Source organism: Grimontia sp. AD028, from assembly GCF_000973155.1.
GTDB classification, from domain to species: Bacteria; Pseudomonadota; Gammaproteobacteria; order Enterobacterales; family Vibrionaceae; genus Enterovibrio; species Enterovibrio indicus.
The window spans coordinates 115,344-160,387 of record NZ_LASY01000054.1 but is presented as its reverse complement, the minus strand read 5'-3'; the positions used below and the strand labels follow the sequence as shown (position 1 = coordinate 160,387).

Genomic DNA, 45,044 nt, shown 5'->3' with positions numbered 1-45,044 from the left:
GCCGCGCCTAAAACGCTTATGGCTAGAACAAAATTTAACCACCAAAAGTCAACAGCCCCTATCCACTCAACAAGGCTCAATAAAAGAAAAATCATTGATGAATGTTTTGGTAAGGAATGCATCGCTCGAGGATGTCAGTAACATTGCCCAAATCCATGTTGACGCATGGATACAGACCTATGAAGGACTCATTCCTGGAGACTACATAAAAGCCCAAACACTCGAAAAGCGTGTAGCTTTGTGGCGTAAAATCATCAGCAAAAATCTCGCACATGTTCTCGTCGCCGAGCAAAACCACAACTTGATTGGTTTCGCGAGTTTTGGACAGGATATTCGTTCCCCGATGCCAAATAGTTATGAATTAACAAGCATCTATTTGTCGCCGAAGGCCACAGGCCGAGGCGTAGGGAAAACTCTCTATAGTGAATGCGAGGAAAGGCTTCAGCATCTTCAAGCTGTATCTGTTTCACTATGGGTACTGGATACAAACCACAGAGCAATTAACTTTTACAACAAGCTTGGTTTTGAAGCGACGGGGAAATCCAACAAAGAACGCAGTGGGAATATCACACTGAATGATTTAGAAATGGTTAAACGGTTAGATATCTCTTGAGAAGCTCGCTGTAAAACAGCGAACCAAAAGGAACTGCAATGCAAATTACCCTCCGCAAAGCCAATCAATCTGACATGGGCTTTCTTTTCGAACTCAGAGACCTGACGATGCGAAAGTACCTTGAACAGGTTGGAATGCCAACGTCCAGAGAGAATTACGAAGCACGAATTCGCTACCAGTTCGACTGCGCAAAGATCATCGAGTATTCAGGCAAGCCGATTGGTTTGATAAAAGCCGCGTATTGTTTAGAGACCAATATGTGGAAGCTGATTCAGATCCAGGTTCACCCTGACTATCAAGGCAGGGGTATTGGAGAGAGTGTAATTAAAAACCTATTGGGTGTTGCTAAAGAAACCAACTCGACTGTGCAATTAAGTGTTATCAAAACCAATCCAGCACAGCAACTCTACTCAAAGCTCGGCTTTATTCGTATTGATGAACTTGAACAAGAATTCATAATGATATGTAAGCCATAATTCGTGTTCATCTCTCTTATTAGTGCTTTTTATTGACCTAGCCACACAACCCTAACCAACTCGAATTTGAAGCAATTTCTAAATTCAAGCTTACAATTCTTTTATACACTTGACTTCCACCTCAAAAAAACCACCAAATTATTCACCCAATCAAAGCGACACCCCCACTTTTACTGCATGGAATAATAGGCATAAAAATCAACTGAACTAGCGGAAGAAAAAGCCTACCCCTACAATATGTTATCTCTATATAGACTCTATGGCGACCAGAAATCCAACCTCAATGAGTCATGAAACATTTTAATTTACCCACTTATATAGACAAGCAACTATAATCTCCGCCATTGATTAAAATAAATTATCATCGCCGATTAGAATAAGTTATCACCTTTGAAATTTTCAAATTCATAATTTATAACTCAATGCTTTATTAATGAAACACAAATGAATTTAAAACCTAGATCTTAAAATAAAAGATAGACTTTCCCACCTCGATTGTTAATTTAAACCTTCTACATCAGGACAATAATAATCAGGAAGAAAATATGTCTTCAACTATGTTGGATTCTACAGATAAATCATCGAAAACCAGTGATGAGACTTCAGCGCAAACACAATTTCTCTATTCAGCGGATACCATACTCTCTCAGTCCGGTACTGAAGGTGCCGATGCCATCGAAGGCACCGATGGTAACGATTTCTTATATGGGCTCGGTGGCTCTGATTTACTATCTGGTAATGCTGGAGATGACTTTATTGATGGTGGATCAGGCCACGATAGCATTCGCGGTGGGTCAGGAAATGACCAAGCTTATGGCGGCGAAGGAAATGACCAAATCACAAACAGCGAAAAGGCTGTCGGCGGTGCGGGCAACGACATGTTAATCGGCAATGTCGACGCTAGCTACACTTTGATAGGCGGTGCTGGCAGAGATTGGATTGAAGGTTATGGAAACGACACGCTCCGCGGTGGTTCAGATAACGACGTTCTGATCAGCCTAGGGAACCAGGACAAGGCATTAGGTGGCACGGGAGACGACGCGTTACTTGTTGTCGGCAGCCTCGGTCAGGGCACCCGCCTTTGGGGCGGTGATGGTAATGACTTACTGGCTGGTAACCACAACGACCAACTGCTGTTTGGAGGTTCTGGAAGTGATACTTTCTTCTTTGGAGCTAACGTATTAAATAGAGATTTGTACTTTACCTTAGAAAAAGGTAGCGATATTTCGATAAGCTCAGGCCACGATCGAATTGTTGATTTCGAACTCGATAAAGACGTGATCAGTATCGATAATCAAATTGCCTCGGATTTTAGCGAACTGACGATCGACCAGGTGGGTATGACTACTGTCATCACGCTTTCTGAAGATTCGACAATCACGTTAAATAACACTGATGCGACCTCTCTGACTTCCGCTCACTTTTCATTTAATGACGCCATCGATCACAGTGGTATGGTGAGCTATTCACAAAATGCCATTGATAGGTTCTTAGCATTTCGCTCAACCGACAATCAATTCGTCGAAACTCAGTCAGGGATTAGTGGCCCCAGAGAATTCCGTTACACAGATGCAGGTGACGGTAATGATGCGCGTTTTGCAAGCGACGTCTCTACTGGCGGTTTAGGGGAAGACACTTTCGTGTTTAATGTTGAGGGTGGTGACAATTCGCCGCAGTATATCACCGACTTTCAACCCGGTATCGATCATCTTCGATTTGATGCCGACCCCGATCTAGAAGGTTTGAATGTTGACGCCTCATCATATGCCATTGATGTTACTCAGGATGGTGATAATACGATTGTGTCGTTAAATGGAAAAGAGACTGTTCTGATGGGTGTAGATGCGTCAGATTTCTCCATCGAACGTGACATTTCCTTCAACATATCAGCTCCACAGTACAGCGGCCTTCCTCAGCAAAATAATGTTTTTGTCGGAGGGAATGGTGATGACGCACTCAATGGCTATGACGGTAATGACAGGCTGAGTGGTGGTAGTGGTGATGACATACTCATCGGCGGTGAACATGGCGACGTCCTAAAAGGAGAGGATGGAAACGATATTCTTGTCGCGGGACCAGATAACTCCAGTGGTTACAACAACGATATATTGAATGGCGGGAACGGTGATGACCAGCTTTACGCTGGCTTGGGTAGTGATACCTTAACAGGTGGTCAAGGTGCAGATACTTTCTACATCGGAGCTTGGAATGCCTCCACCACGGGGGTTGGTAATACAGAGTTTGTTGTCACCACATGGCGTTACGGCGACTATGACCATACAATCCGAGATTTCAACGCCACTGAAGACGCTTTGGTGATTTCTTATCGCGTTTTCGGAACCCAAGACATTGATCTGTCCTCATTGCAATTCGCTCAATCTGGTTCTGACACTGTCATCGATATCGCCGAAGGTCATTCTGTGACACTACTGAATACAGATATCTCGGAATTAACCTCTGCGAATACTGAATTCTTCCTGAACGGCAATAACGTTGTTGGTACTGACCTCAATGACCATATTGAAGGGAGTGGTGTGTTAGATGGAGGAAAAGGCAATGATACGCTGCAAGGAACCTGGAGCAATGACTTACTGACAGGTGGTGAAGGTAGCGACACCTTCATGTTCCATCATACGACACAGTTCGAGAACGACTTCGGGCACGACTCCATTACAGATTTTGACGTGAATGAAGACTTCATTGCATTCAAGCTTCATGAAGCAACACTGGATTACAGCCAGCTTCAAATCTCTCAGCAAGGCACCGACACTGTCATCGAAGCAACGGTAGATAACGCTTCGAATGACGGATCATTTACCATCACACTCAGTAATACAGACGCTGCGTACCTAACAGAAGATCACTTTATATTCGGTTAATCCGTGAACCTAACTTTGAGGTCATTTAGGAAAATCCCACGCGATCGCGTGGGATTTTTTATGTGCGTCGAAGTCATTAGCCAAAACAACAAAGAATTCATCATGGCGTTCAGGCCATAAAACGAATTTGACTCCCTATTTCCTGCCCCTTCATACACTCACTTAACAACGCAACACCATCTAGCTCGCAATTGGCGTGCTTTAAAATCTAAGCCTCATATTCTTCTATACACTGCCCTCCCATCTTACTGGGACGAATGGTCACTCTCGAACCGATTTGCTCTCTTTGCCATGGAATCAAAAGGCGTGAATAAATTGAATGGATTAACAGTAGATAAAATAGTTGTTATCACGAGCTGTGCAGTTTTGCTTTTGACTGTTTTCTTGCTGGGTTCACCGAGTAGCGACCATTTGAATGCTGCCCAATCTGGTTCTCCCAAGACAGAAGCTTGGGGGGTAGAGCTGTTGGATGTAAAGACAACGCCAATTGAATCTCAGCTGGACTCAACTCCCGCGATCAAAGCTTCTAACAATGTGCATCAACAATTCGTATTTGAATCAGAAAAGACATTGTCTCATCCAGACAACCTTGATACCGAGATGAGGCTAGCCAACCAATAGGATGCTCTGCACAAAACCATCCTTTGAACATTTGCTGTTTGTATTTCCTCTAGCCTTAAGACACGGGATAAAGAACCATTTAGGCTGACTGGTTGGTAGCACTAAACACCAACGAATCCAGCGCGCCCATGCCACTGTGAACGCCGCCTTCTGTCACTTTGGAGGATTTGCTGCGGATGAGGTATCCGGCATAGCCGCCATTATCAACAACAGGCTCTCCATTCAGGTGCACGGTAAACAAGCCGATTTCACTGATCAAATCATCCACCACATAGATTTCGCCTTTGCGCACCAAATGCGCAGGCTGAACTCTTGGCTTTGGGTGGAGACGACGCATCAATGCCCAGGCTTGGTATTCCTGTGGGTCGAGCGTTTTTAGCTTGGCGACAATGTCATCACCGAATACACAATGCCCGCCCCCTTCTCCCTGATTTTTCAGTACCCAGTCATCCACATCGCTTTCCGCCACAAGCTGCGCGCTGCTCTCGTCAACCGCGACCATCTCACCGAGGAAATGCTTTACAGTCTGTGCTTCTTCTTCCGTCAGCCCGAACTGCATCAAGGATTCTGCAGATGCTGAGGAAAGTAGCATTTGAACACGTTTGCTGGTCGCCAATTGCTGGCTAACCGTCGCGTTTACCGCCACATGGTGCTTTTCAATCATCACGCGGGTTTGGGACAGCGCTTCACAGCAGGCGACATCAATGATGTCATGTGCCACATAATCACTGAACTGATAGCCCGCCCGCAGGTAAACACAATCAATCGGACCAATCCCGTCTAACAATAAGCGATGCCCTTTACCGGTAAACAGACCATCATAGAGTTCACGGAAGGTACGACGCACAGTTCTTATTCCGCGGGCTTGCAGTGCATGTTCCAGTAAGTGTTGGTCATACACATTGTCTTCATGATCTTGCACCACCATCAAAAAGGTTGGCCTTCCCTCGTCGCCAAAGTGCGATTTGATTGATTTGGTTGCCGTCGCGACGCCGTCTGCCAGCCCTTCCAAAGCGCGGTTTTCCACCAACTCCCCGTGTTTCTCAGCCGCCCATTCTTCGTAAGGCGCGGGCCATTGAACCGTTAGATAATCATGCAATTCATGGATTCGCTGACCAAACGGCCCCATACCCGCTGCAATACCATTGAACTCCACCAGCTTCGGACCCAGTTCTGCGTCATCCATAAAATCACTACGCATCATGAGCAGCGGTACCCTTCGGGCAGGCTCATCACCTTGGTGAATTTGCTGATGCATTTTCAGCAGTGCACGGAAAAAGATATTGCCCGTCGTAATAGGCGAAATCGCGTGATGAAGAAAATGCGAATCTTCCGACACCGCATGCACCAGTTTGCCCAGCAAGTGAACGGAAGAGGTCAGATGCTCATAGCGGGATTGATCAATAGCCGTCGGCGTAAGGGTAAATGCAGGATGCCTTGCAGAATCCGCAGTTTGTTTGAGTGCCATACCATGGGTTAAGGCCCATTCAACCGCTTCATCTTTCGCTTTTTCAGTATTTCTGTATGCCATGAATTTGCCCCGGCTTATCAACGCGCCGCGCAGAACTGGCGGCTATTACCCCGTTATTTGTTCCACCAACGCATAATTCAAGGCCTCAGATTTCGCTCCCTGTTCAAGTGCATGAAATCTAGGCAAGTGTTTCATACTCGCAAGTCGCTTTATCTTTTCCTTTGCGTTTTTCCATAGTCGATCTGTCACCACTTTATCCCTTATGTGGCACGTTATAGTCGTGTATATGCCTTCTTGGGCGCTCAACACAAACTTCGTATACACCCCCAATTAGCCAGGGGCATCACCACTTAATAAGAACAATATCAACCACTGGAGATAAGCAATGACGTCAATCAATAAACTCACGGTCGGCCCCATTGTCGGTCACGTAGACGAAAACACGGCCCGTATATTTGGCCGTGCAGACCACCAGAAACTTGATAACGGACAGCCAAGGCGAGCCTTTGGTGTAGCGCGAATACGTAAAGCAGGCAGCAGCTTCCGCTCTCCTTCCATCTTCAAAATGAACCCAAACTTCGATATGACTGGGATAGCCGTCTTTCAGGACTTAGAGCCTGACACCAAATACATCTACCAGGTTGGCTGGGTCTTCTCTGATAAAGAACTCGATGAATTCAAAGCATCCACAAAGTGGGATTGGAAAGATGCAGACCAAGGCGAATTCCAAACCGCCAGCAACGATATCCATGCGCCAAAACAATTTGTCTTCGGCTCATGCCGTTACCTATTGCGCCTCTTTGGTGGAAGTTGGTTTGATAATCGTGGCGACAAAACATTCCGATCGATTTTAAAGCAGATGGAAGATGGGGAATCGGTCGACAGATTTTTGATGGTCGGCGACCAAATCTACGCCGATGACCTGAACTTTATCAGCCCCGATGAATGTGTCGACCAGTACCTTGCGCGTTATCGAGATGCCTTCAGCCAAGAGCACATTCGAAAACTGATGAGCTCCGTCCCGACATACATGACGCTGGATGATCATGAAATTGAAGACAACTGGCCGAGCAAAGCCACTTCAAAAGATATGACGACCAAATACCCTGCTGCCATCCACTCCTATCAGATTTATCAGATGAGCCACAGTCCGCTGCTCTCCATTAACAACGATGGAAAACTGTCTGGCTCAACAGAGCGATATTACTATGCCTTCCAGGACGGCTGCTGTGATTTCTTCGTGACAGACACCCGCACTGAGCGGGACCCAGAAGATGAAGAGATGATAAGTGAAGCACAAATGGACGCACTGTTGGCTTGGTTGGCGGATGGCTCTGGTCGCGTAAAATTCGTCGCGACCTCTGTCCCCTTCTTCCCGGACTTAAAGAAAGAAAACGACGACAAATGGAGCGCCTACAGACAGCAACGCGACCAAATCATCAACTGCATCCGCGACAACAATGTGCAGAAAGTCGTATTTCTCGCGGGTGATGTCCACTGCTCCATGTCTGCTGAGCTCAATATCGCCCAGCCCGGTGAACCACCATTAAACATCTATTCCATTATTTCTTCGGCCTTCTATTGGCCATATCCGCACATGAAACGGAGCAAGTTCAAACTCAAAGGCTCCGTTGCTTCTTCCACTGATGACAACGCCTATCCGTTAGGTGCCGTTTCTGATGTTTACTCGGGCGATAACTTCACCAAAGTGAGCGTGACTCAGGATCGCATCCAAATTCGGGTTTACGAGCGCAAAGGCGATTTGAAAAGCGCGATGGAATTTGTTTTCTAATTACCACTAAAACGCCTGGCTCGAATCACTCTGATTAACCACAAGGGATAATATTGTCCCTTGTGGTTATTAAGCCAACGTCCGAAGCCAATCAGCAGGTCTGCGCTTTCCGCCACCACTGGAACGGTCGAATATTTCGGTTCATTGCAAAACCCGCGAAGAGAATGGCTGCCATGCCGAGCGACATCAGTGGCGTGATGGCGTTGCCATAAACCAGATAATCGACAATCACGGTCGCGACGGGATACACATAGGCCAGCACTGCAATCATTGGGGTTTCCAGCTTCTGGAATGCGCCATAAAGCAAAATGTACATTACTGCCGTCTGCAAGAATCCCAGTGCCGCCAACCAATACCAATGATCGCCTGCTGCTGGCACTTCCTGAACGGGCGCGAAAGTCGCCATCATCAATGTGCCGAGCGCCAAGTGCACGGTCGCAATCAAGTGCGGTTTGATGTGGCTCAACTGGCGGGTGATCAGGGTGGTTATCGCATACAACACAGCTGCTACCATGGCGCTGCCAATCCCCCAGAGCAGGTTTTCACTCCAACCGCTGGAGAACGGATCCACAATCATCAACACGCCAGAAAACGCGACCAGCACCCAAAACCAGTTGTGCGCCTCAAACCGCTCACGCAAAAACAGCGCCGCAATCAACAACACAAAAATGGGTTGGGTGTGATACGCCACCGTCGTCACCCCAATCGGTGCGAAGCTGAAAGAGGTGAACAGAAAACACCAATTCAGTACCAGAGTGACGCCACCTGCCAGCATCAACAGCCACTCTTTCGCTGTGACCTTCGAAGCATTCAGATAACCGCGTACCCAAGCGTAAAAGCCGAGAAACATGAATCCAAACAGGCAGCGATAAAACACCGCATTGAGCGCTGATTGCCCCGATTCATACACAAACACGCCGATGGTGCTCGAAAGCATCATCGCCAGAATCATTTCTACTTTACCGATAGTATTTGGCTGCATCATTTCGTCTCCTTGTGCTCGCTTCGCCTGTGTGCGAGCATCATGAAGACGTTAACGGCAAAGCGCCTTTCGCGATATTTATCATAGTTAACGGGCATTAAGCGCAGCTAAACACCTGCTATCGCAAAGGATGACGAGGAAGAAAAATGGACGAGAGCAAGTTTCAGGATATTCCACCGATGAACGCCATGGTGTCGTTTGATGCCGTGATAAAAAGCGGCACCATCGCTGGCGCAGGACAGATGCTTAACCTCACTTCTTCGGCTGTCAGCCAGCGCATCAAACAGCTGGAATCCTGGTTTCGTGCGCCATTGTTTCATCGCAACGGAGGCAAACTGGAACTGACAGATATCGGCCGCCAACTTGCAGCATCCAGCACCACCGCTTTCGACCAACTGCTCGCCACCACTCACCAAATTCGTTCTGCCGCTGCCAGCAGTGAAATTACCATTAGTGCTATTTCATCCTTCGCCTATTTGCGGTTGATGGAAGCCCTACCCGACTTCTACGCCGCCTGCCCAGACCTCAGCCTGACGCTGGACGCCAACAACAGCAAAGTCGACTTCCGTGCTCAATCTCTCGACCTTGCCATTCGCTATACCTATCAGCCTTATGATGAAGGCTTAGTGTTCGAAAAAATCGCCGACGAAGAGATCTTCCCCTGCGTCAGCCCTGAATTGTTGGAGCGCGTCCAAAGCGACGATTTAAAAACGCTGCTTGACCATTCCGCCATGATTATCGATTCCAGCCCACAGTTGGTGAACGTCCAACCCGGCTGGCAACAATGGCTCAGTAAATTCGAAGACTTCGACGTAGAAGGCTACAAAAGCCTGAGATTCAACGAATACCAATACGCCCAAAAAACAGCCATTGAAGGGCACGGCGTATTGTTCGCCCGCAGCGTATTGGCAGAATCCGCCATTGCCAGCGGAGAGTTGATAAGAATCGGCGAACACTCCATGCCTTCAGCTTCCAGCTACTACTTGGTTTCAAGAAAAGACGTGCCACTAAAACCACCCGCGCGCGAGTTCGCCAAATGGTTCAGGGAGTGGTTTGAGATGAAGGAAGTCTGATGAAAGCACCCTCAATTGCCGACCTGATTGATGAGTTGGAAAGAGAAGTCAACAACGGCGGATTCGACCAATTCTTCTTCAATTCCGCGGGCGATTTCACCCAAGAAACCATTGCTGCTCTTGAATGTATCAACGCTCACCATACAGCAAACCTCTTAAAACAAGCCGCTATGCGGTTCCCCAAGGGAATGCCATCTAGCAACCGTTTTGAACGTCAGGAAGAATTAGAAAGTATCAGCGAAGGGTTCGGTGATTTAGACAACGCCTTCTATGAATACAAGGACGATATTTCAGGGCTGTTGAAACAATATCAGTCGACAGTCAGTAAGACGTAACGCGTCGCAAATATCTCTTCTAACCCAGCCGCGAGATGACCCCACTCGTACTTCAACTCACCAGTAAGTGACTATTTTTTAAGCCAAACCCATATTGGTGAAACCACACACAATATAGGTTTTTTATTATGAATCTCATCAACAACAAGCGCTTTTTAAACGGCGCTATCCTTCTCACGACGTTACTCTTTGCGGTATTAGTGGCACCACTCGCTCAAACCGCAGATGGCATTAAGGGCAAGAACCTGCTTGATGTTGCGAGTTGGAAAGCGGCGACAGACAGCTTTGGCTCCAGTTTCCGAGCGGCGGATCCTCTGATTCAAGATGGTGAGATTCAAGTCGAGTTCACCTTGTCGGCCAAACAAGAAGGGAAAAACTGGCCGTTCGTGGAATTAATTTGCGCGACAGATACTGCGCTTTCCGGCGTGACAGTGGTAGAGATCACTTACCGCTCTGAGTCAGACGTTTCAGTGAAGTTTTCTCAGTCAGACTTCGGTTCAAGTGGCGATGGTTCCTACGCGCACTATCAAACCGTTATCCCGGCTTCTGAACAATGGACGACGGTTCAACTGAACGCCGATGACTTCCAACAACCTAGCTGGGCGCCAGAAAGCACCAAGAAAATTGCGCTGAACCTGAATAACGTTCAAGACATCTATCTCTCGCCGAGACTGAACTTTAAAACCGGTGAAACCAGCAACATCTGGATTAAGAGTCTTCGCGTACTTTAATCGCCGGGCATTATTCGCCAAGAGCTAACAACTCTGAACCCCAAGCGCTGCTCATTCGTTTCTACACGGGCAGCGCTTTTGTTTTCATCAGATCAGTGGGATCCAGGAACTTAAATCCTTACTCGTATGCCCCTGGTATTTATCTGGTCTTTTAACAGCGCGATAGTTGGAGTGGAAACTGAGAGACGCAGGAATAATGGCGAGGCTGACTAGCCACAACACCAGATCATCCGAGGACAGGAAAAGGCAAAACCCCAGAGACAAGGATGCCATTACGAACATTCCTACGTCGCACCACATCAAGAATTTCTTCATTTTCACGAATTGCGCCCAGTCATCGATGATCCAATCATTTGAGAATTCATGACATGTCGGACAAACGCCTGTGTGGGGTAATGTCTCGGTATCGCTTTCACACTCAGGGCAACGGGCTTTCACTAAAATTCCTCCCTACTGTCCTTAACCATCACGGCGCAGATAAATATTCAGCACAATCAACAGCAGCAAAAACAACGGGAAGCCGATAAAGCCAAACCGCTTGTCGGTGTCGGCCTGTTCTTCAAATTCTGATTGAGTACGATATTGATAAATCACAGTATCTGCTAACGCGATTTGCGCGACCATGTTCGACAGTTGCGGATAACCGAAATACGGACATTGTGTAATGGAAACGGTCTGCCCTTTTCTGGCTTTCAGCTGATTTCTGTCACCAGCCCAATAACCCAGGTTGCCGTCAATGGTCATAGAAAAGGTTTGCTGGCTTTTCGCCAAATCCAAAACATCTGTGTTTTTTGGGGTGCGGTAATCTCGCAGTTCATAGTCTGTGGTTTCGCACTGCTCAATCGGCAAGTAGTCAGAAACCAGAATATGAGGTGTCGCCAGTGGGTAAGAACAGATGGCGATACCTATCACCAACACAATCGAGGCCCCAAACCATAAAGGACTTCGTTTGTCTTTCGGTACACTGAACATCAGGTAGCTGACGATAACGCCAACCACCAGTGAAACAATAATTAGCCCCAACCTTTAATCCCCGCAATGAACATGCCCAGCAAGCCTACCAAGCTGATAACAAAGGCTACGCTGCGGCCGAGTTTTAAGTTTAGGTAGTAGCAGAGCATGTGGAGTACACGTCCGCCGAAATAGATAAATGCACTGGTATTTACCCACTCAGGGTCGGCAGAAGAGAAAATGGCAAACAGAGAGAAAAGGATCAGAATTGCTGCGCTTTCGTTACTGTTTTCAATAGCGCGGGTCGCCCGGAACAAGATGCTCGAATGGCTTGGCTCTATCGGGTAGCCCGGCACACATTTCGCTTTAAGCCGCACCACATCGGCAACCATCAACTGAATGAAAAAGATAAAACCGGTAAGCCCCAATACCAAAACGGTATCGCTGTACGGTTGAACAAAATCCATCATCTCTATCCCTGCATCTGACTGTTAAATATTCAGATTATCAGTCTAAGTACTCTTACACGGTTTAATAGGTAGGCTTGTCGATATTAGTGCTCACATCACTAAAATTGATGGAAATCCCACCAAGATTTTCACACAGCCTCTCTTTACACACTAAGCTACTCCCCCCCATTTTCTTGATGTCACCCGCACACAATGTTGCGAATCTTTGAAGACATTCTCACCTGAAAAGACCTTCCTTTTTCAAAAATATCAACGCGCTGGATAATCACCGCTAACTCGGTTAAAGAATTTACCCAACATGCTGAAAGACTGCGATTTTAAAATCGGCCAGGAGTTTTTCCACTTCCACCTATCAATCAAAAAAGCGACGGTCTCCCGTCGCTTTTTTGTTTCGTGAAACTTACTTGAACTTGATAACCGTTGAGTAGCTATCAGAGTTGGAATAGATGCCAGCTTTGGTATGAAGCTGGCCGTATAGGTTGGCAGAAAGCTCATCGGCAGTGCGTTCCCATTGGGCTAGCTGCTCACCATTTTTCAAAGAAAACTGCTTGAACATATGGCCTTCACCATCCACCTTCGACACATCGTAATAGACGATAGAAGAGTCATCTGCACCGCGCCACCAAGTTCCCTGATCCATCTGACCCAGGTATTCCAAGCGTCCATCGCTGAAGTACAGATAATGATAGTCATTGCTGACATAACCATTGTCTTCACCATCAGTATCAACGCGGGATAAATAGACATTGGGGGCTAACCATTCCACTTTGGTATTCTCGTTATCAGCGATAAAACCCAGTGAAGAGGCGTTATGTTTTTCAATCACCGCATCACGAATAGGGCCTAACATTACATCTTGGAGAACCGTGTAATTTCCGTCTGCATATATCGAGGTCACTTCTCCTACCGCGCGATAGGTTAGCAACTCAGCTTCGTAATAATGATTGTTGTTCAAAAAAGCCGATGGTGCGTCACGCCGGAGCCGTCTGTAAGTACCGCCATCCGTTTTGTCGACCAAAGCCCATCTCCCTATGCCCGCAATCAAGATGTCGTTTTCCCGGGTTAAGACTTCATCAGACGGTATTGCTGGCTGCAGGGTTTTGTCGAGATACGTAATGTTGCCATCGAAGGCGACCAAAGCGACATGCTCACCATCGATATACGCGATATCGTTGTTTTGAAGGGTTGGCGACACACTCACGATTTCGCCCGTTTCGGTGTCGAGGGTAATGTACTTATCGCGAGAGCAGTTTGATACCAGTAAAAGGTTGCCAGCAAACTCTGCTAAGTAGCAAGGGTGAAAACCCTGCTCCGAAGGGTCTGTGTAATCGACGCTGCTGAAATCTTTCTGTTCCCATTGCAGCGTCATGCCCGCCAAATCAAAGCGGGTGCGATGCACTTTGTCAGGTGTTGAATGCTCAATCCCCCCACTTTCATTAATGACCAGCGTGAGATCTGACAAATCCGCGTTTGGCGCTTGCGCATTAATGTAGTCAGCCAGTTTTCTGGAGTCTTCCAGAATCTCTGTAAGCTTGGTATTGGAAGCACCTAACGTTTCACTAAGCAGAAGATTCAAAGATCGGTTAAGCACATGAGCATGATGCTTTTGATTCGCCACAAAATCGCCTGAGATATCATCAGCGCTGATGTTCAATGCGCTCGAAAGTGCCTCCAATGACATATTGTTCAGTTTTGCCAGTGTACTGGTAGGTGTAATCACTGGGCTGTCAGGTGCAGAGATATACTCTTTGTTAAATGCCACCGTTCCTTCTATGTCTGAGTCAGTGGTTTTTCCGGCGATAATTTTAACGATAAGATCGTAGGCTTCATCCCTTTTATCAACCTCAATCTCGCCGTTTGTGTTCGTTGTGCCGAGTAATTCGAAGCTTTCAGCAATCAGGTTGGCATTTCGGTCTACGTAAACCTCAGCGTCACCAAGATACCCATCAATCACGGTATAAGTGGTCGTTTGCGTGGAGGGGGTTCCCCCATCCGTTGAAGAACTCCCGCCTCCGCCGCCACAAGCAGCTAGCGTACCCAGCATCGAAAGTAATACAGCGTTCCTTGCCAACATTCGTATTTCCTTTTTGGTGATTGAATCTAAAAACTGTTGTGCAGCGTTATTCGCCAAAGGTACTGCAGTTATATGACGGATATTTTTCTCGACGAACTGCCTTAACAACAATCCATCTTGAGAATGAGACTTTATCTCACCAGTAATCAACGCGGGTAACAAATTCATTTGTCCTTATTGTTTTTTTGCTAATAGCGTCAGATTTTTACTGTTATCGGTGAGCGACGTGGCTTGTCGGACTTAATGGTGGGGGGATTAGCAATCTTGCAGTATAAATTTGGGGGCATTTCGCCCACCCATTTACTCTCAATTTAAAACCAGTCAATTTTATTGATGAAGATCTCATCAAACGAGCTAACGTGCGAGCGAAATCATGTATGCATATCAGTGCTTAATGGTATATTCACGCCGAAAATTACAGACACTGTATGGCGTGTTGCGTGCCGAGAAGCAAAGGGCGGTAGCGTGGAGAACTAGTACCCCAAGGTCCGTTAGTGTTTAGAATAATTGAGAACTTGAATCGTCTCAGAAAGGCTAATTTTTCTTACGCATTTCCTATGTATATTCATCGAGCCTCCCGGTATTATGCGCATGTTCTATATAAACATTAGCTCTAAGTCAGATAGATATCTTTATTTGAGGAAGCGTTACTATAATAAACTCAGACGTAAATAAGAAATTAATGTACTAGTGATGTTTATTTATTGCCTTTTTTGACGCCAGTAGATTGAGGTGGAAATGATTGAATTATATGATGTATGGGCACCTTCAGTATTCTGGATAATTGCATTATGTCTGTTGTTAGTGGTTTTAATAGTCCCATTTTATAAGTGGAATAAAAGAAAGAGTGTATTAATTATATTATATTCTATTGTTGCTTTCAGCTCCCTATCCTTTTTTGTTCTTGAACATCTTCAGGAAAAAAAGATAAAAAATGAAATATCAGATTTAATTAGTGAAGATAGTGTTATAGCTGAAACTTACGAAGAGTTTGATAATGAATTATTTCTCAAAGCACTAAAGAGTCAGCGATTCGTCCATACCAATAAAACTCGCCCCTTGGAGAAGATGAGTATACATATAGTCAACGCTAAAGGAGAGGTGAAGTTGCAAGTTGCTCAAGATTCCAAGTATCCATATTTGTATTGGGTTTACTATCCAAAATATCAATACAGTAGTGTTAATGAGCTTGGAAAGGTTCGTGTGAAAATGATTGAGTAATGCGCAGCACCTGACACTCTTCATTTCCCTCATTATCAAGAAAAAAACAGGGGCCTTTCAATGCGTTGTCGGAACCGGGGAGAAAGGTTTTATAGGCCTCGTTTCAGAAGTAACAGCAAAGACTCTACATAAATACAACCTCGCCCCCTTCGCCAGCCTAACCCAAACCTGTGCGAGGGAACCAAGGTCAGCATGTAACTGTGCGATTTCATAGTTACCAATGCCTCAGCTCACCACGAATTTACCCACAGTAACTCGCGAAAAATAGTTAAGGGCAATGAGTTCTGTATATGTTGTTCACCCCGTGAATGACACGTATTTTCAGTTGGTTATAGTTTCATCAATTGCCCTGCCGTGCGAGCAAAATCAAGTCTTGTGATGTATAACATATGGTAAATTCACGCCGGAAATTTTAGACAGCGATGGCGTGTTGCGTGCCGAGAAGCGAAGGGCGGTAGCATGACAAGGTTTTGCCCGAAAGTGAGTTAGCGTTTCGACCATCCGAGTGCTCGAATCATCCCACAAAGTACAAATTTTCCTTACGCATTCAACCTGTGCAAATGCACAGTTCAATGTATTTAGTAAAAATGAGCTGGTTTTTAGTACGGGATGCCCGTTTTCTCCCATTTAGGTCAAATCTATAAAGCCTACGTTACTGTATTTATAAAGATTTATGGTGATCTGGCACAAGTGTGCATGGACTAATCGGGCATCCCGGTTTTGTACTAAACGGGCTTTATGCCCGCTAATAAGTTGTTAGGTGTACCCGTAAAGATGAGGAAATACTATGGAAAGTCGAATTCCTTTACCTACAGATAATATTTATAAGTTCTATGCTCTATTTGGCTTGTTGCTGGTTATCTTTGGCCTAGGCGCATTTCTCTATGTGAATCAGTCTACAAACAATCTAATGTATGAAGTTATTGTAGAGCATCAGACTTTAAAAAATATACCTGATCAAGTTCGAACTGTTCAGGAAGAGACTCGCTTTCAGGTTCTTGATAATAAAATCAGAATTGGTAAACAAAATGAGAACTTTTTTAACTCATGCATCGCTTTCATCATAGCTGCTGGTATTTGGATGATCGTATTTGGCTTTAAAACTTGGCATACGATAATTCAACCGCTCCAAGATGAAATAACACGTTTAAATATTAAGAAACTCAAGCAAGAAGTTGGTGAAGAGGAAGACACCTAACAAATTGCTCAACAGGGACTCCTAACGCTTGGCCACTTACATACAAATCAGCTTTAGTGTTTAGGGCATAAATTTTAAGTTGGGTGGTATCGCGTTATCGCCCGTTAGCAAGGCGTTAGGCTACTACCTTCATTCAGAATGATATACTATTGATTTTTAATAAGGAGCTAGGTTTGTACAAAGTAAAAAAAGTGAAAATTTCGGGCTTTTGGGGGGAGCACACTCTAAATGCTGACTTTGACAATGATGTCAACGTTATCATTGGCCGTAATGGTACAGGTAAAACTACCTTTATGAATATTCTTCATGCAGTTTTAACCGTTGATGTTGATTGGTTAGATGATTTTGAATTTAACCTTGTGGAAATTAAACTAACATCTAAGAATAAAACCAAAACAATAAAAGTATCTAAAGATCAACAAGAAGACTATAGATTTCAATCTGTTCAATATGTTATATCAAATAAAAAGTACGTTTTAAGAGTAGCAAACTCTAATGAAAGTGTTCCGCTTCATTTTAAGAGAAGACTGATCGAAGAATCTGAAGTTCTTAGAGATTTATTGAGAGAATTAGTAAGTATTACGACTCTCTCTGTTTATAGAATAAAAAAAGAGTATGAGTTAGACCGACGCGAGAGAATGGAGCGAAAACTAGTTTCACCTGTTGACCAAATATTAGCAGACTTACTTTCTCGACTTGCATCGTATAACTTAGAGCTTTCTGATCAAGCTAGAGGTGTTTCATCAAAACTTCAAAAAGAAGTACTTACATCTTTATTGTATGTAGATAAACCAACTCAAATGGATGGAATAAAATTAGAGTTCAATAGAAAAGAAGAAAAAAGAAAGTTAATTACAGCATACCGACAATTAGGTGTGTTGGATGCTAAAGTCCGAAAAGATATAAATCAACATATTGAGAGAGTAGCTACTAGTATAGAAAAAATGAAAGATGCTATTGGTAGATCAAAAGAAGATGAACCTGTGGCATTCGATTTCGGGCCTCTAGAAAAAATTCGACAAACTAATGATGTGGTTAGGATGTCATTGCAGGCTGAAGTACAAGAAAAAGAAATATTTAGACAAAGAGAGATATTTCTTAAAACACTCAAAGGTTTTATAGAAGATAAAGACTTTGAATTTATAAATGGTGTTTTAAAAGTCTTTAAAGAACGAGAGGTTCCAGTTGAAAAACTATCTTCTGGTGAGAAGCAGTTAATAATATTATTTGCTGAGTCGTTACTTCAACGTGAAAAACCGTTCGTTTTTATTGCCGACGAACCAGAACTATCTTTGCACGTAAGTTGGCAGCGAGAAATACTTCCCGCTATTAGATTACTAAATCCAAATTCCCAGCTTATTGTTGCTACACATTCACCTGAAGTGGCAGGTAAATACTCTGACAAGCTTGTTGATATGGAGGATATACTCAAATGAGTTCTGTAGAGTATTCGTCTGATGCTGTCAATGTGTTAAATAAATTCCACAGATGCCAAGATTTGATATATGTAGAAGGTGATGATGATAAACTATTTTGGGATGTAATTCTGAAAAAGTTTGGCATAAAGAATTATAAAATTGAAGCAAAAGACGGTTGTGATGAACTGGATAAATATATATCAAGGTTAATTTCTGAAGATCTTAATATTTATGTGGCTAGAGATTCGGATTATATAGATATTATAGGGAGTTTTCCACAACATAAAAGGCTGATTAAAACCTATGGTTACTCCATCGAGAATACACTTTTTGAGCCTAGCTCTGTTGCTGAAATAACAAAGCTCTGGATAAAAGGTAATGAGGTTAATGTTCAGGAAATATATGATTTAATAGATGAAGTATTGTCTCATATTAAACCTGTCCTAGAGCTTGATGTTGCTAACTATAAATTTGATTTATATGTTGATGTTCTTGGAGATAATTGCACAAGGTATATGAAGTCTCAGTCCTGTACTAACGTTGATGGTAAAAAAGTCAGTGCTCATTATAAAAAACTTGTCGATAATTTTACTGATGCGCAGATAGAACAAGTAAAAGAAATTATTAACAACAGCGATCTTGAACTATTTGAAGTTATTCGAGGACATTTTTTACAATCTATCATACTTAAGTTGATCTCTATGTGTGTTGTCGATAATGGGTACTCTCAAAAATTGTCTCATCATGCACTATATACTAATGCTATCCAACAAATGAAAATTATGTTTTCAGATGAAGATCATGCACATTATGACTACTACAAAAATAGTATTGAGCTCGCTTTTGTAGCCTAACACATATGAGCCCTTCTCCGGTCAATAGGCAATAGTATTCTTTTGGCTGCGCCAGCAGCCAATTCTCTCGAACAACAAAGTTGTCTACTTCGTTTTGTCATATACGCCATTAAGTCATTGCTTACGGCAAACACATATTGAGGGTCTCTTACTGCGGTCTCACCGCTGCCTGCCATTGGAGTGACAGGGCCACTAGACACTATTCGGTTAACCCAAGCTGGCACTATTCAAAAAGAAGGTTAAACGTTTGTTTTCCAGTTATCTTCAGGCTCAGGTTGGGTGTAAGCAACTTTGTTGTTCGTTCGGGTGCGCAACGATGGGGTGGCTAATCAAAGCAAAAGGGCTTGGACTACATTCGACACACCTGACCACCAGGGCTTAATGCCCATTAAACTCAGTCAGCAACGTGCTCTTTCTCAGCACCAGTTAGACGTTCAGCTCAGCCCATCGTGCGACTTATTCGGGTAAGAACTTTTGTGCATCAAACACGGTTTTGTTCCTCAACATAAAGTAAACACAGCGCCCCAGCTTGTGGGCAAGTGCGGACAAGGCTTTAGCCTTGCTCATGCGCTTTTGTAATCGAGTGAGATACTTCTTCGCTTTTTCGTTGCCACGAAGGTAAAGCACGGCAGCTTCCGAGAATGCCCATTTGAGGTGTGCATTACCGATTTTGTTGCCATTGGTGCCGCAATGTTTTCCTGCCGACTCGGCTTTGCATTTAATCAATCGCGAATAAGAGGCGAACTGCTGAACCGTCGGAAAGCGCTGGATATTGCCCACTTCATACAAGATGGTCAGCGCCAGAATGCGGCCAATGCCAGGAACAGTTTGAAGCAGTTGGTAATCCTGCGGGTTGTGATGCTTGGCGTTCTGCTCGATAAAGTGCTCAACGCTCGCGAGTTCTTTGGTGTAGAAGGCAATCACGTTCAAATCGATATCGAGGTTGCGATTAACCGCAGGCTCATTGAAGCGGTTACGGACTTCTTCTCTGGCATAGGGATAGCGAAGTTGCAGGTTTGGGGCAGGATGATTGTACTGGCTAAAAGTGTTGGAGACATGGGCTTTCAAGTCGGCACCGTGACGCATGATTTTAGTACGGCGACGAAGTAAATCACGGGTAGCCCTCATCGCTTTAGGGTAGACATAAGCGAGAGGGAAGTTTCCGCCCCGCAGCAGTGAAGCGATTTTGAATGAATCAATACGGTCGTTTTTTGTTTTGCCACCATGAATGGCTTTCATGTACAGAGCATGACCGAGCACAAAATCAAAGGCGTAGTCGAGGCAAAGGTCACTGACCCAATACCAGCAATGCATGCATTCAACGCCAACGACAATCTGGTCTTGGTAAGGCGTGATAAGAGCTAAAAGTGCATCGGGATTGGCATCGATTTTCTTGTGAACCACGGTGTTTCCCGCAGAATCAATGATACAGACGTAAAGAATACGCGCATGCAGATCGATGCCGCAGTAATAGTCGTGTTGTTGGTTATAAAATCTCATTGAGTCTTCTCCTTTTTGGTTTCGTCGCCTTCCAGCTTAGCCAGATGGCTAAGCTGGAGGAGAAGGCTCAATGAGTATCAAAGCATTTAAGAGTGATTCTGGACCTCCCCCGATTTAGTGGACACACATTTCAGTCCATAAAGGGGGCCTTATGCCAGCTTACTTAGTTGTTTGAGCAGGCATCCATAAGAACCAGAAGCAACCAAGCAGCCATACCAAATGGCTGCTACTCCCCTTCCCCCTCACTCAACGGAAAAACCTTGTCACCATTAATCGTAATTTCAAAAGATACCACCTCCCAACCCTCTTCCACGTCCAGCTCAATCGGGATTCCATTGCCCACGCCGACATAGGAAAAGTAGGACAAATCAAATTCTCTTCCGTTTTCAAAAGAGCCTTCAAACCTTGTCTTTCTTTTGCACGCTGGAAAGATGTGGCCATTGAAATCCAGCTCTTCAACACCTAAGAACGTCACCGTCGTTTCTATCTCTACTTCTGGTTGCTCCACACCATCAATAAAGCGCTTGAAGATGTTCTCTGATTCGTATTTTTCTCCCTTGAATAACTCATCTTTGCCTTGAAGTCCTGAAGGGAAGTAATACCAATCTTCATTTCCTCCACTCACTCCGTAAAACACATCATGACTGGAGAAAAACGTCTCTTCTGGCTTATCTGGGCTTAGGGTATAGAAGTGCCCATCTTTGTGTTTTTTGCGTTTGTAGGTGAAGAATTGGGTCGCTTTCACGCCGGTCATTCTGGGGACGGATACTTCACCCCCAGTCACCACTTTTTCACCCGCGCCATAGGAATAGTTGTGTGAGTCTTTCAATCGGTAGATGTTGTCCACCGTGTATTCTGCTCCCTCTTTGTCTAGCGCTTCGTTAAAGCAAAGAGAGGAGCTCACACTGCGGTCTATCTCTTCACACCCTGTCAGGAACACGGCTAGCAAGGAAAGAGGGCCGTACTTGGCAAGCTTCATAAAAACGTCCTGTTTGTTGCTACTTTTTCCGTTGAAACACTCTCTTAGGTTTTCACGGAGTACGCTGACGTACAATTGATACACCATGTATTCCAACGCTTTTTGCATAGATAAGACTGAACATTTGGGGTTTTGAGACTCTCCACAATATCGACACTTCTCGCAAAGCGAATCAATGTCTCCATTCATTCCATATTTGCTTTCCTCGCCAATCATCAAAAATGATTTAATAGCCATGTTTCTGAAAAAACGGATTTTTTACTTAAACAAGGATGAGTGATGACCACTGAACAGCAAACCGATGTTCCTCTCGCTGATGTCAAAGAGCCGAAGATTTGGCATGTTGCCCTTTTACTGAGCCTTTTGACGATTCTCGTCGAGGTGATTTTTTACGCGCTGGATTCTTATTTCGGTCCTACAGAATCGAGTTCTTCTTTTCTTTCAACTGCCCTTCCCTGCGTTGTAGCAGGCATGTATTTCGGCCAGAAAACAGAACGTTTGATGTCGCGTCAAACCCGTTTGCTGTCGATTCTTTTGTGGGGGGGCATTGAGCTCATTGTTGCTGCTGGCATCATGCGCTATTTCGGCTTAACGTTGGCTGAAGTTACTGCTGAGTTTGGTGCACTGTTCTGGTGGATTGTGGCCATCTTGATGCCGCTGATTCTTATCATTAGCTACTTCGTGTTTAAGTGGGGCGAGAAAATGGGGATTAAGAACGCCGTGAAAGCCCGTGAAAAGCAGTTAGCGAAGCAACAGAAATCCGAGTAGTCCTATCTTGTTATTTCTTGCAAGCAGGCATCAGCGTTTAGGTGCCTGCTTTCCCCTAAACATATCCATAATTTTTTTCTCTGCGCTTTGCACTAACACTCTGCTCACTCTGTCACCCGACTTAACTAGCTAGACTCATTCAACGAAAACCACTGCTGCAAGGATTCCGCTGTAGTCTTGATCGCTTCGTTTTTGCTGTCTGATTTCCGGCTGATGATGTACCAGGTTAACGGTAACCCTTTTTTAGTGACTGACACTGCTGCCACCAGCGCTTGTCTTATCGAACGTTTCAACGCCCAGCGGGAAAGAATGCTCACACCTAAATCAACGGCGATCATTTCTACGATAGCATCGGTCATTTCCACCACTTGCATGTGTGGAATACGAATACCGGATGGACGGATAAAGCGCTCATACTCAAAGCCGGGAAGTGCATCCAGGCTGTAGGTGAGGTAATCCACGTCAACCAGATCGTGAGCTTCTATCCAAGGTTTGGCCGTTAATGGGTGCTCAGGATGCGTCACCAACACCAGCTCATCTTCCATCAGGGGCTTGCAATCAAGCGCGGGGTTTTCTGAGCGTGCGGGAGAAATGATGATGTCGGTTTTTCCGGTTATCAAGGTCGCTTCGGCTTCTCGGGTTGCCGCCGCTACAAAATCGATTTGTAGCTTTTCTCTGCTGAACGCGAGCGATTTCAGAAACCCCGGAACCCAATGATAGGCAGAGTATTCTGCAATCCCTATTCGCACTAGATAACTGGCATTGGCGGCGGTGCGCTCGAATTCGTCTTCTGCCCGTGATAGCTCCGGTAGGATGGATGATGCCGTTTGGATCAGCGCTTGTCCCGCGGGTGTCGGTTTGAGTTTTCGCCCGTCCCGCTCGAAGATCGCGCTGCCTAACCGACGCTCCGCTTCTGCGAGCCGATGACTCATGGCGGGTTGAGTCACGCCCAGTACGTCTGCAGCCGCGCCTAAACTGCCGTATTTTCCAATCGCATCAAGCAACTGCCAATGGCGGATCTCCAGCCTCATACATGCAATCCTTTTATGTATAGTTAGAGTTATTCATTAATCATTCTACATCAAAACCGTTAGCATTCTTCTGTCGCTCATAGAAAGCATGAGTTTTTAACAACATGGCTTCTTAACAAAATGGTTCCTTAAAAGCAGGAGGGAAGCAGATGATGGGTATTTGGATGGTACTGGCAGCCGCATTCGGATTCAGTTCGAACCCTTTGCTGGCGCAGTTGTTATTGAGTCAGGGATTCTCGGCGGATGCTATCACTCTGTACCGCTTTGCTATCCCAACACTCTTGATGTTGCTTTTGATGAAAAAGCGCCCTGTGTTTGATGGCGAGTTTCTCCGTTTCGCGGCGGTCGGTGGGCTTTCGGCCGTCGGCATGTTGGCCTTTATGACAAGCCTGACCAAGCTCGAACCCAATACGGTGATTTTGACGTATTACGCCTACCCTATGTTCGCGATTTTGCTTGGCTGGCTTTGCTTTAATAAAACCATGAGCCGCAACCGGATGATCGCGGCGATGCTGATCGCTATCGCGGTCGGTATCATGCAAGACGCTCAAGGCTTCGATGCGTCCTGGTTAGACTTATTGGTTTGTCTTGCTGCGCCAGCGTCGTTTGCTGTGGTGATCAATATGTTTTCTCTGCCAGAGAAAAATCACGATGCCGCAGCGAGAATGTTCGCGGCCTTGTTGGGGAATGTTGTCGTCCTTGTGCCTATTACGCTGTTTAGCCAACAGGCGTTTTCGTTGCCCTCCACGCTTGAACAATTGGGGCTTGTTTTGGCACTCGGCGTGCTTTCTGCGGCCCTGCCCCAATACTTGTTTTCACGCGGCGCGCAGCTAGCGGATATGGAGAAAACCACCATGGTCAGCAGCTGTGAAGTGGTGTTTGCATTGGGATTAGCATGGTTCTTTCTGGGTGATGCATTACGCATGAACGACCTAATGGCAGCCACACTGATTTTGCTGGCGGGGTTGATTCGATATGAAGGCATACCAGTACCAATGGATAGTGATAGTGATGGGCTAGCCAAGGAAACCAGCTCAGCTCTTGTCTCCCATAGCACGGAAAACCATTCAGCCTGATGTTTGCGTGTTTGAGGTCTTTACTGATTTCAGATAAAAAAATACCGCTCACAAGGAGCGGTATTTTCATTTATTGCATCATGAACTGGGTTTAAGCGATGTCGAATCGGTCTGCGTTCATCACTTTGGTCCATACAGCAACGAAGTCCTTCACGAATTTCTCTTTGCTGTCGTCCTGCGCGTAGATTTCTGCATACGCACGCAGGATGGAGTTTGAACCGAACACCAAATCAACGCGGCTTGCGGTGTATTTCACTTCGCCGTTCTTACGTGAAACGATGTCGTAAGAGTTACGGCCCGTTGGTTTCCACGCATAGTTCATGTCGGTCAGTGTCACGAAGAAGTCGTTACTCAGGGTGCCGACGCGATCTGTGAATACGCCGTGTGCAGAGTCACCGTGGTTGGTGCCCAGAACACGCATACCACCCAGCAGCACAGTCATCTCTGGTGCGGTTAAGCCCAGCAGCTGTGCACGGTCCAGCAGCATTTCTTCTGGCGCGACAGCGTAGTGCTGTTTCTGCCAGTTGCGGAAACCATCTGCCAGCGGTTCCAGCACAGCGAAGGATTCCACATCAGTTTGTTCTGCCGTTGCATCACCACGACCTGCTGCGAATGGCACTTCCAGTTCGAAACCAGCAGCTTTCGCGGCTTGCTCCACACCCAGGTTACCCGCCAGCACAATCACGTCTGCGACGCTGATACCGAACTCGTCCGCGATTGGCTCAAGCACAGACAGCACTTTTGCCAGACGCTCAGGCTCGTTGCCCTGCCAGTCTTTCTGAGGCGCAAGGCGTATACGTGCGCCGTTTGCACCACCACGTTTGTCAGAGCCGCGGAAGGTGCGTGCGCTGTCCCACGCAGTAGATACCATTTCACTGATAGACAGGCCGCTTTCTGCGATTTTCACTTTCACAGCTGCAACATCGTAGTCCGCTTTACCTGCTGGGATTGGGTCTTGCCAAATCAGATCTTCTGCCGGTACATCTGGACCCACATAGCGAGATTTAGGCCCCAAATCACGGTGCGTCAGTTTGAACCAGGCACGCGCGAACACTTCTGAGAAATAAGCCGGGTCAGCATGGAATTTCTCCGAAATCTTGAGGTAATCCGGGTCGATTTTCAGCGCCATGTCAGCATCTGTCATCAATGGGTTATGACGAATGCTTGGGTCTTCCACGTCTACCGGCTTGTCTTCTTCTTTAATATCGACAGGTTTCCACTGCCACGCACCTGCTGGGCTCTTAGTCAGTTCCCACTCATGCTTCAACAGCATGTCGAAGAAGCCGTTGTCCCATTGCGTTGGGTTGGTCGTCCACGCCCCTTCAATACCACTGGTGACGGTGTCGCGACCCACGCTGCGGGTCGTGTGGTTCTGCCAACCAAAGCCTTGCTCATGGATATCTGCGCCTTCTGGCGCTGGGCCCAGATTTGCCGCATCGCCATTACCGTGTGCTTTACCTACGGTGTGGCCGCCAGCTGTCAGCGCAACGGTTTCTTCGTCGTCCATACCCATGCGAGCGAAGGTCACACGCATATCCTGCGCGGTTTTCAGTGGATCTGGGTTTCCGTCTACCCCTTCTGGGTTAACGTAGATAAGCCCCATCATCACGGCAGCGAGTGGGTTTTCCAGATCGCGCTCGCCTTCTGCCGCGTAGCGACCATTCTCACCGCCGCTTGGTGCCAGCCACTCTTGCTCTGATCCCCAGTAGATATCTTTTTCTGGGTGCCAGATATCTTCACGGCCAAACGCAAAGCCAAAGGTTTTCAGACCCATGGACTCATACGCCATGTTACCCGCCAGGATCATCAGATCACCCCAGCTGATTTTGTTACCGTACTTTTGTTTGATAGGCCAAAGTAAGCGGCGTGCTTTATCCAGGTTGGCGTTGTCTGGCCATGAGTTCAGGGGAGCAAAGCGCTGGTTACCCGTGCTCGCACCACCGCGGCCATCACCAATACGGTAAGAACCTGCTGAGTGCCACGCCATGCGGATCATTAAACCGCCGTAGTGACCCCAGTCGGCAGGCCACCATTCCTGACTTTCTGTCATCAGCGCTTTCAGGTCAGCTTTCAGCGCCTCTACGTCAAGCGTTTTGAGTGCCTCTCGGTAATCAAAGTCTTCACCAAGAGGGTTAGATTTGTTGTCGTGTTGATGGAGGATGTCCAGATTGAGCGCCTTCGGCCACCACGTCACGTTTGAGGTTCCGGTACTTGTCATTGCGCCATGTACTACAGGACATTTTCCTGATGCATTGTGTTTATTGTCCATAATCCAGCCTTTTGTTTATTGTCTCTTTTGGTTTAAAGGTAGTCTGCTACTTACCTCAGCAATGCATCAAAAATAATCCCTTATTGATAATGGTAACAATTGCTTTTTCCTATACCTGCAATTGGCTTGATCTATGTTAATTTTTAGAGGGTTTTGGACAGTTTCAATACACTGTTTTCGTTAGTATTCTGTTGTAAAGGAAGTGCTGCTTGATTAGGCGGTGGAGAGTGCGAGTAGGTCTTTGGAGCTGGTCTGTGCCGGTGGAAGCGAGTAAAAATTTGGATGTTGAGCAAAAGGCCACTTCACTTAGGTCATGAAGCAGCCAATGACATTATTTATCTACGTTATTTATCTGTATCGCCAGCCACACCTTCATGTGAAAGGTCGCCTGAAAGCTCTGCTTGGATTTCTGCCAGGCTTTCTTTTTCAGCCGCTACGATTTTGCCGCTGACTGCGTCTACTTCCACTTCGTAAGCTTGCTCGCCAGATCTTACAAACACGTCCCACTGAGTATCTGGTTCGTCAAAACGAATACCTAGCACTTCAACGCCCACTTCCGCCAGTGCGGCTTTGATTGCCGCCTCTTCAGTAATCATTTTGGCATCTGCTGCGTAGCTAGAAACGCTGAATGCGCCCACAGAAGCCAGAAGTGCACTACCTAAAATCAGTTTTTTCATTTGTCTGTCCTTAACGTTATTTTTACCAAGAGAGCCTTGCCTCTGAGGTTGTTGAAGGTTTGAAAATCTGAGAGCACCTTCAGCAAAAATGGGCAATGCCTCGTATCATCAATGGCAGATTAAAAGACGTGGTGTAAAAAAAATGTGAAAGCGCTTTTTCACATTTTTCCACAGCGTGTTTACAGAGGAAGAGAAAGCACTTAAGCGATTGAAGGAAGTGAAAATAATAGAAAAAGACAGACACATAAGATGTTGTGAATTGGGCACAACATGTATTGACTTGCTGCGTCTGTCTTAAATTTCTCTACCAATATTTAGGTTAAGCAGAGAGTTCTTTTCGGATGATTTCCGCACCTGCGCTCAGTGCGTTCAGCTTAGCCGTCGCCACTTCGCGGGAAAGCGGTGCCATACCACAGTTGGTGCATGGGTAGAGTTTATCGGCATCAACATATTTCAATGCTTCACGCAGCGTGTCAGCCACTTCTTCCGGTGTTTCGATGGTGTTTGTCGCCACATCAATGGCACCTACCATGACCTTCTTGCCACGGATGAGTGATAGCAACTCGATTGGCACGCGGGAGTTATGACATTCCAGCGAGATAATATCGATGTTGGATTGCTGCAGCTTTGGAAAGACTTCTTCGTACTGTCGCCACTCTGAACCCAGCGTCTTTTTCCAGTCGGTGTTGGCTTTAATTCCGTAGCCATAACAGATGTGAACAGCGGTTTCACATTTTAGCCCTTCGATGGCGCGTTCCAGCGTGGCAATGCCCCACTCGTTCACTTCATCAAAGAAGACATTAAATGCAGGCTCATCGAATTGAATGATATCCACGCCGGCCGCTTCCAATTCTTTCGCTTCCTGGTTCAGGATTTTCGCAAATTCCCACGCGAGCTTTTCGCGGTCTTGGTAGTAGCCATCGTAAAGGGTATCGATCATGGTCATAGGACCTGGCAGCGCCCATTTGATTGGCTTGTCGGTTTGCTTGCGTAGGAACTTGGCATCTTCTACAAACACGGACTTTGGACGGGAAACTGGGCCAACCACCGAAGGCACACTCGCTTCATAACGGTTTCGGATTGTCACAGTTTCGCGCTTTTCAAAATCAACGCCATTTAAGTGCTCAATAAATGTCGTGACGAAATGTTGTCGTGTTTGTTCGCCATCGCTGACAATATCTACGCCTGCGACTTGTTGTTCCTGCAATGCCACACGAAGTGCATCTTGTTTGCCATCAATTAATGCATCACCTTCTAATTTCCATGGTGACCATAATTTTTCTGGTTCTGCCAGCCACGAAGGTTTCGGTAAGCTTCCTGCTGTTGAAGTCGGTAATAGTGTTTTCATAATAAATACTGTCTTTTCTCTTTATTCGTTATTGTTTGATCGTAATTAGGCGTAATTCGCAGACCATTGCTCTAGAACATTTTGGTAAGGCTTGATGAAGTTTTCTTCTGCAAACTTACCTTGTTCAATCGCTAATCGGCTGCGCTCTTCACGGTCATATACAATTTGCGTTAAAGAGTGGTCAGCATTTTTCAAGTTTGGCTGATAGCGTTTTCCCGCCACTGCATTGGCATTGTAAATTTCAGGGCGATAGATTTTCTGGAATGTTTCCATGGTGCTAATTGTACTGATTAACTCAAGGTTGGTGTAATCATTCAGCAAATCGCCAAAGAAATAGAAAGCTAATGGTGCAACGCTGTTTGGCGGCATAAAGTAGCGAACCTGAAGGCCCATTTTCTTGAAGTATTGCTCGGTGAGTGAAGACTCATTTGGCTGATATTCCACGCCCAGCACTGGGTGCTGGTTTTCTGTCTGGCTGTAGACTTTGTTGTCTGACACGCTCAAACAAATGACTGGCGGCTTCTTGAAGTTTTGCTTGTAAGCCTCTGAGTTCACGAAGTGTTTGAACAGCTTGCCATGTAGCTCACCAAAGTTCTCTGGAATGCTGAACTTAGGCTGGTCCTTGTTGTGATCAAGAAGCAGGACGCTGAAATCATAATCACGCACGTAAGAAGAGAAGTTGTTACCCACAATACCTTCAATGCGCTCGTTGGTTTGGCGGTCAAGAATGTTGGTTTTCAGAATCTCAATAGACGGGAATGCCTCACCACTGCCTTCGATATCCATATCAACGGAGATAATTTCCAATTCCAAAGAATAACGATCGCCTTTTGGGTTATCCCAATTAGCGAGAGAGTTAAAGCTGTTATCAATCATTCGCAGTGCATTGCGCAGATTACTCTGACGGCTATCACCTCGCGCTAAATTGGCGAAGTTAGTGGTAATTCTGGTGTTGTCTTTTGGCTGATAGTTTTCATCAAAACTAATGCTGTTAATCGCGAACGTAAAATTCTTATTCATGGTGATCGGGTTCCTGATCTAAAACTGACTTAATTCCTTACTGTTACTGGGCTTTATTTTTGTTTATCACTTTCCCAGTCAGTCGTATTCACTGTTTTTCAGTGATACTTGCATAGTGAGATTTATACGTGCCTCATGGATTTAATGAAAACTCTTTTCCTTCACCTTCATCATGAGAAATCTTCATGATCTATTTTTATTTGTTCGTGTAGGATTTCAGCCTCTTGAAAATAAGCAGAGATGAAATGGATGAGTGATTTGCTTTTATTGTTTATATATTGTGCGCTGCTCGGCAGCGGCGTAGGTTTTCTGGCGGGATTGTTAGGTATTGGTGGCGGGTTGGTCATTGTGCCGATTCTCAGCGTGATTTTGCTTCACTTTGAAGTCTTGCCCGCACAGCAGGTCGTGGTTGCAGCCATCGCCACTTCATTAGCCTCGATACTCTTTACTTCTACTTCTTCGGCTATCGCTCATCATAAAAACGGCAATGTCCCTTGGGATTTGGCCCCCTGGATCATGACTGGCGTGGCGCTTGGCGCACTCATCAGCGGCTTTCTGGCAGCTTTGTTACCTGAGCAAATCGTTCGCATGGTGTTTGCGGTGAGTGTGGTACTCATTGCATTGAAGATGATTTTCAGCGGCAAGAGCGGTGATGACGCCGAGCGTAAACTACCAAACAAACCCCTACTGACTTTCTTCACCACGATTGTCGGTGGCCTATCTGCCATGATTGGTATCGGTGGCGGCGCTCTTCTGGTGCCTATGTTGAGCTTCTTTTCTATCGACATGAAGAAAGCGATTGGTTGTGCTTCTGCTTGTGGCATCGTTATCGCTTTGTTTGGTTCGGTAGGTTACATCACATCTGGTAGTGCCCATTTTGCATTGAGCGACGGTTTCGCTGGCTTTGTGTATTTACCTGCCCTGCTGGGTATCGTCTGCACGTCTTGGTTCACTGCGCCTTTGGGCGCGAAGGCGACCCAAACCTTGCCTGTTGCCACGATAAAGAAAGTCTTCGCGCTACTTTTGTTAGCAATGGCGGCGAATATGGCGCTGCGCTAAGCATCTAAGGGGCGATTCGCCCCTTCTTTCCCTTCCTTTTTTGCCATTTTTAGTGACCGTCCAGCTAACATTCTTCACTTTACGGAAAACTGCTGCATATCTTCCAATCTTATGATTTGAATAACAAAAACATACCAATACATTGGTAATTGGGAGCTGCTTCTAATATGCACTTTTGCCCACAATGTTAAATTCATCGACTGATTCCCATTGAGGTTCGAGAGGGTGATGTTTTCAGCAATTTGCTTTTGCTGTCTGACAACGCCGGACTCTCCAACTCTTCCAAATGACATGTGGTTTACCGATGAAAAGACTCTTTGCTGCGTTACTCCTTTTTAGCTGCCATTCCTTTGCTGATAACTACTTCTATGCAGGCACCAATCTCTCTGTTTACGACGATACGGAGCTTAAATACAACGATCTTAAGGTGGACGAAAACAACGCATTCGGCCTGAGCGGTTTTGTTGGATACGGTCTGGAAATTTCAACGGGCATGGAGCTTGGACTGGAAGTGGAATACCAACACTTCGGTAAAGCGGAATTCGCGCAAGATGTTTCCATGGACGGCGAAGCCTACTATTTCAACTTGAGACCAAAATGGGTTGAGCCAGGAAACAATCTCTACAGTGCTTTGATCCTGGGTGTCGGCGGTATTAAAGCTCAAACCGACATTTACGGCGTTTCCCGCTCACAAACTGAGTTGGCTTATCAGGCAGGCTTCGAGCTGGGCTATATGTTCGACCAATTGGATGTTGGTATCGGCTATCGTTACCAAACCGGCGATTTCAATGACGTAGACCTGTCGATTCAAGGCGTATTGCTGACTGCGCGTTATAACTTCTGAATCAAATCGTCTTAGGGTCAGATTCGGTCAGTTTTGACTGAGTCTGACTTTTTTTGATATCCACCCACCTATCAAGCCCTCTTCGAGATTTGATGAAGCCCGTTTTATCCAGCCATCGCCTAGTATTGCGCTCTATCGTTCACTCTGATGTCGACGATTTGTTTGAGATTTATGGTAACGAGCAAGTCATGGAGTTTGCGTCTGACCCTGTGTTCACCTCAATTAAAATGGTTCATCAAATGCTTGAAAGCGTGGCTCGATTGGAAGCCACAGAGGAATCCTTTGAATGGGCGATGGTTGAAAAGGCTTCAAACAAAGTCATTGGGACCTGCGGATTGCATAGTTTCAGCGAAGACCGCTCTGAATGCGAAGTCGGTTGTTTATTAAACGCTGCTCACTGGAACAAGGGTTTGATGTCTGAAGCATTGCCGCTTCTGTTTGAGTTTGCTGGCTCAGTGGGTGTTAAGGCGTTGATCGCTGATATCAATAATGACAACGTTCGTTCCATTGCCCTGTTCGAAAAACTTGGTTTTGAAGTCAGTGGAAAAGATTGCCAATTTGTACAATACCAAAAACATACCGGCAGATAACCTGGTTGTTAACTGCCGGTATACTAGCTCGGTGACCGAAGTCGCCTATGCTGAGGAGACTAACTGGAATGAATTATTTTTTCAGTTCACTCCTGACTGTCTGCATTTTATTACCAGAAAGGTATCCGTCCTTGTATTGTTTTAACGCTTTCAAAGTCGGAAGCTCAATCATGCTTACATCAGATGCTTCCATCGCGCTTTCAATGACTCGATGCAGTTTCGTTTCATTGTCGTTTTCATCACTCTGAACTTTCACGACAGTTTGGAAATAGACAGGGGCTTTTTTCTTTCCCTCATTTAAATAGTTTTGGGCAACATAATAGATCGCATTGGTGTCATCAAAGAATGCGGCATTGTTATCTTTAGTTTCTTTATGTTCCAAACTGTTGTTGCCAATAATGCAGTTATCATTTTTTCGGCACGTATTGACAATTTTTCTCATTTTATCCTTAGCAAGCGGCCAGTCTTCCGTCAGTTTTTCACCCTCTGGCGGAGCAATCCCTGCATGGTTTGAATAGTCATTGAAGTGAGCGCGAGCAACAGATACCCATGTGTTTTCCCATGCGTTTGCAACGATGTTTATTTGCTTTTTCTGGCAACTAAAGTCTTCTTCGAACGTCAGCCCGGCAGACATCAGTACACCGATATTCGTTAAGCCATCGTTACGATCCACATAGTTGTCGCCATTCTCTGCACGGTGCATGTCAGCACTTTTCATCATGCAGGCGGTAATTGAAACCTCTCTGAGAATTTCATTGCGCACATGGTCTTCATCGCTTTCTGGCTTAGCATCAAACTCTTCAGCAAGTGCTTGATGTAAGGCCTTATATTTGTCTAGAAACGCATCTTTCCAGAAGTGTGGCAAGTTACCATCTCGACCTTTTCCTACCTCAGCATAGGCAACGTAAGTCGACCCGATATCCGGGTTATCCAAGATATGGTCTGGGCTATACTGGCCAGCAAACACTCTTAACTTAGCGCCCAAATTCACACCATTAGCCTCGTTATAGTCTTTGATGTCATTCAAGGCGTCTTCAATCAATTGGAAATCATAAACGCCATCTTCAGGTTCGAGAGTCGCCCACTCAGCCTGAATCACCACACCGTCTACATACTTTGCCCAATCAGTAGGCTTGTTTTTATCTTCCTTACCAGGCTTATCATAACCTTCTCTTTCGCCAATCGATTTATCGACATCGCCACGAGTGATAAAACCTTCCAGTATCGCTTTACTTGGTGGTTCAGCCAAAGCCGCACCTGAAACCAGTGTTACCAGCGCAGTTCCAATTCGTAGTCCTTTACAGATATTGTCCATAATTCCCTCAAAAATATTACAAGTGCCATATACCTTTAAATATGAGACGCCGTATCAGCATCGGGAATTATGAAACCACACTCAAAATGATATTCTGCGATTCACTTTTGAGACAATAAGAATCTAAATATATTGATTTGATAATTATGTTAGAAAGCAGCATGACTACCCAAGATATCAATCATATGAAATTCACTATATATTTGGTTTTATGGATTCTAATAATCACTTCAAGCACACTTTAATCGACTAATTATTCTTATCTAGTTTTCTGTTTATTACGTATTATTTTTGATACATAGGTGGTTGATAGTTCAATGACGTATCGTTTTTCATAAAAATATTGCTTGCCACCAAACTCCCGACGCAAACAAACCCCAGCGCGGACATAGTCATTGCATCCGGCACTTCGTTGAAGATGGGAATAGACAGCAAAGTCGCGATCACCGGTGTCGCACTTCCGAATGCCGCACTTCGCTCTGCGCCGAGTTGTTTAACGGCATACAGATAAGTGCAAGACGACACTATCCCTGCCCCGACACCTTGCAACAAGGTATGGGTAAACACTTGCTGCCATGGCCAATGTGATACTGGGGTTTGATGGAGTATGCTCGGCAGCCATCCAAGACTGACTGCCCCAAACAAAACCAAACAAGACATGATGGCCAACACGCCAGAACAAGCGAGAGCATTCAGGTTCGCCACCCGCGCACTGATCGTGAAAATGGCCCACATCAAACTGCCCAAAAGGAACAGAAGATGTCCTTTGGACTGCGCCCAATCATAAGCCCCCTCGGAACTGCTTATGTTGCTTATGAGAAACAGAGCCGTGCCTATCGCGATTGCAGCAAGTCCAAGTTTGCGGTGTGTGCTTAATGGTTGCTGATAAAAGAGCACAGCAATGGCGGTGACAAACAAAGGTAAGGTACCCGGCACGAGCGCACTGCCGTGAGAGACTGGGACATATTGCATCGCGTTACTTGCCACCAGAAGATACGGTAGCCCGCTTCCGACAAACATACCCAGCATATATTTGGCCGGAATAGCTACGATTTGCTCTCGTGCCTGATAGACAAAAGGAGTCAGTAACAGTGCAGGAACCAGGAAGCGCATGAGTGCCAGATCAGCAGGCAGCAAATCGGAGTTCGCGCCACCTTTTAGAGAGAGAAAAAAACCTGCCCAAACCAATAGCGTTGCCATCATCGACAAATAACCTGTCGTCTTACTCTGTGTCGTTCCGTTTTCTGCGTTCGAAGCCATCACTGTTCATCTCTGTCCTTGATGTTGAATGGCTATTATCTGGCACAGCGATTAGCGTTAGTTGGCAACTTTTTATATCAATTACACAAAGATTGATGGTTTCCGCTAATATTTACATCGTTCTTGATTAATAAAAGCGCGAACACATGGATCGTATTGATAAACAGCTTCTAGAGCTGATGCAAAAGGACGCGAGACTGACAACAGCAGAACTTGCAGATTTAGTTGGTCTTTCCCCCTCCCCTTGCGCAAGACGTATTAAAAGGCTGGAGAAAGAAAAGATTGTGGCGGGTTATCACGCTTCGTTAACGCGGGATAAAGTCGGCATCGCCATGACCATGTTTGTGGAAGTCAGCCTGAACAACCATCAGGTGACTTCGGTTGATGATTTTGAACAAGCGATTGGTGATATGCAGGAAGTCGTCAGCTGCCACGTGGTGTCTGGTGCTTATGATTACCTACTGGAAGTGGTTGCCAAAGATCTCTCCGGCTACGAGCAATTCACCCGTAAACTGCAATGCCTACAAAACGTAAAAGACATTCATACACAGCTCGCGATTCGTAAAGTGAAAGACCGTGGGGCGTTGCCGATTTATGTCTAATAGCGCGGCTAGAGTTTAGAACGGTAATACTTCACTCGACGTTCTTTGCCCTGCATGCGATTGGTTCGTGTGTCGGTATACTCCACACCCAGTTTGCGAATAACAGACTGGGACTGCTGATTCTCTTCAAGGTGCATGACTTCCAAGTACTTCATGCCGAGGTGTTCTTTCGCAAAATCTACCAGCGTACGAGAAGCTTCAAAAGCATAGCCATTTCCCCAGTAAGGTACGCCAATCCAGTACCCTAAAACGCCTACGCCCTCTTCAATGCTGGGAAAACTGACGGTACCGATAAGCTGTTGATCGCTTTTCAATGTGACCGCATAAACAGCCCCCTTGCCTGATTCCCATTTGGCCTGATGAGCGGCTATCCAAGACTCAGCCATGTTCAATTCGTAAGGATGGGGAATATTGGCGGTCATATCCGCAATGCGTTTGTCGCCCGCTAATTGAGCGACAATGTCGCTATCGCTCTGGGTGAAAGGACGAAGGACGAGTCTTTTGGTTTCTAATTGAGGTTGGGGTAACAACACAAACTCCTGCTATGTATCGGTATCTTTTAACTGTTTTGGCATGAATCAATTCAGTTAGAAAATACACAGTAGAAGCTTCATGATGTGGTTTGCAAATTCAATAGTTATTGAGAAAAAACCTATGCGATGAGAACCTCATCCGCAATCCAACGATGCAGCATTTGACCAAACTCAACCGACACATCCACATCTGGAAATTGCGCTTGCAATTGAGCGCCTAGGTTATTGAGGTTAATTCCTGTTTGAATCATCGAGATCGCAGCAGATTCCAATGGCGAAACACTTCGGAAATGTGGAGAGTGCCCTTTTCGCCAAATCAGTACATCAACGGATTGAGGTAATGGCGTAACGGTTGGCGGTGTTTCTTCTTTGTCGATGGCATGCCAGATGTCGAGAGTATTGCAGGTATGTGTGGTTAAGGTCAGTGTCGGTACGGCAAACAATTGGATATTTTCCGGATCAGTGGTTGCCTTTACCTGCAGTGTTTCCATTGTCAGCACATCACTGTCTTCACCGTCGAACGCTCTTCTCAGCGTCCAATCCAGTTCAGCCAATTCTGCCACCTCCAGATCATCCGGCAGCTGCTTAGCGATAAACTTGGCAAACAAGTGACCGTAATAGCCAATGTTGTTGTAAGTCGAAGGGTGGGTTTGCACGTAGTCCGCAGCCAGTTGGTTAAACCAATCATCGCCTAGGTAAACCGCGGTATGTTCAAAGTTGTCGCGTAACACATCGATAAGTCGGATTCGGTAAGCATTGTAGTAAATCGCCAAGCGATCTTTTGATGGTAGGCTGCCTTCCCTCTCGTTTACCCAGTCAGCCTCAGTGCATTGCTGGCTAAGCACGATAGTTTGGAAGCTGTCCTGAAGGGATTGAAGACTCATGCTGCACCCTCCGTTTTCAGAACATCTCCTGCGATTTTTCGGGCAATATCCAACTCGTCCAACAATTCTGCTAAAGGTGGCACATTGTCGTCACGTTCGATCATGGTCGGTACATTGCCGTAGCGGGTTAGCGCGTATTCATACAAATCCCACACACCTGCACAAACCGGATGATCATGGGTATCAATCAGGTGGTCGCCGTTGTTTTGGTGGCCGGCGAGATGGAACTGGCAAATGTGCTCTTTCGGTACACCGTCAATAAATTCAAACGCTGAGAACCCGTGGTTGAAGGCACTGACATAGATGTTGTTAATATCCAGCAAAAGCTGACAGCCCGTCGCATTGCAAATCTCGCTCAGAAATTCCCATTCAGTCATTTCCGAATCTTTAAATTCCACATAGCTGGATACATTCTCTACCACCAACGGACGCTTCAAAACATCTTGAGCGTGGTGAATGTTTCTCGCCACCACATCCAGCGCTTCCTGCGTGAATGGCAATGGCATTAAATCGTGAAGCTTGCATCCGTGGACGCCGCCCCAGCAGAGGTGATCGGAAACCCACATGGGTTCGATTCGTTGCTCTAGCGCCTTGAGGCGTTTGAGATAGTCTTCATCCAAGCCATTCACCGAACCAATCGACATGGAAACACCATGCATGGTCATCGGGTAGTCGGCGCGGATGCGGTCCAGTATGGCCAATGGCTTACCACCATTGACCATAAAGTTGTCAGAAATGACTTCCAGCCAATCGACAGGTTGTCGTGCATTCAGAAACTCGTTGTAATGCTGAGTGCGTAAACCCAGTCCAAAGCTAGAAGTCATTTCATTCACTCCAGGCAATCAATTAGAGATCAGAGATCACGCCACCTTGATCAAGGCATTCTTTCGCTTTCATCGCTTTAAAACCGTGGCCGCCACAAGCGTTTTGACCTTTGCACTGGTGCTCGGCAGTTTTACAGTCTGACTGGCCTTTACAAGAGTGGATACCGTAGCAGTGAACTTTGTCGCCAGCACCGATTGCAGCGCCGGTGCTGCCTGCTGGTGCTTCTGCGGCAAACGCGCTTGCGCTCATTGCTACTGCCAGTGCTACTGATGCGAAAGTGGCGCTCTTTTCAATCTTATTCATTGTCTGTACTCCAGTATTTGTAGGTTGGGTAACCGACAAATTGTCCATTCACGGGTGTTCGGTTACCTTGAGGTTAAGACGCATGTCTAACTCCCCCAAACAGACCCAAGCATTTTCGTGAATATTTCGCAGACGAATAAGCCTTGTGCCAAATTGAATGCTATCTCAATGTTTTATAACAATTAAAAAGTTTGAAAAATTTTCAATATGAACATGCATTCACACACAGATTTCTTAATGAAATGACTAAAAAGAGAGAATGGTTGAGCTAGAAACTGGCACCATTGACGTATCGAACGGGAAGGTTTTCGAGCGTATGTTTATCGGCCATTCGCATGTTGATGGCAATAATTTTGGCTGCACATTTGGGCGTAGTGACATAGTGGGTAACACATCCGCAATTCGGACAGTAATGGAATTCTATATCTTCGTCTCCCCAGCAATACGTTTTGGGTGAGCTACCCCTGACCGAAACGTTCACTTCATCCAACCCGTAATAAGACCAGGCTGCCGCATATCGCCGACATATCGAGCAATTACAATGAGTCACTTCTGTGGGTGGGTATTCAGCGGAAAGCGATACATTGCCGCAGTGGCATTGGACTTGGATCATCATGTCTTCCTGCAAAACCCGAGATACGGATAATCCTAGCGTTGTTAAGCTATTCGTCGCGGAAGCAGGCGCTCATTTTTCACATAAAGACAGGTCAAACTGGCTCAAATCTATTGGGTATAGTGCTGAAGCCTGAAAGTAGCCCCAAACTGACAGAGCCAACACTAAAATGGCAGGCAGCATTTGAAACGCAGAGAACAGTTTACCCTGAACGCCAACTTTAATACGTGTGCGACGAAAAACCTTTGTACCTATTGGCGGGAACTGGCCCTGCTTCCATCCTTTCACTCCCGATGGGATTAATAACATCGCGGGAATGAATATCGATAAAGGAAGTCCGACAAAGACGAGATACCAAAAGTAGTTAACAAGCTGGATGCCAAAAACTGAATAGCAATGTGGCCGTTCGGCGAAGTTGTCTATCATCGGCAACAGCCAAAATTGCGCAGTTAGAAACAACAAAAAGCCGCCGCAACCAATCAAAATTAGTCGCTGCAGCTTTTCCCGTTTGGAGAACTCCGGTGCGTATTCGATGAGATTATTGCCCGCTCAACAATCCGTTTAATTTCTCTTGATCCAGATGCTCCGCATAATTGGAAATAGTTGCCATCACTTCTGGATTCGTCATCAATTCCTGCATGGCGACTTTACCAACAAACTCGAATGCCTGATTCACTGCCAATGGGTTTTGATTGAAAGCAACCACCAACTCCTCAGAGCAATCTTCAATCAACAGCCGGTTGACCAAATCCCCCATCACTTTGTCAGAAGCCAATCGGTCTTTATCCGTCACTTTCGCGAAAGGTGCCATTTCTGGGTGCGCCGCTATCGCGAAGTACACCCATTGCGCCAGTTGCTTACGCTCTTTGCCATTCAACGAATCCACCATGCAAGTGGCGAATGCATCAACATTGGCTTTCGCTGGCATTGCCAACATCATCATTGCGCTGACTACTGCTATCGCGATTTTCTTGATCATTGTTATCGTCCTTGTTTGCATCAACTCAGACAATAGTGACGAAATTTTCGACAACCTCCTACTATAGAAAACCAAAATACACGCCAGCTCTCGTTTATATGTCCTGTTTACAGTCCTAACGAGTGCCAGTGTTTAGCATGCACTAACCGTCGCTTAAAGACTTTCCAAGAGATTTTAGCCAGCGTTTAACCTCTGCCGCTTCGCTGCTTAATGGCTTGTTGCTCTCATACAACAAACCGTAGTAAGAACCGTCTTTGGTAAAACCCAAAGGGCTAACTAATCGCTGTTTCTTTAGCTCATTGATCGCCAATACTTTTGGGCATATCGCCACACCCAGACCATTCACGGCCGATTCAACCATCAGAAAATGGTGATCCAGAAAACGGTATTCGCGAGGAGGTTTCGCGTCTGGGCAGAGAGCCAACCAGTCTCGCCATGCGTCTGGACGGGTTTTACTGGACAAGGCAACGTAATCACCTTGTTCAAATAACTCACGCTGTTTTTCCGTCATCACGGGACCCATTTCTTCTTCAAACAACGGCTCGACCTTCCAACGCGGGTCAACACTGAAATCCATTCGTCGAAGCGCTAACGTGATGCCATCCCGCTTAAAGTCAAAATGCCCTCCCCCAACGGAAAGATTGATTTCAATATCTGGCCTCGCATCCTGAAACTGACTGAGATGAGGGATAAGCCAATGCATCGCCACCGAGCGCTCACAAGATAGCAACACAGGTGGTGAAGGGATTGGTGTTCGGATTTCTTCTAGTGTATCGGCAAGGTCTTCAAAGAACCCTTGCATCAATCCAAACAGTTTTTCCCCTTCAGAAGTTAGCTTTACGCCTCTTCCCACAGGCTCCAACAAACTTACTCGAATGTCCTCAGAGAGCTTGCTGACGCGGCGACTGACCGCACCATGAGTGAGGGCCAAATCGTCTGCCGCAGCCCTGACCGAACCCAGCCTGCCCACTGCCTCAAAAGCTCGTAGGTCGTCCAAAGACGGGATGTCTCTCCGTTTCATGTCATTCCTTAACGCTTCGGTATTTCATTTTCACTCTAGCAATATTGGTGATTATAAGTCACCAGTACCTGTCAGTTATTGTCGATATTCGTCAGAGCAACATTGCCTTAGCATTTCCCCATGATTTCAATGGAGGTATGCAAAGGATGAAAGTACGCATCATTGCTGACGATTTAACAAGTGCTGCAGACGCTGCCTTACCTTTCTATGAAAAGGGCAAACATTGCGAAGTGGTGCTTAATCATCACCAAAATCCAAGCGCACAAGTTGTCTCTATCGACACGAACTCTCGCAGTCTGACCGAAGAGTTGGCTTACGAGATAACCAAACAGGCAGCCGACAATGCGCAAGAAAATGAACTGATCATCAAAACTATCGATTCCACGTTGCGTGGACATATCAAAGCGGAGATCCGCGCCGCTTTTGATGCCAGTAGAAAACAGCATCTTGTTATCGCCCCCGCCTTTCCGGACGCTGGGCGCATAACCAAAGCTGGCATTCAGTATGTCAATGGCACTCCTGTTTCGGAATCCAGTTATGGGAAAGATCCGGTTCACCCTGCGCTCACATCGTCGATTGTTGAGTTGGTTCCCGCAGATATTGGCAATACCGAGGTATTGGCGGGTGATGCTTCTTCTGAAGCCGTTAATGAGGCATTGACGAGTAACAAGGTGCTCATTCTGGATGCCGACTCTCAATCAGCACTAGATTTGTTGGTTAGCCGTTTCCCTAACCCAGAAAAGATTCTTTGGGTCGGCTCGCCAGGCTTGGCTCAAGCGCTGGCCGTAAGGCTTGAGAGTCAACCCTCTGAGGGTTTGTTTCCCTTTAAGGCTTCCAGATTACTCGTGGTGATAGGCAGTGCAAACGAAGTTAGCCACCAGCAAAAGGCGCAGCTTGAATGCACATCCATTGGCTTAGAAGAACAGAATTCCCACGCGCATGAGCTCGCTATGCTCGCCGCACCATCAACAAAAAATGCAGACCCAAAAAGCGTGTTGCACAAGCTATCAAGCGAAGCGGCTCGTCTTATTACTCACGCGCGCTATGACGGATTGATCGCAACAGGCGGTGAGACTTCCCGCGCTATTTTGGATCGCATTGGCGTGACCACTATGACGCTGTGTCACCAGTTGGAGAAAGGCTTTCCGGTTTGTCACGCCGTTCTGCCCCATTCAAAAGCACCTTTTTTTATTGGCATAAAAGCAGGGGGATTTGGCAAGCCTGATTCCCTTAAAAATGCCATCCGTCAATTCGGATTCAACGACACAGGAGAACGTCATGTTAGCGAATGAAAAACCGATTGCTATTACCATGGGCGATCCTTCCGGCATCGGGCCAGAAATCATTCTAAAAGCCCTGAACAGCTCAGAACCATTGCCAAGTTGCGTGGTGATAGGAGACCTCACCGTCATCGAGTCTGCATTGGCAATCTACCAGCCCCAAATGAAGCTAAATGTGGTCGCTCACCCTCGTGATGCTCGACATCAACAAGGCGTTGTGAACCTGCTGCTCAGCAGTCATCTCGACAAACACCCGTGCGTAGGCCAGGTACAACACGACAGCGGAGAAGTGGCATTTAAAGCCATTTTGAAAGCCATCGAGTTAGCAAAAAATGGCGAGGTTTCTGGCGTGGTAACCGCGCCTATCAACAAAGAATCGTTGAGCCTTGCCAAGGTGCCTTATCCCGGACATACCGAGATTTTTGCAGATTACGGCGGTGCCGATGACGTGGCTATGATGCTGTTAAACGACAGTATCAAAACCGTGCTCGTCACTGTGCATTGTTCCTTGCGAAATGCCATAGAGCAGGCTGATTTCAACGCGCAATGCCGTGCGATTGAACTGGCACATAACGCCTGTATTCAGTTTGGCATTCCGGCTCCTCGCATTGCGGTCGCGGGTCTAAACCCACACGCGGGAGAAAACGGACTTTTCGGTGATGAGGAGAAGAATATCATCACTCCCGCTATCGAATACGCCAAGCGCAAAGGCATCAATGCCTCTGGTCCATGGCCCGGCGACACTGTGTTTATGCAGGCCAGAGAAGGAAGATTCGATATCGTCGTCGCCCAATATCACGATCAGGGACTGATACCGGTGAAGTACATGGGGCTAGATGAAGGCGTGAATGTCACGCTTGGATTACCCTTTATCCGCACCAGCCCAGATCACGGAACAGGTTTCGACATTGCAGGTAAAGGCATCGCCTCGCCCTCCAGTCTACTGGCATCTATCCGATGCGCCCATCAACTATCAAAAAACAGAGATACACTGAACCAACCAGAGGAGAGCCATCATGAGCTTTGATTTTATCTTTATGCTGACAGAGAACGACAAAACCATCCCTGACGCGCGAGAGAGAGTAAAAGAGGTAATTGATGGCGGGGCGATACATATCGGCTTCAAAGATGTCGGTTTGCCTTTTGAAGAACTACAGTTGCTGGCTGAGGACATTCGTCAGGCAGGAGCGTTTGTTTATCTGGAAGTGGTGAGTTTGGACCAGGAAAGTGAAATCCGCTCAGCCAAAGCGGCGATGACCTTGAACGTCGATTATCTGCTTGGTGGAACCAGGCCGGAACTGGTCGCTCCATTGGTGAGAAACCATCCTCTTAAGTACTACCCTTTTGCAGGAGAAATAGAGGGACATCCAAGCATCCTGAGTGGCAGTGTCGATAGCATTGCCAGGCATGCAGAACAGATTTCAGCTATCGATGGGGTCGACGGATTAGATTTGCTCGCATACCGTTTTTCGGGAGATGTACCCGAGTTAATGCGCAGAGTATGTGAAGCATCATCAAAGCCGGTCATCATGGCGGGGAGTATCGGTAACCGAGAACGAATTGAGGCGGTATACCAATCAGGTGCCTCAGGCTTCACAGTGGGTACGGCGGCCTTTGCTGGTGCATTTCGATCAGAAAAGCCTGGCTTGCAGGGTCAGGTCAGCGCCATCTCCAAGGCATGTCTGGAAGTTCAGCAATCCCCTAGACCGACTGGATAGCAACAGGGGAAATTCATTGATACTAACAAGCCTGCTTGATGCAGGCTTGTCAGCTTTATTGACTGGTTTAGGTCTTAAACTGCATTGTAAGTTTAGACAGCTCGCTCGACTGACTGCTTAGCTGACCACTAACATGACTGGTGGTGTTGATGGCATCAGTCAATGACTGGCTTCCGCGCTTCAACTCCCTTCTTCGCTCTGTCAGGTGCTCTATCTCACGATGCTGGGAAGTCAGCGCCACACCAGCTTCTGCACTGAGTTGTTCCAAGCCTTCAAACGTGCGGTGCATTTCACTGAGATATTGTTGAAGCTGCACACTCGCCTGCTGGTTGTTTTCACTCGCCACCTTCGTCTCACTCAGTAGTGAGCTTGCAGCTTCAACCTGTGAAATCAGATCGTTAATCCAGTTCCGAATATCACCCGTCGATTCAGACGTACGTTTCGACAAACTACGAACTTCGTCTGCGACAACAGCAAACCCTCTGCCCTGCTCGCCAGCACGTGCGGCTTCAATAGCCGCATTGAGCGCCAACAGGTTGGTTTGTTCAGCAATGGACTCAATCACATCAGTCACCCCAGAGATTTTTTCACTGGTGGCTCTCAGAGTTTCCATCGTGATTGCCACTTTGCCAACAGAATCAACACTGTAGGCAATCGACTTCTCTGTCGCGGTCATCTGCGCCTGAAGATCACCATTGTCTTTGGCCATTTTGCCGATACATTCACGCGTGTTGTTAACTGCCGACACGATGTCTGAAGTCGCCGTTTCCATAACAGTCAAAGACTGAGCCACTTCATTGATTTGTGACTGAGTGTCTTTGTTAATGTCCGACACTCTGTGGCTCTGGCCGTCGAGCGTATCGGATTGTTCATCCAACTCCCCGGTTCTGGTGTGTATGTGCGTGACGAAATGATTGAACTTCTCCAGCAAATTATTGGATGCTCGGACAATCGCTGACACTTCATCTTTGTAATGGTCTTCAAGACGTACAGTGAGATCAGATTCCGTATCAATATTGGTCAGCGCCGTCGAAATCCTATTCATACGAATGATGACGGTATGATGCAGCCACAGCATCAAGATCACGGCGACAATGATCGCGATACCAATTGCGGCCATGATGAACATCGACTGCTGCTTTAAAAAGGCGATCAATCCACCTGCAGAAATATTTGCATATTCGCGCCGCTCCGCCAGCTTTTCACTTATCGCAGCTAACATTGGGTCTACAGCGGGATACAAATCAAAGTCGACCACTCTCCCAGCGTCGTAGAAGCTTTTGTCTTTAATCGCGCGCGATAACTTAGTGACATAAGCATCAACTTTCTCTTTGTTTTCCGCGTTGGCGTGAACCCATTCACTGAGAGAAGGATGCTGATAGAGCTGCTCC

43 protein-coding genes (1 of these 43 only partly in view) are annotated in these 45,044 nt (G+C 46.2%); 21 read left to right on the top strand and 22 right to left on the bottom strand.

Annotation, left to right across the window (positions count from 1 at the left end):
- The 4 genes from RN22_RS12805 to RN22_RS12790 all read left to right on the top strand — a co-directional run.
- Positions 1-613: GNAT family N-acetyltransferase (locus RN22_RS12805; RefSeq protein WP_156168204.1), on the top strand; the 613-nt coding region annotated here is incomplete at its 5' end.
- Positions 614-651: 38 nt separating this feature from the next.
- Entirely contained in the window at positions 652-1,089 is a 438-nt protein-coding gene (locus RN22_RS12800; protein ID WP_046304805.1) for a GNAT family N-acetyltransferase, read from the top strand.
- Between the two features lie 545 nt (positions 1,090-1,634).
- Entirely contained in the window at positions 1,635-3,968 is a 2,334-nt protein-coding gene (locus tag RN22_RS12795; protein ID WP_046304803.1) for a calcium-binding protein, read from the top strand.
- A gap of 306 nt (positions 3,969-4,274) precedes the next feature.
- Positions 4,275-4,589: a hypothetical protein gene (locus tag RN22_RS12790; RefSeq protein ID WP_156168203.1), complete on the top strand. Its 315-nt coding sequence runs from the start codon at positions 4,275-4,277 to the stop codon at positions 4,587-4,589.
- A 79-nt stretch (positions 4,590-4,668) separates the two neighbouring features.
- Here the strand turns inward: RN22_RS12790 and RN22_RS12785 are convergent, their stop codons facing one another.
- A complete protein-coding gene (locus tag RN22_RS12785; protein WP_046304800.1) occupies positions 4,669-6,120 on the bottom strand; it encodes a glutathione synthase in 1,452 nt (483 codons plus the stop codon).
- A 325-nt stretch (positions 6,121-6,445) separates the two neighbouring features.
- Here RN22_RS12785 and RN22_RS12780 point away from each other — a divergent pair, with 325 nt between their 5' ends.
- On the top strand, positions 6,446-7,852 hold the full coding sequence (locus tag RN22_RS12780) for an alkaline phosphatase (RefSeq protein ID WP_046304797.1): 1,407 nt from the start codon (positions 6,446-6,448) through the stop codon (positions 7,850-7,852).
- A gap of 91 nt (positions 7,853-7,943) precedes the next feature.
- On the opposite strand, the gene RN22_RS12775 is transcribed toward RN22_RS12780, so the two are convergent.
- Positions 7,944-8,837 (bottom strand): DMT family transporter, encoded by an 894-nt coding sequence (locus RN22_RS12775; RefSeq protein WP_046304796.1) that lies wholly within the window; start codon positions 8,835-8,837, stop codon positions 7,944-7,946.
- 143 nt (positions 8,838-8,980) lie between these two features.
- Between RN22_RS12775 and RN22_RS12770 the strand changes: the two genes are divergently transcribed.
- The 3 genes from RN22_RS12770 to RN22_RS12760 all read left to right on the top strand — a co-directional run bounded on the left by RN22_RS12770 (position 8,981) and on the right by RN22_RS12760 (position 10,973).
- Complete coding sequence (locus RN22_RS12770; protein WP_046304794.1) at positions 8,981-9,907, top strand: LysR substrate-binding domain-containing protein; 927 nt, start codon at positions 8,981-8,983, stop codon at positions 9,905-9,907.
- On the top strand, positions 9,907-10,242 hold the full coding sequence (locus RN22_RS12765) for a DMP19 family protein (RefSeq protein WP_052737539.1): 336 nt from the start codon (positions 9,907-9,909) through the stop codon (positions 10,240-10,242). Before RN22_RS12770 ends, RN22_RS12765 begins: the two co-directional genes overlap by 1 nt.
- 128 nt (positions 10,243-10,370) lie before the next feature.
- Positions 10,371-10,973, top strand: a complete 603-nt coding sequence (locus tag RN22_RS12760) for a hypothetical protein (RefSeq protein WP_046304792.1) — start codon at positions 10,371-10,373, stop codon at positions 10,971-10,973.
- A gap of 459 nt (positions 10,974-11,432) precedes the next feature.
- Here the strand turns inward: RN22_RS12760 and RN22_RS12750 are convergent, their stop codons facing one another.
- The 3 genes from RN22_RS12750 to RN22_RS12740 all read right to left on the bottom strand — a co-directional run bounded on the left by RN22_RS12750 (position 11,433) and on the right by RN22_RS12740 (position 14,468).
- Positions 11,433-11,996 carry a hypothetical protein gene (locus RN22_RS12750; RefSeq protein ID WP_046304787.1) on the bottom strand — a complete coding sequence of 188 codons (564 nt, stop codon included), beginning with the start codon at positions 11,994-11,996 and terminating at the stop codon, positions 11,433-11,435.
- Positions 11,987-12,394 carry an MAPEG family protein gene (locus RN22_RS12745; protein ID WP_197076293.1) on the bottom strand — a complete coding sequence of 136 codons (408 nt, stop codon included), beginning with the start codon at positions 12,392-12,394 and terminating at the stop codon, positions 11,987-11,989. Before RN22_RS12745 ends, RN22_RS12750 begins: the two co-directional genes overlap by 10 nt.
- 400 nt (positions 12,395-12,794) lie before the next feature.
- On the bottom strand, positions 12,795-14,468 hold the full coding sequence (locus RN22_RS12740; RefSeq protein ID WP_046304782.1) for a hypothetical protein: 1,674 nt from the start codon (positions 14,466-14,468) through the stop codon (positions 12,795-12,797).
- 738 nt (positions 14,469-15,206) lie between these two features.
- Between RN22_RS12740 and RN22_RS24505 the strand changes: the two genes are divergently transcribed.
- The 4 genes from RN22_RS24505 to RN22_RS12720 all read left to right on the top strand — a co-directional run bounded on the left by RN22_RS24505 (position 15,207) and on the right by RN22_RS12720 (position 19,159).
- The gene (locus RN22_RS24505) at positions 15,207-15,689 is read left to right on the top strand and encodes a hypothetical protein (RefSeq protein WP_052737538.1); all 483 of its coding nucleotides are present in this window, start codon (positions 15,207-15,209) and stop codon (positions 15,687-15,689) included.
- Positions 15,690-16,476: 787 nt separating this feature from the next.
- Complete coding sequence (locus RN22_RS12730) at positions 16,477-16,887, top strand: hypothetical protein (RefSeq protein WP_046304780.1); 411 nt, start codon at positions 16,477-16,479, stop codon at positions 16,885-16,887.
- Positions 16,888-17,060: 173 nt separating this feature from the next.
- Positions 17,061-18,323, top strand: coding sequence for an AAA family ATPase (locus tag RN22_RS12725; RefSeq protein ID WP_046304778.1), 1,263 nt, complete (start codon positions 17,061-17,063; stop codon positions 18,321-18,323).
- On the top strand, positions 18,320-19,159 hold the full coding sequence (locus RN22_RS12720; protein ID WP_046304777.1) for a DUF4435 domain-containing protein: 840 nt from the start codon (positions 18,320-18,322) through the stop codon (positions 19,157-19,159). The genes RN22_RS12725 and RN22_RS12720 overlap by 4 nt, the downstream gene beginning before the upstream one ends.
- Before the next feature lie 456 nt (positions 19,160-19,615).
- Here the strand turns inward: RN22_RS12720 and RN22_RS12715 are convergent, their stop codons facing one another.
- Both RN22_RS12715 and RN22_RS12710 read right to left on the bottom strand, forming a co-directional pair.
- The gene (locus tag RN22_RS12715; RefSeq protein WP_046304775.1) at positions 19,616-20,659 is read right to left on the bottom strand and encodes an IS110 family transposase; all 1,044 of its coding nucleotides are present in this window, start codon (positions 20,657-20,659) and stop codon (positions 19,616-19,618) included.
- 226 nt (positions 20,660-20,885) lie between these two features.
- A complete protein-coding gene (locus RN22_RS12710) occupies positions 20,886-21,638 on the bottom strand; it encodes a hypothetical protein (RefSeq protein ID WP_156168202.1) in 753 nt (250 codons plus the stop codon).
- Between the two features lie 279 nt (positions 21,639-21,917).
- Between RN22_RS12710 and RN22_RS12705 the strand changes: the two genes are divergently transcribed.
- Positions 21,918-22,406, top strand: a complete 489-nt coding sequence (locus tag RN22_RS12705) for an ABZJ_00895 family protein (RefSeq protein WP_046304771.1) — start codon at positions 21,918-21,920, stop codon at positions 22,404-22,406.
- Between the two features lie 125 nt (positions 22,407-22,531).
- Here RN22_RS12705 and RN22_RS12700 read toward each other — a convergent pair whose 3' ends face one another.
- Positions 22,532-23,437, bottom strand: coding sequence for a LysR family transcriptional regulator (locus tag RN22_RS12700; RefSeq protein WP_046304769.1), 906 nt, complete (start codon positions 23,435-23,437; stop codon positions 22,532-22,534).
- A gap of 149 nt (positions 23,438-23,586) precedes the next feature.
- Between RN22_RS12700 and RN22_RS12695 the strand changes: the two genes are divergently transcribed.
- The gene (locus tag RN22_RS12695) at positions 23,587-24,513 is read left to right on the top strand and encodes a DMT family transporter (RefSeq protein ID WP_052737537.1); all 927 of its coding nucleotides are present in this window, start codon (positions 23,587-23,589) and stop codon (positions 24,511-24,513) included.
- A 91-nt stretch (positions 24,514-24,604) separates the two neighbouring features.
- Here the strand turns inward: RN22_RS12695 and katG are convergent, their stop codons facing one another.
- The 4 genes from katG to RN22_RS12675 all read right to left on the bottom strand — a co-directional run bounded on the left by katG (position 24,605) and on the right by RN22_RS12675 (position 29,827).
- Positions 24,605-26,782, bottom strand: a complete 2,178-nt coding sequence (gene katG, locus RN22_RS12690) for a catalase/peroxidase HPI (protein ID WP_046304767.1) — start codon at positions 26,780-26,782, stop codon at positions 24,605-24,607.
- 344 nt (positions 26,783-27,126) lie between these two features.
- Positions 27,127-27,459 (bottom strand): PepSY domain-containing protein, encoded by a 333-nt coding sequence (locus RN22_RS12685; protein WP_046304765.1) that lies wholly within the window; start codon positions 27,457-27,459, stop codon positions 27,127-27,129.
- A 319-nt stretch (positions 27,460-27,778) separates the two neighbouring features.
- Complete coding sequence (locus tag RN22_RS12680; protein ID WP_046304762.1) at positions 27,779-28,807, bottom strand: methionine synthase; 1,029 nt, start codon at positions 28,805-28,807, stop codon at positions 27,779-27,781.
- A gap of 45 nt (positions 28,808-28,852) precedes the next feature.
- Positions 28,853-29,827 carry a DUF1852 domain-containing protein gene (locus RN22_RS12675; protein ID WP_046304760.1) on the bottom strand — a complete coding sequence of 325 codons (975 nt, stop codon included), beginning with the start codon at positions 29,825-29,827 and terminating at the stop codon, positions 28,853-28,855.
- Positions 29,828-30,076: 249 nt separating this feature from the next.
- On the opposite strand from RN22_RS12675, the gene RN22_RS12670 reads away from it, so the two are divergent.
- From RN22_RS12670 to RN22_RS12655, 3 genes are all read left to right on the top strand, one after another.
- Positions 30,077-30,886: a sulfite exporter TauE/SafE family protein gene (locus RN22_RS12670; protein ID WP_046304758.1), complete on the top strand. Its 810-nt coding sequence runs from the start codon at positions 30,077-30,079 to the stop codon at positions 30,884-30,886.
- A 304-nt stretch (positions 30,887-31,190) separates the two neighbouring features.
- The gene (locus RN22_RS12660) at positions 31,191-31,730 is read left to right on the top strand and encodes an outer membrane beta-barrel protein (protein WP_046304754.1); all 540 of its coding nucleotides are present in this window, start codon (positions 31,191-31,193) and stop codon (positions 31,728-31,730) included.
- 92 nt (positions 31,731-31,822) lie between these two features.
- The gene (locus RN22_RS12655) at positions 31,823-32,320 is read left to right on the top strand and encodes a GNAT family N-acetyltransferase (RefSeq protein ID WP_046304752.1); all 498 of its coding nucleotides are present in this window, start codon (positions 31,823-31,825) and stop codon (positions 32,318-32,320) included.
- Positions 32,321-32,393: 73 nt separating this feature from the next.
- On the opposite strand, the gene RN22_RS12650 is transcribed toward RN22_RS12655, so the two are convergent.
- Together RN22_RS12650 and RN22_RS12645 are read right to left on the bottom strand one after the other, a co-directional pair.
- The gene (locus RN22_RS12650) at positions 32,394-33,635 is read right to left on the bottom strand and encodes a hypothetical protein (protein ID WP_046304750.1); all 1,242 of its coding nucleotides are present in this window, start codon (positions 33,633-33,635) and stop codon (positions 32,394-32,396) included.
- Positions 33,636-33,920: 285 nt separating this feature from the next.
- Positions 33,921-34,895: a DMT family transporter gene (locus tag RN22_RS12645; protein WP_046304748.1), complete on the bottom strand. Its 975-nt coding sequence runs from the start codon at positions 34,893-34,895 to the stop codon at positions 33,921-33,923.
- A 146-nt stretch (positions 34,896-35,041) separates the two neighbouring features.
- Here RN22_RS12645 and RN22_RS12640 point away from each other — a divergent pair, with 146 nt between their 5' ends.
- On the top strand, positions 35,042-35,497 hold the full coding sequence (locus RN22_RS12640; protein ID WP_002538050.1) for an Lrp/AsnC family transcriptional regulator: 456 nt from the start codon (positions 35,042-35,044) through the stop codon (positions 35,495-35,497).
- Between the two features lie 8 nt (positions 35,498-35,505).
- Here the strand turns inward: RN22_RS12640 and RN22_RS12635 are convergent, their stop codons facing one another.
- The 7 genes from RN22_RS12635 to RN22_RS12600 form a co-directional block, all read right to left on the bottom strand.
- The gene (locus RN22_RS12635; RefSeq protein ID WP_046304746.1) at positions 35,506-36,027 is read right to left on the bottom strand and encodes a GNAT family N-acetyltransferase; all 522 of its coding nucleotides are present in this window, start codon (positions 36,025-36,027) and stop codon (positions 35,506-35,508) included.
- Positions 36,028-36,149: 122 nt separating this feature from the next.
- The gene (locus RN22_RS12630; protein WP_046304743.1) at positions 36,150-36,914 is read right to left on the bottom strand and encodes a DNA-binding domain-containing protein; all 765 of its coding nucleotides are present in this window, start codon (positions 36,912-36,914) and stop codon (positions 36,150-36,152) included.
- A complete protein-coding gene (locus tag RN22_RS12625) occupies positions 36,911-37,738 on the bottom strand; it encodes a DUF692 domain-containing protein (protein WP_046304741.1) in 828 nt (275 codons plus the stop codon). Before RN22_RS12625 ends, RN22_RS12630 begins: the two co-directional genes overlap by 4 nt.
- 22 nt (positions 37,739-37,760) lie before the next feature.
- Positions 37,761-38,042: a hypothetical protein gene (locus RN22_RS12620; protein ID WP_002538044.1), complete on the bottom strand. Its 282-nt coding sequence runs from the start codon at positions 38,040-38,042 to the stop codon at positions 37,761-37,763.
- A 268-nt stretch (positions 38,043-38,310) separates the two neighbouring features.
- On the bottom strand, positions 38,311-38,658 hold the full coding sequence (locus RN22_RS24715) for a GFA family protein (RefSeq protein WP_369700098.1): 348 nt from the start codon (positions 38,656-38,658) through the stop codon (positions 38,311-38,313).
- A 535-nt stretch (positions 38,659-39,193) separates the two neighbouring features.
- Complete coding sequence (locus RN22_RS12605; RefSeq protein ID WP_046304734.1) at positions 39,194-39,634, bottom strand: hypothetical protein; 441 nt, start codon at positions 39,632-39,634, stop codon at positions 39,194-39,196.
- 142 nt (positions 39,635-39,776) lie between these two features.
- Entirely contained in the window at positions 39,777-40,655 is an 879-nt protein-coding gene (locus RN22_RS12600; protein ID WP_046304732.1) for a LysR substrate-binding domain-containing protein, read from the bottom strand.
- Between the two features lie 146 nt (positions 40,656-40,801).
- Between RN22_RS12600 and RN22_RS12595 the strand changes: the two genes are divergently transcribed.
- From RN22_RS12595 to RN22_RS25145, 3 genes are read left to right on the top strand one after another with little or no spacing between them, the layout of a single operon-like run.
- On the top strand, positions 40,802-41,947 hold the full coding sequence (locus RN22_RS12595; protein ID WP_052737535.1) for a four-carbon acid sugar kinase family protein: 1,146 nt from the start codon (positions 40,802-40,804) through the stop codon (positions 41,945-41,947).
- Positions 41,934-42,962, top strand: a complete 1,029-nt coding sequence (gene pdxA / locus RN22_RS25150) for a 4-hydroxythreonine-4-phosphate dehydrogenase PdxA (RefSeq protein ID WP_046304729.1) — start codon at positions 41,934-41,936, stop codon at positions 42,960-42,962. Before RN22_RS12595 ends, pdxA begins: the two co-directional genes overlap by 14 nt.
- Positions 42,952-43,653 (top strand): 4-hydroxythreonine-4-phosphate dehydrogenase, encoded by a 702-nt coding sequence (locus RN22_RS25145; RefSeq protein WP_046304726.1) that lies wholly within the window; start codon positions 42,952-42,954, stop codon positions 43,651-43,653. Before pdxA ends, RN22_RS25145 begins: the two co-directional genes overlap by 11 nt.
- Before the next feature lie 67 nt (positions 43,654-43,720).
- Here the strand turns inward: RN22_RS25145 and RN22_RS12580 are convergent, their stop codons facing one another.
- Positions 43,721-45,044, bottom strand: partial view of a methyl-accepting chemotaxis protein gene (locus RN22_RS12580; protein ID WP_046304724.1) — the 3' portion only. Its footprint extends 275 nt past the window's final position; the window shows 1,324 of its 1,599 coding nt (coding positions 276-1,599); its start codon lies off the right edge, out of view; its stop codon occupies positions 43,721-43,723.

What these genes read in the sequence shown, in the direction of transcription:
- RN22_RS12775 (WP_046304796.1), bottom strand. Translation starts at nt 8,837, where the DNA reads ATGATGCAGCCAAATACTATCGGTAAAGTAGAAATGATTCTGGCGATG.
- RN22_RS12645 (WP_046304748.1), bottom strand. Translation starts at nt 34,895, where the DNA reads ATGGCTTCGAACGCAGAAAACGGAACGACACAGAGTAAGACGACAGGT.
- RN22_RS12780 (WP_046304797.1), top strand. Translation starts at nt 6,446, where the DNA reads ATGACGTCAATCAATAAACTCACGGTCGGCCCCATTGTCGGTCACGTA.
- RN22_RS12650 (WP_046304750.1), bottom strand. Translation starts at nt 33,635, where the DNA reads ATGGACAATATCTGTAAAGGACTACGAATTGGAACTGCGCTGGTAACA.
- RN22_RS12720 (WP_046304777.1), top strand. Translation starts at nt 18,320, where the DNA reads ATGAGTTCTGTAGAGTATTCGTCTGATGCTGTCAATGTGTTAAATAAA.
- RN22_RS12800 (WP_046304805.1), top strand. Translation starts at nt 652, where the DNA reads ATGCAAATTACCCTCCGCAAAGCCAATCAATCTGACATGGGCTTTCTT.
- RN22_RS25145 (WP_046304726.1), top strand. Translation starts at nt 42,952, where the DNA reads ATGAGCTTTGATTTTATCTTTATGCTGACAGAGAACGACAAAACCATC.
- RN22_RS12600 (WP_046304732.1), bottom strand. Translation starts at nt 40,655, where the DNA reads ATGAAACGGAGAGACATCCCGTCTTTGGACGACCTACGAGCTTTTGAG.
- RN22_RS12740 (WP_046304782.1), bottom strand. Translation starts at nt 14,468, where the DNA reads ATGTTGGCAAGGAACGCTGTATTACTTTCGATGCTGGGTACGCTAGCT.
- RN22_RS12765 (WP_052737539.1), top strand. Translation starts at nt 9,907, where the DNA reads ATGAAAGCACCCTCAATTGCCGACCTGATTGATGAGTTGGAAAGAGAA.
- RN22_RS12730 (WP_046304780.1), top strand. Translation starts at nt 16,477, where the DNA reads ATGGAAAGTCGAATTCCTTTACCTACAGATAATATTTATAAGTTCTAT.
- RN22_RS12710 (WP_156168202.1), bottom strand. Translation starts at nt 21,638, where the DNA reads ATGAAGCTTGCCAAGTACGGCCCTCTTTCCTTGCTAGCCGTGTTCCTG.
- RN22_RS12705 (WP_046304771.1), top strand. Translation starts at nt 21,918, where the DNA reads ATGACCACTGAACAGCAAACCGATGTTCCTCTCGCTGATGTCAAAGAG.
- RN22_RS12715 (WP_046304775.1), bottom strand. Translation starts at nt 20,659, where the DNA reads ATGAGATTTTATAACCAACAACACGACTATTACTGCGGCATCGATCTG.
- RN22_RS12605 (WP_046304734.1), bottom strand. Translation starts at nt 39,634, where the DNA reads ATGATCAAGAAAATCGCGATAGCAGTAGTCAGCGCAATGATGATGTTG.
- RN22_RS12670 (WP_046304758.1), top strand. Translation starts at nt 30,077, where the DNA reads ATGAGTGATTTGCTTTTATTGTTTATATATTGTGCGCTGCTCGGCAGC.
- RN22_RS12760 (WP_046304792.1), top strand. Translation starts at nt 10,371, where the DNA reads ATGAATCTCATCAACAACAAGCGCTTTTTAAACGGCGCTATCCTTCTC.
- RN22_RS12770 (WP_046304794.1), top strand. Translation starts at nt 8,981, where the DNA reads ATGGACGAGAGCAAGTTTCAGGATATTCCACCGATGAACGCCATGGTG.
- RN22_RS12660 (WP_046304754.1), top strand. Translation starts at nt 31,191, where the DNA reads ATGAAAAGACTCTTTGCTGCGTTACTCCTTTTTAGCTGCCATTCCTTT.
- RN22_RS12685 (WP_046304765.1), bottom strand. Translation starts at nt 27,459, where the DNA reads ATGAAAAAACTGATTTTAGGTAGTGCACTTCTGGCTTCTGTGGGCGCA.
- RN22_RS12745 (WP_197076293.1), bottom strand. Translation starts at nt 12,394, where the DNA reads ATGATGGATTTTGTTCAACCGTACAGCGATACCGTTTTGGTATTGGGG.
- RN22_RS24505 (WP_052737538.1), top strand. Translation starts at nt 15,207, where the DNA reads ATGATTGAATTATATGATGTATGGGCACCTTCAGTATTCTGGATAATT.
- RN22_RS12620 (WP_002538044.1), bottom strand. Translation starts at nt 38,042, where the DNA reads ATGAATAAGATTGAAAAGAGCGCCACTTTCGCATCAGTAGCACTGGCA.
- pdxA (WP_046304729.1), top strand. Translation starts at nt 41,934, where the DNA reads ATGTTAGCGAATGAAAAACCGATTGCTATTACCATGGGCGATCCTTCC.
- RN22_RS12700 (WP_046304769.1), bottom strand. Translation starts at nt 23,437, where the DNA reads ATGAGGCTGGAGATCCGCCATTGGCAGTTGCTTGATGCGATTGGAAAA.
- RN22_RS12640 (WP_002538050.1), top strand. Translation starts at nt 35,042, where the DNA reads ATGGATCGTATTGATAAACAGCTTCTAGAGCTGATGCAAAAGGACGCG.
- katG (WP_046304767.1), bottom strand. Translation starts at nt 26,782, where the DNA reads ATGGACAATAAACACAATGCATCAGGAAAATGTCCTGTAGTACATGGC.
- RN22_RS12595 (WP_052737535.1), top strand. Translation starts at nt 40,802, where the DNA reads ATGAAAGTACGCATCATTGCTGACGATTTAACAAGTGCTGCAGACGCT.
- RN22_RS12695 (WP_052737537.1), top strand. Translation starts at nt 23,587, where the DNA reads ATGATGGGTATTTGGATGGTACTGGCAGCCGCATTCGGATTCAGTTCG.
- RN22_RS12655 (WP_046304752.1), top strand. Translation starts at nt 31,823, where the DNA reads ATGAAGCCCGTTTTATCCAGCCATCGCCTAGTATTGCGCTCTATCGTT.
- RN22_RS12680 (WP_046304762.1), bottom strand. Translation starts at nt 28,807, where the DNA reads ATGAAAACACTATTACCGACTTCAACAGCAGGAAGCTTACCGAAACCT.
- RN22_RS12675 (WP_046304760.1), bottom strand. Translation starts at nt 29,827, where the DNA reads ATGAATAAGAATTTTACGTTCGCGATTAACAGCATTAGTTTTGATGAA.
- RN22_RS12795 (WP_046304803.1), top strand. Translation starts at nt 1,635, where the DNA reads ATGTCTTCAACTATGTTGGATTCTACAGATAAATCATCGAAAACCAGT.
- RN22_RS12785 (WP_046304800.1), bottom strand. Translation starts at nt 6,120, where the DNA reads ATGGCATACAGAAATACTGAAAAAGCGAAAGATGAAGCGGTTGAATGG.
- RN22_RS12625 (WP_046304741.1), bottom strand. Translation starts at nt 37,738, where the DNA reads ATGACTTCTAGCTTTGGACTGGGTTTACGCACTCAGCATTACAACGAG.
- RN22_RS12630 (WP_046304743.1), bottom strand. Translation starts at nt 36,914, where the DNA reads ATGAGTCTTCAATCCCTTCAGGACAGCTTCCAAACTATCGTGCTTAGC.
- RN22_RS24715 (WP_369700098.1), bottom strand. Translation starts at nt 38,658, where the DNA reads ATGATGATCCAAGTCCAATGCCACTGCGGCAATGTATCGCTTTCCGCT.